63 protein-coding genes and 1 tRNA gene (2 of these 64 running past the window's edge) are annotated in these 53,289 nt (G+C 68.8%); 23 read left to right on the top strand and 41 right to left on the bottom strand.

What is annotated here, in order from left to right:
- The 3 genes from ACIBO2_RS09140 to ACIBO2_RS09150 form a co-directional block, all read left to right on the top strand.
- Positions 1–2,233, top strand: the 3' portion of a protein-coding gene (locus tag ACIBO2_RS09140; protein WP_397296133.1) for an HAD-IC family P-type ATPase. 2,198 nt of this gene lie to the left of the window's left edge; the window shows 2,233 of its 4,431 coding nt (coding positions 2,199–4,431); its start codon lies off the left edge, out of view; the stop codon is at positions 2,231–2,233.
- Between the two features lie 144 nt (positions 2,234–2,377).
- On the top strand, positions 2,378–2,503 hold the full coding sequence (locus tag ACIBO2_RS09145; protein WP_358551018.1) for a hypothetical protein: 126 nt from the start codon (positions 2,378–2,380) through the stop codon (positions 2,501–2,503).
- A gap of 313 nt (positions 2,504–2,816) precedes the next feature.
- The gene (locus tag ACIBO2_RS09150; RefSeq protein WP_358551016.1) at positions 2,817–3,728 is read left to right on the top strand and encodes a TIGR03621 family F420-dependent LLM class oxidoreductase; all 912 of its coding nucleotides are present in this window, start codon (positions 2,817–2,819) and stop codon (positions 3,726–3,728) included.
- Here the strand turns inward: ACIBO2_RS09150 and ACIBO2_RS09155 are convergent.
- Positions 3,718–4,731 carry a zinc-binding dehydrogenase gene (locus ACIBO2_RS09155; protein WP_358551014.1) on the bottom strand — a complete coding sequence of 338 codons (1,014 nt, stop codon included), beginning with the start codon at positions 4,729–4,731 and terminating at the stop codon, positions 3,718–3,720. The genes ACIBO2_RS09150 and ACIBO2_RS09155 overlap by 11 nt on opposite strands.
- A gap of 59 nt (positions 4,732–4,790) precedes the next feature.
- Here ACIBO2_RS09155 and ACIBO2_RS09160 point away from each other — a divergent pair, with 59 nt between their 5' ends.
- Positions 4,791–5,375, top strand: coding sequence for a histidine phosphatase family protein (locus tag ACIBO2_RS09160; protein ID WP_358551012.1), 585 nt, complete (start codon positions 4,791–4,793; stop codon positions 5,373–5,375).
- A gap of 16 nt (positions 5,376–5,391) precedes the next feature.
- Here the strand turns inward: ACIBO2_RS09160 and ACIBO2_RS09165 are convergent, their stop codons facing one another.
- The 6 genes from ACIBO2_RS09165 to ACIBO2_RS09190 all read right to left on the bottom strand — a co-directional run bounded on the left by ACIBO2_RS09165 (position 5,392) and on the right by ACIBO2_RS09190 (position 8,764).
- Complete coding sequence (locus ACIBO2_RS09165) at positions 5,392–5,658, bottom strand: sigma factor (RefSeq protein ID WP_358551010.1); 267 nt, start codon at positions 5,656–5,658, stop codon at positions 5,392–5,394.
- Complete coding sequence (locus tag ACIBO2_RS09170; RefSeq protein ID WP_397296136.1) at positions 5,658–6,539, bottom strand: hypothetical protein; 882 nt, start codon at positions 6,537–6,539, stop codon at positions 5,658–5,660. Before ACIBO2_RS09170 ends, ACIBO2_RS09165 begins: the two co-directional genes overlap by 1 nt.
- Positions 6,540–6,560: 21 nt before the next feature.
- Positions 6,561–7,319, bottom strand: coding sequence for a hypothetical protein (locus tag ACIBO2_RS09175; protein ID WP_358448247.1), 759 nt, complete (start codon positions 7,317–7,319; stop codon positions 6,561–6,563).
- A gap of 47 nt (positions 7,320–7,366) precedes the next feature.
- Entirely contained in the window at positions 7,367–7,618 is a 252-nt protein-coding gene (locus ACIBO2_RS09180; protein ID WP_358551006.1) for a hypothetical protein, read from the bottom strand.
- A gap of 87 nt (positions 7,619–7,705) precedes the next feature.
- Positions 7,706–7,942, bottom strand: coding sequence for a DUF397 domain-containing protein (locus tag ACIBO2_RS09185; RefSeq protein WP_225299640.1), 237 nt, complete (start codon positions 7,940–7,942; stop codon positions 7,706–7,708).
- Entirely contained in the window at positions 7,943–8,764 is an 822-nt protein-coding gene (locus tag ACIBO2_RS09190; protein ID WP_225299863.1) for a helix-turn-helix transcriptional regulator, read from the bottom strand.
- A 221-nt stretch (positions 8,765–8,985) separates the two neighbouring features.
- On the opposite strand from ACIBO2_RS09190, the gene ACIBO2_RS09195 reads away from it, so the two are divergent.
- Both ACIBO2_RS09195 and ACIBO2_RS09200 read left to right on the top strand, forming a co-directional pair.
- Complete coding sequence (locus tag ACIBO2_RS09195; RefSeq protein WP_357960052.1) at positions 8,986–9,492, top strand: ATP-binding protein; 507 nt, start codon at positions 8,986–8,988, stop codon at positions 9,490–9,492.
- A gap of 79 nt (positions 9,493–9,571) precedes the next feature.
- Entirely contained in the window at positions 9,572–11,992 is a 2,421-nt protein-coding gene (locus ACIBO2_RS09200; RefSeq protein ID WP_358551004.1) for a helicase-associated domain-containing protein, read from the top strand.
- On the opposite strand, the gene ACIBO2_RS09205 is transcribed toward ACIBO2_RS09200, so the two are convergent.
- Positions 11,976–13,010, bottom strand: coding sequence for an ABC transporter substrate-binding protein (locus ACIBO2_RS09205; protein ID WP_397296140.1), 1,035 nt, complete (start codon positions 13,008–13,010; stop codon positions 11,976–11,978). The two genes, ACIBO2_RS09200 and ACIBO2_RS09205, sit on opposite strands and share 17 nt — an antisense overlap.
- A gap of 95 nt (positions 13,011–13,105) precedes the next feature.
- Between ACIBO2_RS09205 and ACIBO2_RS09210 the strand changes: the two genes are divergently transcribed.
- From ACIBO2_RS09210 to ACIBO2_RS09220, 3 genes are read left to right on the top strand one after another with little or no spacing between them, the layout of a single operon-like run.
- The gene (locus ACIBO2_RS09210) at positions 13,106–14,146 is read left to right on the top strand and encodes an iron chelate uptake ABC transporter family permease subunit (RefSeq protein WP_358551222.1); all 1,041 of its coding nucleotides are present in this window, start codon (positions 13,106–13,108) and stop codon (positions 14,144–14,146) included.
- A complete protein-coding gene (locus tag ACIBO2_RS09215) occupies positions 14,143–15,150 on the top strand; it encodes an iron chelate uptake ABC transporter family permease subunit (RefSeq protein ID WP_358551000.1) in 1,008 nt (335 codons plus the stop codon). The genes ACIBO2_RS09210 and ACIBO2_RS09215 overlap by 4 nt, the downstream gene beginning before the upstream one ends.
- Before the next feature lie 52 nt (positions 15,151–15,202).
- Positions 15,203–16,021, top strand: coding sequence for an ABC transporter ATP-binding protein (locus ACIBO2_RS09220; protein ID WP_358550998.1), 819 nt, complete (start codon positions 15,203–15,205; stop codon positions 16,019–16,021).
- A gap of 29 nt (positions 16,022–16,050) precedes the next feature.
- Here the strand turns inward: ACIBO2_RS09220 and ACIBO2_RS09225 are convergent, their stop codons facing one another.
- The gene (locus ACIBO2_RS09225; protein ID WP_397296143.1) at positions 16,051–16,515 is read right to left on the bottom strand and encodes a TetR/AcrR family transcriptional regulator; all 465 of its coding nucleotides are present in this window, start codon (positions 16,513–16,515) and stop codon (positions 16,051–16,053) included.
- 204 nt (positions 16,516–16,719) lie between these two features.
- Between ACIBO2_RS09225 and ACIBO2_RS09230 the strand changes: the two genes are divergently transcribed.
- Positions 16,720–17,034 (top strand): rhodanese-like domain-containing protein, encoded by a 315-nt coding sequence (locus ACIBO2_RS09230; protein ID WP_397296145.1) that lies wholly within the window; start codon positions 16,720–16,722, stop codon positions 17,032–17,034.
- Between the two features lie 178 nt (positions 17,035–17,212).
- Here the strand turns inward: ACIBO2_RS09230 and ACIBO2_RS09235 are convergent, their stop codons facing one another.
- A complete protein-coding gene (locus ACIBO2_RS09235; RefSeq protein WP_397296147.1) occupies positions 17,213–18,466 on the bottom strand; it encodes an ArgE/DapE family deacylase in 1,254 nt (417 codons plus the stop codon).
- 66 nt (positions 18,467–18,532) lie between these two features.
- Between ACIBO2_RS09235 and ACIBO2_RS09240 the strand changes: the two genes are divergently transcribed.
- Entirely contained in the window at positions 18,533–19,468 is a 936-nt protein-coding gene (locus ACIBO2_RS09240; RefSeq protein ID WP_397296149.1) for an endonuclease/exonuclease/phosphatase family protein, read from the top strand.
- Positions 19,469–19,545: 77 nt separating this feature from the next.
- Positions 19,546–19,839 carry a co-chaperone GroES gene (locus ACIBO2_RS09245; protein ID WP_246652531.1) on the top strand — a complete coding sequence of 98 codons (294 nt, stop codon included), beginning with the start codon at positions 19,546–19,548 and terminating at the stop codon, positions 19,837–19,839.
- Here the strand turns inward: ACIBO2_RS09245 and ACIBO2_RS09250 are convergent.
- Positions 19,836–20,810, bottom strand: coding sequence for a hypothetical protein (locus ACIBO2_RS09250; protein ID WP_397296151.1), 975 nt, complete (start codon positions 20,808–20,810; stop codon positions 19,836–19,838). The two genes, ACIBO2_RS09245 and ACIBO2_RS09250, sit on opposite strands and share 4 nt — an antisense overlap.
- Positions 20,811–20,865: 55 nt before the next feature.
- A complete protein-coding gene (locus ACIBO2_RS09255; RefSeq protein WP_357960017.1) occupies positions 20,866–21,321 on the bottom strand; it encodes a TIGR02611 family protein in 456 nt (151 codons plus the stop codon).
- Between the two features lie 175 nt (positions 21,322–21,496).
- Between ACIBO2_RS09255 and ACIBO2_RS09260 the strand changes: the two genes are divergently transcribed.
- The 3 genes from ACIBO2_RS09260 (at position 21,497) to ACIBO2_RS09270 (ending at position 24,540) form a co-directional block, all read left to right on the top strand.
- Complete coding sequence (locus ACIBO2_RS09260) at positions 21,497–22,393, top strand: aryldialkylphosphatase (RefSeq protein WP_358550986.1); 897 nt, start codon at positions 21,497–21,499, stop codon at positions 22,391–22,393.
- Positions 22,394–22,552: 159 nt separating this feature from the next.
- Positions 22,553–23,836: a sensor histidine kinase gene (locus ACIBO2_RS09265; RefSeq protein ID WP_397296153.1), complete on the top strand. Its 1,284-nt coding sequence runs from the start codon at positions 22,553–22,555 to the stop codon at positions 23,834–23,836.
- Positions 23,837–23,889: 53 nt separating this feature from the next.
- On the top strand, positions 23,890–24,540 hold the full coding sequence (locus ACIBO2_RS09270; protein ID WP_397296624.1) for a response regulator: 651 nt from the start codon (positions 23,890–23,892) through the stop codon (positions 24,538–24,540).
- A gap of 48 nt (positions 24,541–24,588) precedes the next feature.
- Here ACIBO2_RS09270 and secY read toward each other — a convergent pair whose 3' ends face one another.
- A complete protein-coding gene (gene secY, locus ACIBO2_RS09275) occupies positions 24,589–25,881 on the bottom strand; it encodes a preprotein translocase subunit SecY (RefSeq protein ID WP_397296155.1) in 1,293 nt (430 codons plus the stop codon).
- A gap of 88 nt (positions 25,882–25,969) precedes the next feature.
- On the opposite strand from secY, the gene ACIBO2_RS09280 reads away from it, so the two are divergent.
- Positions 25,970–26,551, top strand: coding sequence for an AAA family ATPase (locus ACIBO2_RS09280; RefSeq protein WP_397296157.1), 582 nt, complete (start codon positions 25,970–25,972; stop codon positions 26,549–26,551).
- Here the strand turns inward: ACIBO2_RS09280 and ACIBO2_RS09285 are convergent.
- Complete coding sequence (locus ACIBO2_RS09285) at positions 26,548–27,327, bottom strand: putative hydro-lyase (protein ID WP_397296159.1); 780 nt, start codon at positions 27,325–27,327, stop codon at positions 26,548–26,550. The two genes, ACIBO2_RS09280 and ACIBO2_RS09285, sit on opposite strands and share 4 nt — an antisense overlap.
- Before the next feature lie 75 nt (positions 27,328–27,402).
- Between ACIBO2_RS09285 and ACIBO2_RS09290 the strand changes: the two genes are divergently transcribed.
- Together ACIBO2_RS09290 and ACIBO2_RS09295 are read left to right on the top strand one after the other, a co-directional pair.
- Positions 27,403–29,034 carry a sodium:solute symporter family protein gene (locus ACIBO2_RS09290; protein WP_397296161.1) on the top strand — a complete coding sequence of 544 codons (1,632 nt, stop codon included), beginning with the start codon at positions 27,403–27,405 and terminating at the stop codon, positions 29,032–29,034.
- Positions 29,031–29,192 (top strand): hypothetical protein, encoded by a 162-nt coding sequence (locus ACIBO2_RS09295; RefSeq protein ID WP_357959995.1) that lies wholly within the window; start codon positions 29,031–29,033, stop codon positions 29,190–29,192. Before ACIBO2_RS09290 ends, ACIBO2_RS09295 begins: the two co-directional genes overlap by 4 nt.
- A gap of 75 nt (positions 29,193–29,267) precedes the next feature.
- Here ACIBO2_RS09295 and ACIBO2_RS09300 read toward each other — a convergent pair whose 3' ends face one another.
- The gene (locus ACIBO2_RS09300) at positions 29,268–29,504 is read right to left on the bottom strand and encodes a hypothetical protein (protein ID WP_358189549.1); all 237 of its coding nucleotides are present in this window, start codon (positions 29,502–29,504) and stop codon (positions 29,268–29,270) included.
- The gene (locus tag ACIBO2_RS09305; protein WP_357959988.1) at positions 29,504–29,728 is read right to left on the bottom strand and encodes a DUF6158 family protein; all 225 of its coding nucleotides are present in this window, start codon (positions 29,726–29,728) and stop codon (positions 29,504–29,506) included. Before ACIBO2_RS09305 ends, ACIBO2_RS09300 begins: the two co-directional genes overlap by 1 nt.
- A gap of 97 nt (positions 29,729–29,825) precedes the next feature.
- On the opposite strand from ACIBO2_RS09305, the gene ACIBO2_RS09310 reads away from it, so the two are divergent.
- The gene (locus tag ACIBO2_RS09310) at positions 29,826–30,758 is read left to right on the top strand and encodes a LysR family transcriptional regulator (RefSeq protein ID WP_358550972.1); all 933 of its coding nucleotides are present in this window, start codon (positions 29,826–29,828) and stop codon (positions 30,756–30,758) included.
- Positions 30,759–30,877: 119 nt separating this feature from the next.
- On the opposite strand, the gene ACIBO2_RS09315 is transcribed toward ACIBO2_RS09310, so the two are convergent.
- Positions 30,878–31,405 carry a histidine phosphatase family protein gene (locus ACIBO2_RS09315; RefSeq protein WP_358550970.1) on the bottom strand — a complete coding sequence of 176 codons (528 nt, stop codon included), beginning with the start codon at positions 31,403–31,405 and terminating at the stop codon, positions 30,878–30,880.
- A 106-nt stretch (positions 31,406–31,511) separates the two neighbouring features.
- Between ACIBO2_RS09315 and ACIBO2_RS09320 the strand changes: the two genes are divergently transcribed.
- Positions 31,512–31,588 (top strand) — tRNA-Ile (locus ACIBO2_RS09320).
- Positions 31,589–31,949: 361 nt separating this feature from the next.
- Here ACIBO2_RS09320 and ACIBO2_RS09325 read toward each other — a convergent pair.
- The 21 genes from ACIBO2_RS09325 to ACIBO2_RS09425 form a co-directional block, all read right to left on the bottom strand.
- Positions 31,950–32,756, bottom strand: a complete 807-nt coding sequence (locus ACIBO2_RS09325; RefSeq protein ID WP_397296165.1) for a DUF6551 family protein — start codon at positions 32,754–32,756, stop codon at positions 31,950–31,952.
- Positions 32,757–32,968: 212 nt separating this feature from the next.
- Positions 32,969–33,151, bottom strand: a complete 183-nt coding sequence (locus tag ACIBO2_RS09330) for a hypothetical protein (protein ID WP_397296167.1) — start codon at positions 33,149–33,151, stop codon at positions 32,969–32,971.
- Between the two features lie 133 nt (positions 33,152–33,284).
- Entirely contained in the window at positions 33,285–34,709 is a 1,425-nt protein-coding gene (locus ACIBO2_RS09335; RefSeq protein WP_397296169.1) for a tyrosine-type recombinase/integrase, read from the bottom strand.
- The gene (locus ACIBO2_RS09340) at positions 34,709–34,909 is read right to left on the bottom strand and encodes a helix-turn-helix transcriptional regulator (protein ID WP_397296171.1); all 201 of its coding nucleotides are present in this window, start codon (positions 34,907–34,909) and stop codon (positions 34,709–34,711) included. The genes ACIBO2_RS09335 and ACIBO2_RS09340 overlap by 1 nt, the downstream gene beginning before the upstream one ends.
- A 181-nt stretch (positions 34,910–35,090) precedes the next feature.
- Positions 35,091–36,299 (bottom strand): DUF3631 domain-containing protein, encoded by a 1,209-nt coding sequence (locus ACIBO2_RS09345; RefSeq protein ID WP_397296173.1) that lies wholly within the window; start codon positions 36,297–36,299, stop codon positions 35,091–35,093.
- Complete coding sequence (locus tag ACIBO2_RS09350) at positions 36,296–37,210, bottom strand: bifunctional DNA primase/polymerase (protein WP_397296175.1); 915 nt, start codon at positions 37,208–37,210, stop codon at positions 36,296–36,298. The genes ACIBO2_RS09345 and ACIBO2_RS09350 overlap by 4 nt, the downstream gene beginning before the upstream one ends.
- A 118-nt stretch (positions 37,211–37,328) precedes the next feature.
- Entirely contained in the window at positions 37,329–39,215 is a 1,887-nt protein-coding gene (locus ACIBO2_RS09355) for a DNA polymerase (protein ID WP_397296177.1), read from the bottom strand.
- Entirely contained in the window at positions 39,212–39,502 is a 291-nt protein-coding gene (locus tag ACIBO2_RS09360; protein WP_397296179.1) for a hypothetical protein, read from the bottom strand. Before ACIBO2_RS09360 ends, ACIBO2_RS09355 begins: the two co-directional genes overlap by 4 nt.
- A 91-nt stretch (positions 39,503–39,593) precedes the next feature.
- Entirely contained in the window at positions 39,594–40,106 is a 513-nt protein-coding gene (locus tag ACIBO2_RS09365) for a single-stranded DNA-binding protein (RefSeq protein WP_397296181.1), read from the bottom strand.
- A 20-nt stretch (positions 40,107–40,126) separates the two neighbouring features.
- Positions 40,127–40,438, bottom strand: a complete 312-nt coding sequence (locus ACIBO2_RS09370; RefSeq protein WP_397296183.1) for a hypothetical protein — start codon at positions 40,436–40,438, stop codon at positions 40,127–40,129.
- Positions 40,439–40,461: 23 nt separating this feature from the next.
- Positions 40,462–40,680 carry a hypothetical protein gene (locus ACIBO2_RS09375; protein WP_397296185.1) on the bottom strand — a complete coding sequence of 73 codons (219 nt, stop codon included), beginning with the start codon at positions 40,678–40,680 and terminating at the stop codon, positions 40,462–40,464.
- A 139-nt stretch (positions 40,681–40,819) separates the two neighbouring features.
- The gene (locus ACIBO2_RS09380; RefSeq protein WP_397296187.1) at positions 40,820–43,099 is read right to left on the bottom strand and encodes a cell division protein FtsK; all 2,280 of its coding nucleotides are present in this window, start codon (positions 43,097–43,099) and stop codon (positions 40,820–40,822) included.
- Positions 43,096–43,344 (bottom strand): hypothetical protein, encoded by a 249-nt coding sequence (locus ACIBO2_RS09385; RefSeq protein ID WP_397296189.1) that lies wholly within the window; start codon positions 43,342–43,344, stop codon positions 43,096–43,098. Before ACIBO2_RS09385 ends, ACIBO2_RS09380 begins: the two co-directional genes overlap by 4 nt.
- On the bottom strand, positions 43,344–44,306 hold the full coding sequence (locus tag ACIBO2_RS09390; RefSeq protein WP_397296191.1) for a hypothetical protein: 963 nt from the start codon (positions 44,304–44,306) through the stop codon (positions 43,344–43,346). Before ACIBO2_RS09390 ends, ACIBO2_RS09385 begins: the two co-directional genes overlap by 1 nt.
- Positions 44,303–44,848, bottom strand: a complete 546-nt coding sequence (locus ACIBO2_RS09395; protein ID WP_397296193.1) for a hypothetical protein — start codon at positions 44,846–44,848, stop codon at positions 44,303–44,305. The genes ACIBO2_RS09390 and ACIBO2_RS09395 overlap by 4 nt, the downstream gene beginning before the upstream one ends.
- Positions 44,845–44,994, bottom strand: coding sequence for a hypothetical protein (locus ACIBO2_RS09400; RefSeq protein WP_397296195.1), 150 nt, complete (start codon positions 44,992–44,994; stop codon positions 44,845–44,847). Before ACIBO2_RS09400 ends, ACIBO2_RS09395 begins: the two co-directional genes overlap by 4 nt.
- Positions 44,991–45,371 carry an RRQRL motif-containing zinc-binding protein gene (locus tag ACIBO2_RS09405; protein WP_397296197.1) on the bottom strand — a complete coding sequence of 127 codons (381 nt, stop codon included), beginning with the start codon at positions 45,369–45,371 and terminating at the stop codon, positions 44,991–44,993. Before ACIBO2_RS09405 ends, ACIBO2_RS09400 begins: the two co-directional genes overlap by 4 nt.
- Positions 45,372–45,471: 100 nt before the next feature.
- Positions 45,472–46,383 carry a DUF4097 family beta strand repeat-containing protein gene (locus ACIBO2_RS09410; protein ID WP_397296199.1) on the bottom strand — a complete coding sequence of 304 codons (912 nt, stop codon included), beginning with the start codon at positions 46,381–46,383 and terminating at the stop codon, positions 45,472–45,474.
- Positions 46,383–46,715, bottom strand: a complete 333-nt coding sequence (locus tag ACIBO2_RS09415) for a WhiB family transcriptional regulator (RefSeq protein WP_397296201.1) — start codon at positions 46,713–46,715, stop codon at positions 46,383–46,385. The genes ACIBO2_RS09410 and ACIBO2_RS09415 overlap by 1 nt, the downstream gene beginning before the upstream one ends.
- A gap of 82 nt (positions 46,716–46,797) precedes the next feature.
- Positions 46,798–46,971: a hypothetical protein gene (locus ACIBO2_RS09420; protein WP_225299549.1), complete on the bottom strand. Its 174-nt coding sequence runs from the start codon at positions 46,969–46,971 to the stop codon at positions 46,798–46,800.
- A gap of 103 nt (positions 46,972–47,074) precedes the next feature.
- The gene (locus tag ACIBO2_RS09425; protein WP_397296203.1) at positions 47,075–47,734 is read right to left on the bottom strand and encodes an NUDIX domain-containing protein; all 660 of its coding nucleotides are present in this window, start codon (positions 47,732–47,734) and stop codon (positions 47,075–47,077) included.
- Between the two features lie 245 nt (positions 47,735–47,979).
- Between ACIBO2_RS09425 and ACIBO2_RS09430 the strand changes: the two genes are divergently transcribed.
- The 3 genes from ACIBO2_RS09430 to ACIBO2_RS09440 are packed head-to-tail and all read left to right on the top strand — an operon-like array spanning position 47,980 to position 49,804.
- Complete coding sequence (locus ACIBO2_RS09430) at positions 47,980–48,744, top strand: GntR family transcriptional regulator (RefSeq protein WP_397296205.1); 765 nt, start codon at positions 47,980–47,982, stop codon at positions 48,742–48,744.
- Complete coding sequence (locus ACIBO2_RS09435; protein ID WP_397296207.1) at positions 48,744–49,574, top strand: phosphoribosylaminoimidazolesuccinocarboxamide synthase; 831 nt, start codon at positions 48,744–48,746, stop codon at positions 49,572–49,574. Before ACIBO2_RS09430 ends, ACIBO2_RS09435 begins: the two co-directional genes overlap by 1 nt.
- Before the next feature lie 11 nt (positions 49,575–49,585).
- Complete coding sequence (locus tag ACIBO2_RS09440; RefSeq protein WP_397296209.1) at positions 49,586–49,804, top strand: hypothetical protein; 219 nt, start codon at positions 49,586–49,588, stop codon at positions 49,802–49,804.
- A gap of 182 nt (positions 49,805–49,986) precedes the next feature.
- On the opposite strand, the gene ACIBO2_RS09445 is transcribed toward ACIBO2_RS09440, so the two are convergent.
- The 3 genes from ACIBO2_RS09445 to ACIBO2_RS09455 form a co-directional block, all read right to left on the bottom strand.
- Positions 49,987–51,771: an ATP-dependent nuclease gene (locus ACIBO2_RS09445; protein WP_397296211.1), complete on the bottom strand. Its 1,785-nt coding sequence runs from the start codon at positions 51,769–51,771 to the stop codon at positions 49,987–49,989.
- Complete coding sequence (locus ACIBO2_RS09450; protein WP_397296213.1) at positions 51,761–52,726, bottom strand: hypothetical protein; 966 nt, start codon at positions 52,724–52,726, stop codon at positions 51,761–51,763. The genes ACIBO2_RS09445 and ACIBO2_RS09450 overlap by 11 nt, the downstream gene beginning before the upstream one ends.
- A 422-nt stretch (positions 52,727–53,148) precedes the next feature.
- Positions 53,149–53,289: the 3' end of a transposase gene (locus ACIBO2_RS09455; protein WP_397296215.1), read on the bottom strand. Its footprint extends 273 nt past the window's final position; 141 of the gene's 414 nt are visible here — the last part of the coding sequence; its start codon lies beyond the right edge, outside the window — the gene reads right to left on this strand; its stop codon occupies positions 53,149–53,151.

Below are 53,289 nucleotides of genomic sequence, written 5' to 3' on the forward strand. Positions count from 1 at the left end.
CACCGCCGTCCGGGTCCGGCTGCGCAGGCCCGGCGGCGGTGTCTCCGGCGTCGCCGACGACCTGGTGAAGGGGGACGTGATCGAGCTGCGCGCCGGTGACGCCGTACCGGCCGACGGCAGGCTGATCCAGGCGGTCGGCCTGGAGATCGACGAGTCCACGCTGACCGGCGAGTCGCAGCTCGTGTCCAAGACCGCGGCGCCCACCGTGGCCGCCGCCGTCGCGGATCGCCGATCCATGGTGTACGAGGGCACTACGGTGGCGGCCGGACACGGACTGGCCGTGGTCGTGGCGACCGGGGAGGAGACCGAGGCGGGCCGGACCGCCGGGCTGGCTGCCGAGGGGCCGCCGGTGAGCGGTGTGGAGCTGCGGCTGCGCAGGCTGAGCCGCCGCATCCTGCCCGCCGCGATCGGGTCGGGCCTGGTCCTGATGGTGACCAACCTGCTGCGCGGCTCGCCCCTGTCCGCGGCCCTCGCCCCCGCGGTGAGCCTGGCCGTCGCCGCGGTCCCCGAAGGGCTGCCCTTCATCGCCACCGTGGCCGAGCTCGCCTCCAGCAAACGGCTCTCCCAGCGCAACACGCTGGTCCGCAACCCGTCGACGATCGAGGCCCTGGGGCGGGTCGACGTGCTCTGCTTCGACAAGACCGGGACGCTGACCGAAGGCCACATCAGCCTGCGCCAGGTCTCGGACGGAAGCCACGCCCGGCCGGTCGAGACGTTGACGCCGGAGCTGAAGGTGATCGTCGGCGCGGCGCTCCGGGCGGGCCCCCGCTTCGAGGGCGGGCGGGCCATCCCCCATCCGACGGACCGCGCCGTCGTGGACGGCGCCGCCAAGCTCCACGTAGCGCCCAAGGACGGCCTTCGGGAGTGGCACCGGGTCGACGAGCTGCCGTTCGAGCCCGCGCGCGGTTACCACGCGGTGCTCGGCCTGTCCGAGTCGGGTCACCTGCTGAGCGTCAAGGGAGCACCCGAGGTCGTCCTGGACCGCTGCACCCACCTGATCCGCGGTGGCGAGCGGGTGCCCATGGGCCCGAGGACCAGGCGTGAGCTGGAGAAGGAGGTGGAAAGGCAGGCGTTGCAGGGCTTCCGCGTGCTCGCCGTCGCCGAACGCGAGGCGTCCAGCCGCGCCGATCTCGACGAGGCCCGCATCCAGCGCCTGTGCTTCCTGGGCTTCCTCTGCCTGGCCGATCCCGTACGGCCCACGGCGAAGCGGAGCGTCGAGGGGCTGATGCGCGCCGGCGTGCGGGTCATCATGATCACTGGTGACCATCCGAGCACGGCCGAGGCCATCGCCGCCGAGATCCACGTTCTGAACGGCCAGCGGGTGATGACCGGACCCGAACTCGAAGGGCTGGACGACGACGCCCTGACCAAGGTGCTGCCCGAGGTGGCGGTGTTCGCGCGCACCACGCCCGAGCACAAGGCCCGCATCGTCTCCTGCCTGCGGCGGGCCGGCAAGGTGGTGGCCGTGACCGGTGACGGCGCCAATGACGTCCCCGCGATCCGGCTCGCCGACATCGGCATCGCCCTCGGACCGCGTGCCGTCCCGGCCGCCAGGGCCGCCGCCGACATCGTGGTGATCGACGACCGCATTGAGACGATCATCGACGCGATCTCCGAGGGCCGGGCGATGTGGGGCTCCGTCCGCGACTCGCTCGGCATCCTGCTCGGCGGGAACGTCGGAGAGATCGCCTTCACGGTCGGATCTAGCCTGCTGTCCAGGCGCAGCGCGCTGAACGCCCGCCAACTGCTCCTGGTCAACCTGCTCACCGACATGCTGCCCGCCATGGCCGTGGCCGTTCGCCCGCCGAACGCCGAGACCCCGGAGAAGCTGCTCGCCGAGGGGCCGGAGGTCTCGCTCGGCACCGCCCTGACCCGGGACATCTACGTACGCGCGGTCACCACCGCCGCGGCGGCGACCGCGGCGTGGCTGCTCGGCCGGATGACGGGCACGCCGGGCCGCGCGTCCACCGTGGGGCTCATCGGCCTGGTGGGAGCGCAGCTGCTGCAGACGCTGTCGGTGGGGGACGGGGATCGGCTGGTGTTCCTCGCGTCGGTGTCGTCGCTGGCGGCCCTCATGGTGATCATCTCCGTCCCGGGGCTCAGCCAGGTCTTCGGCTGCCGTCCGGTCGGCCCGTTCGGCTGGGCCATCGGGCTGGGCTGCGCCGGGGCGGCGGCGCTGGTGGCGGGGCTGATGGAGCGGGGCGGCGGGCCGTTGGAGCGGGCGGCGGGCTGATGGAGCGGGCGGCGGACTGTTGGAGCGGGCGAGCGCGGGGTAGTCATCAGCGGTTCACCATATAGACACCTGATTTGTTGCCTTATCGCAACTTTTGTGGCTGATTATCCTCATAACGGTAGGTTTACTGATGTGAGGTACTCAGTGTCTGAATTTCTGGCCTCTGTGCTCGCGAAGGCGGGCATGATGCTCCTGGAAATGCTGATCGCGCGGATCATCCAGGCGCTGATCACGTCCCTCCCCGCCCGCACCGGCCTCCGCATGGCCTGAGCGCCGACGCGACACCTCCGCGGCTGTGCTCACCGCGCGCGCCTTCCGGTCAGGGCCGCTGTTTCCTTTACGGCACAGCCGCTCCACCCGCCACCCGCCGCACATGGCTGGGGACCTCCAGGAAAACGGCCGCTGAACCCGCACATGGCCGGGCGCCGTTACGTGCGCGAAGTTGACCATCTCCGTGGTTTTCGTCGGGCTTAGGCCAGTCGGAAGCGCGCTGGCACGGGCGCGGTGGGTGCCATGGCGGCGCGATCGCCTCTAAGCTGGCAAGCGCATGTACACAAGCGCTTGTTCAAGCGAGGAGAGGCACGTGCGGCGGTTCAGGTTCGGGGCGGTGGTGCGGCAGGCGGAGTCGGGCAAGGCCTGGGCGGACAAGGCCAGGCGGCTGGAGAGTGCCGGGTTCGACGTGCTGCTCGTGCCCGACCACCTGGTCGGCCCGCGATTCGCTCCCGTGGCGGCGCTGGCCGCCGCCGCGAGCGTGACGACGCGGCTTCGGGTGGGGACTCTCGTGTTCGCCAACGACTTCCGGCATCCGGCCGTGCTGGCCAAGGAGACGGCGACCCTCGACGTGCTGTCCGACGGGCGGCTCGACGTGGGGCTCGGGACCGGCTGGATGGCCGAGGACTACCAGCGGGCCGGCCTGCCGTTCGAGCCGCCCGGTGTGCGGGTGGACCGGCTGGCCGAGGCCGTGGCCGTGCTCAAGGGGCTGTGGGGCGACGGGCCGTACACCTTCGACGGGACGCACTACCAGATCCGGGCGCTCGATCAGCAGCCCAAGCCCGTGCGGCGGCCGCACCCGCGGCTGCTCCTGGGCGGCGGCGGGCCGCGGATGCTGCGGCTGGCCGCCCGGGAGGCCGACGTGGTGAACCTGGGGATGCGGGTACGCGCCGACGGCACCGGGCCCGACGGGAACGACGGCGGGCGGCAGGCGTTCATGGACAAGCTGCGGACGGTACGCGCGGCCGCCGGCGACCGCTACGACCGGCTGGAGCTGGGCACGAGCGTGGTGCAGGTGGGCGTGCGCAAGCCGGAGGAGACCTGGAGCGCCGCCGACACCTCACAACTGGACGAGACGCCACAGGTACTCCTCGGCACCCACCACGACATAGTCGACAAGCTCCGCTACTGGCGGGATGAGCACGATATTTCGTATTTCGTGGTGCACCACGAGCGCGACCTCGACGCCTTCACCCCGATCGTCGAGGAACTCGCTACGGAATGAGGATCACCTTGCCCATGGTGTTCCTGCTCTCCAGCGCCGCATGGGCGGCCGCGGCCCGCTCCAGCGGGAAGGACTGGACGGCGGGCGTGAGCTCGCCGCTCGCCGCCGCCTCCAGCGCCCGGTCCCGCAGGTCGTCCATGCCGCCCTGGCGGCCGAGCAGGTAGGCGATGCCGTCGTACGAGGTCACGCCACGGGCCTTCAACTCGGCCTCCTCGGGATGGAACCACTCCCCCGACGCCTGCCCGAACACCACCTGCCGCCCACCTTCGACGCCCGGCCCGAAACCGCCCTCGCCGCGCCCCGCGACGTCCCCACCGAGGAGTTCGAAGGCGGCTCTGCCGAGTTCGCCGCCGACCCCGTCGAAGACGATCGTGACGTCGCCGACCGACTTCCGCACGACGTCCGTCCAGCCGGGCGTGCTGTAGTCGACCGCCAGGTCGGCGCCCAGCGAGCGGACCCGGGCCGCCTTCGCGGGGCCGCCCGCCGCTCCGACGACCGTCGCGCCCACCCGGTGGGCGTGCTGGACGAGCAGCGTGCCGATCCCTCCGGCGGCGGCCATGACCAGCACCACGTCCGAGGCCGTCACGGGTGCGACCTCCAGCACTCCCAGCGTGGTGGCGCCGGTCGAGAGCATGGCGACCGCAGCGCCGTACTCCAGCCCGTCGGGAAGCACCGTCAGACCGGCGGCGGGCGCGACGGCGAGCGAGGCGTAGCCGCCCGACGTCACCTCGCCGGTCACCACGCGGCTGCCCAGCAGGTCGGAGCCGACGCCCTCACCGACCGACTCCACCACCCCCGCCACCTCATGGCCGAACGTCGTGGGCAGGTCGGGGGCGGGGTGCGGGCCGATGGGGATGCCCCGCCTGAACAGGGTCTCGATGAAGTGCACACCGGCGGCGTGTACGGCGATGCGGACCTCGCCGGGGCCCGGCAGGGGATCGGGGACGGACTCATAGCGGAGGTTCTCGGCAGGACCGTAGGAATAGAGCTTTATCGCGTGCATGTCGCCCAGCCTGCTACCTGAACCACGGTTGAGGTCAACCGTGCCGGATGATGGAAGTCATGGACGAGATGGTGTTGCTCAGGCACGGCGCGACAGAGTGGAGCACGGCGGGCAAGCACACGGGCCGCACCGATGTGCCGTTGCTGCCGGCGGGCGAGGAGCAGGCGCGGGCGCTGGCGCCGCTGGTCAAGGAGATGACGTTCGACCTGGTGCTGGTGTCCCCCGCCCAGCGGGCCCGCCGGACGGCGGAGTTGGCCGGGCTGGAGGCGTACGTGGTGGACGCGGATCTGTGGGAGTGGGACTACGGCGGTTACGAGGGGATCACCACGCCCGAGATCCGGGAGACCCGGCCGGGCTGGTACCTGTGGCGTGACGGCGTGACCCCCGGCGACGCCGAGCATCCCGGGGAGAGCGCGACCGACGTGGGCGCGCGCGCCGACCGGGTGATCGCCAGGGCCAAGGCGGCCGAGGGGCGGGTGGCGCTGGTGGCGCACGGACACTTCCTGCGCGTGCTGACGGCCCGCTGGCTGGGCCTGCCGCCCACCGACGGCCGCCTGTTCAAGCTCGACACCGGCACGTACTCACGACTGGGCTACGAACACGCCGAGCCCGTGGTGACGGCCTGGAACGCACCGGTCACCTGACCCCGACGCGCGCGGGTCAGCCGACCTCAGCCCGTACCGCCGAGGCGTGCAGCGCCTTGCTCACCAGCCAGCCGCGCAGTGAGCCGCTTCTGGGCTCGTACGACAGCGGCCGTTCCCACAGCCCGACGAACACGTCCTGGGTGATCTCCTCGGCGGACACCCGGTTCCCCGTGATCTTGATCGCCACCCCGTACACGAAGGGACTGTGCTCGTCATAGGCGGCGGCCAGCGCGTCGAGGTCGCCCGCGACCAACCGGGCGTGCAGGTCCGCGTCGGGGCCCATCAGTCACATCCCAGTGTGGAGGCGGCCCGTATCAGCTCGCGGGCGAGCGCGGGATCGCCCTCGGCCGCGTACGGGAAGGAGCCGGGCGGCCACCGGCCGGCCAGCAGCTTGCAGAAGTGGACGGCGTCCGCCGACACCAGCACGGCGACACGGTCGGGCGTCGGCGAGAGCGGCACCGTCCAGGTGCCGCCGCCGGGCCCGGTCAGCACGACGGTGGCGGCCACGTCGCGGCGCGGTCCCTTGACGGCCCGGGGCAGCATGGCCAGCCCGAATTCGGCGATCATCCGCACGTGCTCGTCGGCCGGCGGTGCCGTGGATCTGGCGGTGGCGGTCCTGATGTCGTCGGCGTGCGTCCAGGTCTCGAACGTCCGCTGGACCATCGCGTGCCGCAGCGGCCCGCGCGCCGGGCTGGTCCCGGCCAGCTCCACTTCGACGCCGAGCAGCACCCCGGTGCTGCCGGAGACGCGTTCGAGCAGGGATCCGGCCTGCTCGCGCCAGCGCCGGTGAACCGGCAGGCCGGCGGTCGCCGGTACGCCCATGAAGCCCGCGACCCTGGCGTCGTTGGCGGCCAGGTGCTCGACCATGCCGCGCACGGTGCCGTGCTTGGCCAGGGGCGCCTCCCATTGCGCCACGCTGAGCTCGCCCAGCAGTTCGTCCATGAGCGCGACCTGCTGGGCATAGGGAACGGCCACGGCCGCGACCGCCGTCTCGGCGGGGCTGCGCCGCAGCCGCGCCCTGGCCAGCATCTCCTCCCGCAGCCCGGGCGGCGGAGAGACAGCCTCCCCTGGGGCGTCCAGGAGTGCGATGGCCGCGCTGCAGTCCGGGCACGAGGCGACGTGGTCCTGGGAGCCCTGCCCGTTATAGAGGTACGAGTCCGTCATGGCTACCTCCGCAGCCCGACGCTAACCCGATGTGCCTCCGGGCGCCAGACGGCTGCCGGGGAAGGGCGACAGGAGGGTCTCGCGCCAGGGCCCGTCGAGGAAGTCGCGGGCCCGCTTGGCCCAGTCGAGCAGGCGCGGGTCCGGCGGCACCTCGTCGTCCAGCCCGAGGGCGGCGTCGCGGGCCCGCTGCGTGCGCAGGTGGTCGTCGAGCGACACGCCCCATACCGTGACGGCCTCGGTGTCGCAGAACAGCACCTCGTACAGGCCGACCAGGTGATGCCCGTGCTCGGCCAGCAGCGGGGCGCGTTCGGTGCGGACCGCCTCCAGGTAGTCGAGGGCGGCGCCGGGTCGTACGCGGGCGCTCTCGAACACGTAGAACTCGGCGGTGGCCACCTCGCTCAGGTCCGGACAGCCCGGCACGGCGCCGAGCGGGCGGGAGAAGGCGGAGAAGCGCAGGTCGTCGATGTCGGACAGGAACAGACGGTCGTCCACCCCTCGGTAGATCTCCATCATCTGGCGCCAGCCGCCGTCCCAGCCGCCGTGGCAGTCCCACAGCGTGACCGCCTTGAACTGCGGGTGCCCGGTGATGCCCACGGCGTAGAAGGCGCCGGCCAGGTCGATCTCGCGGGACCTGATGGACATGCCGGAGGTCAGCGTGGGCGCCTGGCGGGCCTCGTCCTCGCGCTTGTAGCGGGTCAGCCAGGTGAGGTACTCCATCGGGCGCCGGGAGTTCATCGGCCGGAAGTCGACCTCTTCGAGAAGGTAGATCCCACGCCGCATCCCGGGCTCCTTTGACCAAGCGATTGCTCGGCCTCAACCTTAGCTGATCAAGCGCCCGCTTGGGTAGGCTGCGGCCCTCTCCCCGTCAGCCACTCCAGCACCCTGCGGTGCCCGGAGGTGGCGTCCTCGAAGTGTCCCCAGTGCCAGTAGCGCGGCTGGTCACGGAGACCCGTGACCCACGTGCGATAGGAGACGGCAGCGCCGGAGGGCGCGACGCCGTAGGTGCGGATCACGACCTTGCCGCCGGGTGCGAAGAGCACGTCGTCGGCGATCGGATAAAGGGTCATCTGGTCGAGCATGTGCTGATCATGAGGTCTGCCGGAGGCGGGGCGGTTACACCTCCGGCGCGCCCCCGTTAAGGGGGCCCGCCGGAGGTTAACAGCCTGTTACACCAGGAGACCGTCGAACTCCCCATCCTTCACTCCGAGCACGAGGGCTCGGATCTCGTCGCGGGTGTAGATCAGGGCCGGGCCATCGGGGAAGCGCGAGTTGCGCACCGCCACCCCGCCGTCGGGGAGCTTCGCGAGTTCGACGCAGTTCCCCTGTGAGTTGCTGTAGTGGCTCTTGCGCCAGGCGACCTGCTGCAGGTCGGTCGCGGGCATGCCGTTGTAGGTCTGCTTCATCTACATCTTTCTGAGAAGACCGCCGATGAGCTCGACGGTGCCCCCTGGCGTGGTGCTCTCCACGCATAACTGCTCCATAGCCGTGAGATATGGATCGATGTCCTCACGCTTGTCCAGGTACAGGGCACCCCAGAGCTGCTCGACATAGACAACGTCCGACAAGTCGGACTCGGGAAATCGCAAGATGCTGAACGCGCCACCTTCAGCGGCGTGCATGCCATATCTGAAGGGCATCACCTGAATGGTGATATTGGGAAGGGCAGCGACTTCCAGCAAGTGCTGAAGCTGCTCGGACATGACCTCCCGCCCGCCGATGGTCCTCTTGAGGGTCGCTTCGTCGATGACCGCCCACAGTCGCGGGCCGTCCTTCTGCGTGAAGCGCTCTTGTCGCTGCATGCGCAGATGCACGCGGCGCTCGATCTGCCCAGGGGTCTCATCGGGGTTGCCGAGTTGGTATACCGCGCGTGCGTATGCGGCCGTCTGCAACAGACCGGGCACGAACTGCACCTCATAGGTACGGATCACGCTGGCTGCTTCCTCTAGCCCCACGTACGTGGTGAACCACGCGGGCAGAACGGCTGAATACTTGTGCCACCACCCGGGGGTGTTGGCTTCGCGGACCATCTCCAGCAGGGCACGGCGCTCGGCGTCGTCGACGACGCCGTACAGGGTGAGCAGGTCCTCCACATCGCGTGTCTTGAATCCGACGCGACCGAGTTCCATACGGCTGATCTTCGACTCGGACGCCCGGATGTGGAATCCGGCCTGGTCGCGGGTGAGCTCGCTGGCTTCACGCAGCCGCCGCAAACTGGCGCCAAGCATGATGCGCCGAACGGTCGAACCTGAACCGGGCGGATCGAGGGACACGTGCTGCTCCTTGGTCGTTTCCTTAGCACACAGTCTGTCACTCCACGGCCGAAAGATCATATGCCGTGGACAAGATCCCCTTTCCCACTGATTGACCTTTTGGGGCAACGGTAGCGCTTGCACACGGTGTCTGCACGTGCATTCGCTCTTGCACCTGCACGAGAGTTTGCTCCAGAATGATCAACGTGCAATCCACCACGGCGACGCAGGGCTCGTGGACCACGTTCGACTGGTGGCCCCCGGTCGGGTGGTGGCCGGAGGCCGCGCGTGACCTGCTGGTCCCAGGCCCGGCCTCGAGCGCCACGTTCGTCCTCCCGCCCACGGCGTCCTCGATCCACTCCGTCCGCAGCTTCACCAACGGCACCCTGACGGGATGGGGCCTCGGCGAGCTGATCGAGAACATGGAGCTGGTGGTCTCCGAACTGGCCACCAACGCCCTGCGACACGGATTACGCCTGGCCGAGCCGCATTGCCACCGCCCGGTCCACATGTCCTTGGTACGCCGCGGCGCGCTGGTTACCAGCGCCTTCACCGATCCAGGCTCATCGGTGCCCGTGCTGAGATACCCTGGCCCTCTCGACACCGGCGGCCTCGGACTCCACATCGTCGAATCGCTCAGCCACCGATGGGGCTGGTCCGCACTCGCGCCCCACGGGAAGATCGTCTGGGCAGTCCTCTCCTGACCGGGGGTGATCTGCATTACCGTGGATGCTCATGGCTCACGGTGAGTCCCTGCGTGCGACCCCATGAGAGTGCTGACAGATGGATGATCACCTGCTCGGCTGGCTACGAACACTTGACGAAGACAGGCTGGGCCGCATCCTGGCGACCCGGCCCGACGCCATCGCGGCCCCCTGGCCGCGGCGGCTCGACACCCTTGCCCAACGGCTCGGCAACGGATTCGCCGTGATGGAGGCCCTGCGCGGCCTGCCTCTTCCCTGCCTTGAGCTGGCTCAGGCGTGCCTGGTCGTGCGGCACGCCACTCCCGAGCGGCTGGCGGCCTTCCTCGGCGTGCCGGCCGAGGAGCTGACCCCCTGGCTCGACCTCCTGCATGACCACGCGCTGGCCTGGCCCGACGGCGAGGGCGTCATCCGCCTGGCCGAGCCCGTGTCGCGGTGGTGGACCGCGCCCCTCGGCCTGGGCGAGCCGCTCGACCACTACCTCAACTCCTGGACGATCAGCAACGACACGCTGCGCTCGCTCGCCAGAAACCTGGGGCTCCCGCCCGACGGCAACAAGCGCCGCACGGTCAGCCGGGCCAGCGAGGTGCTCGGCGACCGGACGCGGCTCGACGCGCTGCTGCGCACCGCCCCCGAGGGCACGGTCCGGCTGCTGGACAGCTTCGCCTGGGAGGGTCCCGTACGCGATGTCGACGGCGGCCGGTTCGTCATGCCCGGCACGCCGGAGAAGTGGTCCGCCGACCACGGGCTCCTCTACCGGCCGAGCTGGCACGTGGCCGAGATGCCGCGCGAGGTGGCGCTCGGCCTGCGCGGCGGCGACTACCACCCGCCCTTCACCCCCGAACCACCCGAGGTGGCCACCATCCCGATCGACCCGGAAGAGGTCGACCACCTGATGACGCTGGCCGCTCCACATGTGGTGGAACGGTGCGCGGCGCTGCTCGACAACGCCTCCAAGACGCCGCTGCCGCTGCTCAAGACCGGTGGCGTGGGCGTACGCGAGGTACGCAGGATGGCCAAGGAGACCGGCTGCGACGAGGACGAGACCCGGCTGCTGCTGGAGATCTGCACCGTGGCCAGGCTGCTGGCCTGGGACGAGCCGTCCGGCGGCATGATCCCCACCGAGCGGTTCGACCGCTGGCGGCTCGACGAGGGCTCGGCCAGGCTGCGGGTGCTGCTGTCGGCCTGGTGGCGCATGGAGCGCTCGTCACTGCGCAAGATCGACGGCAAGTACGGCACCGTGCTGGGCGACGACCAGTCGGGCGCCGCCGTGGCCCGCGTGCGCCGGGCGGTGCTGTCGGTCCTGTCCCACCTGCCGGCCGGCACCGCCTTCGCCGATCGCGCCGGCCTGGTCCGCAACGTCCACTGGCACTCCCCGATGCTCGACCAGGACCTGCTGGCCGAGTGTGCGTCCGCGGTGCTCGTCGAGGCGCGGCTGCTCGGCCTACTGGCCAACGACTCGCTGACCGACCTGGGCAGGGCGCTGGCCGGGCTGGCCGCCAAGGCGGGCGAGGAGAGCGACGACGCGGTGCCACTGGTCGAGCACGACCCGATACTCGCGGAGGCGGCGACCAGGGCGCTGGCCAGCGTACGCAGGAGCGCGCTGTTCGGCCCCGACCTGACCGCGGTGGTGACGGGACCGCCGTCCGCCGAGCTGGCCGCGCTGCTCGACCGGGTGGCCGAGCGGGAGTCGCGGGGCGCGGCCTCGGTGTGGCGGTTCACCACCGAGAGCGTGCGCCGCGCGCTGGACCACGGCTACGAGGCCGACGAGCTGCTGGAGGAGCTGTCCGGCGTCGGCACCATCCCGCAGCCGCTCGAATACCTCGTACGCGACGTGGCCCGCAGGCACGGCGAGGTGACGGTGACCACGGTGGGCTGCGTGGTGCAGGCCTCCGACCCGACCCTGCTCGCCGAGATCGCCGCTCACCGCCGGCTGAGCCGGCTCGGCCTGCGGCTGCTCGCGCCCACCGTACTGGTGAGCTCGGCGGGCGCCGAGCGGACACTGGCCGCGCTGCGCGAGCACGGCTACTCGCCCGTCCCGGTCACCGACGGCGGTGAGATCACGATCCGCCGCACCCGCGTCGAGGAACCCCACAACGGCAAGCTCATCCTGCTGCCCGGCGGTCAGGTGGCCGAGCTGTCGGAGCTGGCGGCGATCGGCGGTGCCGAGGCGATCCCGCACATCATCGCCGAGCCGATCCCCGACCCGCACGAGCACGCCGCCCGCCTGATCACCGCCAGCCGGGCGGCCAACGACCGCGCCGGGCGCACCTGGGCCGTCATCGGCCGGATGGCGACCAGGCTGCCCACGGCGCAGCAGTCACTGCTGGGCTTCGTCGTGGACCGGGGTGTGCGGGCCGGCATCACGCTGACCGACGGCCTGACCGCGACGATCAGCCACGGCGAGCTCAAGGGCGGCGCCCTCGACGCCTGGTGCGAGGAGGCCGGCGACTACCTGGAGTTCCCGCTGGCCGAGATCGTCGAGGTCACGGGAGCTTACTAGCCTTCTTCAGGTTGGCCACGAGGCCCTCCACGAAGTCGGCGTAGCCCTGGTAGCTGTAGGGGGCCTCGGCACTCCACGGGTAGAGCTGCCCGGCCTTGACGGCGGGCAGCTTGGCGAAGGTGGGCTTCTTCATCATCTCGGCGGGCTTGAGCGACTGGGTGCGCGTGTCGTAGAGGATGACGTCGGCGTCGTAGGTGTCGGCGTTCTCCCAGCTCAGCGTCTGGAAGAAGCCGCCCTCGTCGATCTTGGCGGGCGTGACGACGGTCAGGCCGTTCTGGGTGAGGTGCACGATGTCCGGATACTCCGGCGGGTTCACCACCCACATCGCGTCGGGGCCCGCCGAGACCATGAGGATCTTGAGGTCCTTGAACGCCGCCAGCTCCTTACTGGCCGCCGCCAGCCGGGCCTTGGCCTCCGGCACCCCTTGTAGGTCCGCGCCCAGCGACGTGGCCAGCTCCTCGTACTTGCCGATCACCTCCATGGCGCTGCGCCCGGTGAGCATGATGCCGGCCGTCGGGGCGACCTGCTCGATCGTGGCCTTCGACTTCTCCGGTACGTACCAGAGCGTGCCCTTGATGTACATGCTGCTGACCAGCAGGTCGGGCTGGAGCGCGATGTACTGCTCCACGTTGAACTCGTCCCAGACGTTGCCCAGCCCCGTGACCTTGGCGATGTCGACGTTGCCCACCTGGGGGTCCCTGGCGCCGTCCTTGAGCTTGTGCGGGCCGAAGACGCCGACCGGGCGCACGCCGAAGTCCCACAGTGCCGCCGCGGCGCCGACCTGGGCGACCACCCGGGTGGGGCGCTTGGGCAGGCTCAGCTTCTTGTCCCGGTCATCGGTGAACGTCCACCCGCCCGCCGCGCCGGTCGCCGCCCCGGTCGGGGGCGCCTGGGTGGCGGCGCCCTCGCCGCCTGCGGTTGGGGCGCCCTCGCCGCCGCAGGCCGCCAGCGTCAGGGCCGCCGCGACGCCCGCCGTGGCCGCGAAAAAGCCCCTGCGAGGCAGTACCGGTCCCGACATGTCCATCTCCTAAGGTTAGGCTTGCCTTGGTTGTGGGGCTTTACCTTAGCCTCGCCTCAATGTGACCGTGACGAAAGGGGTGCGGGTTGCCCGCGGTGAAAGAGCGCCCGGCCGAGGTCGAGCCCGTGGCGTCCCGGGGACGTCCGGCGGCGCTGGCCGGTGGGCTGGTGGTCGTGTTCGGCGTGCTGGTGCTGGTGGCGATGGCCAGCGTGGCGCTGGGCGCGCGGTCGGTGCCGCTGTCCACGGTGCTGGACGCGCTGACCGCCCCCAACGGGTCCGGCGACCACACGGTCATCCGCGAATTACGCGTCCCACGGACCCTCCTGGGCATCGGCGTGGGGGCCGCGCTCGGACTGGCGGGGGCGCTGATGCAGAGCCTGACCCGTAACCCGCTGGCCGACCCGGGCCTGCTCGGCATCAACGAGGGCGCCGCGCTCGGCGTCACCCTCGCGCTCGGGCTGTTCGGGCTCACGAACCCGGCCGTCTACGTGTGGTTCGCCTTCGGCGGCGCCGCCGTGGCCTCCGTCGTCGTCTACGCGCTGGGCTCGGCCGGCCGCTCGGGCGCCGGTCCGGTACGCCTGGCGCTGGCCGGCATCGCCGTCGGCATGGTGTTCACCGCGGTGGCCTCGGCCATCCTGCGCATGGACCCGCAGACGTTCGACCGGATGCGGTTCTGGCTCACCGGCTCACTGGCCGGGCAGACCTCCGACGTGCTGCTGCGGATCGCGCCCTTCATGGCCGTCGGCCTGGTGGTGGGGCTGCTGCTGGCAAGGCCGCTGAACATGCTGGCGCTGGGCGACGACGCCGGCAAGGCCCTGGGCGTGGCCGTCACCCGTACCCGGGTCCTCACGGCCGTGTCGGTCACACTGCTCTGCGGCTCCGCCACGGCCGCGGCCGGGCCGCTGTGGTTCGTCGGGCTGGCCGTCCCGCACGCGGTAAGAGCCGTGGTGGGTCAGGACCAGCGGTGGGTGCTGCCGTACACGGTGCTGGCCGCGCCGGCGCTGCTGCTGGCGGCGGACGTGGCCGGGCGGCTCATCGCCCGGCCCGGCGAGGTGCAGGTGGGCATCATGTGCGCGGTGGTCGGCGCGCCGATCTTCATCCTGATGGCCAGGCGCAGGAGGCTGGCCGCGCTATGAGCATCCGTCTCGGTCCCTGGTCCGTACGGCTGGCGCCGCGGGCCCTCGTCGTCGCCCTGGTCCTCCTCCTCGTCGCGTTCGCCGTGACCGTGGCGGCGATCTCGACCGGCGAGTTGACCGTGTCCGTACCCGACGTGCTGACCGCGCTGTTCGGCCAGGGCACGCCCGTCGCCGAGCTGATCGTGAGCAAGCTGCGCGCGCCCCGGGTGGTCACCGGGCTGCTGGTGGGCGCGGCGTTCGGCCTGAGCGGCGCGATCTTCCAGAGCCTGACCAGGAACCCGCTCGGCAGCCCCGACTTCATCGGTTTCACCGCCGGCGCCTCCACGGGCGGCATCCTCGGCGTGATCGCGGGCGGCACGGCGCTGCAGATCGCGGGCGGCGCGCTGGCGGGCTGCGTCGGGACCGCCGTGCTGGTGTACGCGCTGGCCCATCGCGGGGGCGTGCAGGGCTACCGGCTGGTCCTCGTCGGGATCGGCGCGAACGCGCTGCTCCTGTCCGCCAACTCCTACCTGCTGACCAGGGCCAACATCAACGACGCCGCGACCGCGGGGGCGTGGCTCACGGGCAGCCTCAGCGGGCGCGGCTGGGACCACGCGATCCCGGTGGCGGTGGCGCTCGCGGCGCTGCTCCCGGTCTGCGCCGCCGTGTCACGGCCGATGCGGATGCTGGAGATGGGCGACGACTCGGCGCGGGCCATGGGCATCAGGGTCGAGGCCGTACGGGCTACGGCCATCACCGTGGGCGTGCTGCTGTGCGCGGTGGCCACGGCCGCCGCCGGGCCGGTCATCTTCGTCGCCCTGGCGGCTCCGCAGCTGGCCAGGCGGCTGACCCGGTCGCCCGGCGTGACGATGGGCGCCTCGGCGCTCATGGGCGCCGTCCTGCTGACCGGCGCCGATCTGGCCGCCCAGCGCGTACTCGCCCCCACACAGCTGCCCGTCGGCGTGCTCACGGCCGCGATCGGCGGCGCCTACCTCGCCCTGCTCCTCCGAAGGGACCGCCACTGATGGCTCCTCCGAAAAGCCCGCCACTGATGCTCGCGCGAAAGGACCGCCGCTGATGGCACTCCCCCAGTCCGAGACCGCCCGGCTGTCGGGCAGCGACCTCACCCTCGCCTACGACCAGCGCGTCGTGGCGGCCGAGCTGGACGTGACGATCCCCGACGAGTCGTTCACCGTGATCATCGGCCCGAACGCCTGCGGCAAGTCCACCCTCCTGCGCGCCCTGGCCAGAATGCTCAAGCCCAGGAAGGGCGCGGTCCACCTCGACGGCAGCGTGATCACCTCGCTGCCGTCGAAGGAGGTGGCCAGGCGCCTCGGGCTACTGCCACAGAGCTCGATCGTGCCCGACGGCATCACCGTGACGGACCTGGTGGCCCGCGGCCGCTACCCGCACCAGAAGCTGATGCGGCAGTGGTCACGCGCGGACGAGGCCGCGGTGACCGAGGCGATGCGCGCCACCGACGTGTCCGAACTGGCCGACCGGATCGTGGACGAGCTGTCCGGCGGCCAGCGGCAGCGCGTGTGGCTGGCCATGGCACTGGCCCAGGAGACGCCGATCCTGCTGCTCGACGAGCCGACGACCTTCCTCGACATCTCCCACCAGATCGAGGTACTGGACCTCTGCGCCGACCTGCACGAGGCCGGCCGCACGATGGTGGCGGTCCTGCACGACCTCAACCAGGCGTGCCGCTACGCCACCCACCTCATCGTCATGCGCGACGGCGCCATCGTGGCCGAGGGCGACCCGGCCGGGATCGTCACGCCCAACCTGGTCGCCGAGGTGTTCGACCTGCGCTGCGAGATCATCGAGGATCCCCAGTCGGGCACCCCGCTCATCATCCCCGAGGCGCGCCGCCAGGTGAGAACGACGGCCTGATCCACCGGCTCCCCCCTCTCATCCCGCTCTCAGCCCACCAGGGCCCCGACCAGGGCGGTGATCGCGTCGCGGGCGCGGGCCTCGCCGTACTCCTCCCTGAGCACGCCCGCCACCTCCGCGGCGGTGGCCGCCAGCAGCGCGTGGGACAGGACGTCCGCGTCGGACCCCGGGCGCGAGGCCGCCAGCAGGATGGCCGCGTGGCGGTGCCAGAAGCGATAGGCGCCGATCCGGTAGCGGGCGCCCGGACTGGCCGTCTCGGACATGCGTACCAGGTCGAGGTGGGCGAACAGGTAGTCCAGATAGGCGTCGACGAAGGCGGTGAGCCGGTCGCGCGCGGGCGCGCCGGGGCCCAGCGGCGGCGGACCGGACAGGATGCGTTCCTGCAGCAACCGCTCGCGCTCGTCGAGCAGCGCCACCGCCAGCCCCGATTTATCCCCGAATCTGCGGAACAACGTGCCCTTCCCCACCCCGGCCTCCGCCGCTATCGCATCCATGGAGACCGCTTCGACACCCTTCTCAGCGAACAGCCTGGCCGCGGCGGCAAGGACCTTCTCCCTGTTGCGCGCCGCGTCCGCACGTTCGTTGACCGGGCCCCCGCGAAGCAGTTCCAGCCTCTGTCTTGACGAACCGGACCGCGGTCCGTTAGCTTTCGAGCCATCCACAAAGCGGACTGTAGTCCATTTGGACCGGAGGCCACAATGACCATCACCCGCGACGAGCTCCGAGCAACGCTCGACACTGTCACCGTACTCGACACGCTCGGCGGTGCTTACTTTGCCCAGCAGCACCTGCCGGGTGCCATCGCGCTGGTCGAGAGCGAGGTCGCCGAGCGGGCGCCCGCGCTGCTGCCCGACAAGGACGCGCCGATCGTCACCTACTGCACGAACCCGGCCTGCAACAACAGCAAGGCCGTCGCCCGCCGCCTGACCTCCCTCGGCTACACGAACGTGCGCAGGTACGTCGAGGGGATCGAGGACTGGGTGGCGGCGGGCCTGCCGGTGGAGTCCTCGTAGAACGTGATTCTTGGAGCGTGCCAAAGGACGTGGAAGCGGACGGCGGGCGCGGGTGACCCTCTGGAAGCCACAACTTCCTCAGGGGGGAACCATCATGGATCACACCATCGTGATCGGCGCGAGCATGGCGGGCCTGTTGTCCGCCGCCGCTCGTCGCTGATGAGCCCGGGGACGCTGCTCAAAGTGTTCCGCAACGGCGCACCACGAGCGTTGCCAGCGCTCGTGTGACCTCGCGCAGCTCCCGCAGCTCGACCTGCTCCCTGGGGGCGTGCGCGTACCGTACGTCGCCGGGGCCGTAGTGCAGCGCCGGGATCCCGCCGGCCGCGTAGAGCCGCAGGTCGCTCCCGTACGGCGCGGCCTTCTCCATCGGCCGCGCGCCCGTCGTGTCGGCGATCGCCCCGGTCACCTCCGCCAGCAGCGGGTGCGCCTCGGGCAGCCGCCCGCTGGCGAACTGGCCGCCCGGCCAGGTGATCGCCGGCGGGTGGTCGCGCAGCCACGGGTGCGCGACCGTCAGCACCGCCTCCTCGAACGCGGCCCGCGCCGCCGCCGGGTCCTCGTCGAGCCGGACGCCCATCCGGCCCTCCGCGACGAGCAGGTCGGGCACGCTGCTGGCCCAGTCGCCCGCCCGCACGGTGCCAACCTCGATCGGGTACGGCATCGCGTTCCCGGCGAAGATGGCGGGCACGTCACGGTTGCGCTCGGCCTCCAGCCGCCGGATCGCCTCGAACACCGGCCAGAACACCTCGACCGCGTTGACCCCCTCATAGCGGGTGGCCCCGTGCGCGGCCCGGCCCACCACCTCCAGCCGGAACGTCAGCGCCCCCGCGTTGGCCGTGATGACGGCGCCACTGGTCGGCTCGGTGATGACCGCCGCCTCCGCCGTGTGGCCCCTGGCCAGCGTGGCGAACGCGCCGAGTCCGCCATCCTCCTCGCTGACCACGCAGTGCACGGCGAGCGGCCGGGCCAGCCGTACCCCGGCCTTCTTGAGCGCGCGGACGACGGCGAGGTTGGCCACCAGCCCGGCCTTCATGTCGCAGGCGCCGCGGCCGTGCAGGGTGTCGCCGGTGATCCTGGCGGCGAACGGGTCGTTCCCCGCCCACTGGGCCGGGTCGCCGATGGGCACGACGTCGACATGGCCCTGCAGGGCCAGTGCCGGTGTGCCTTCGCCGCCGGTCACGGCCACCACGCCATAGCCCTCGGCCCTCGGCGCCTCGGTGCCGGGGAAGCCCGCGCGGCGGCCGAGGTCGTCGAGGTCCAGCTTCCAGACGTCCACGTCCAGATCGGCCTCGGTGAGCACGCGGGCGACGCGGTGCTGCAACTCGGACTCCGCGTCGGTGCCCGTCACGCTGGGCACTCTGACGGTCTCGGCCAGCAGGTTCACGGTGTCGGTGTCGTCGATGGCCTGGAGGACCCTGGCTTCCGCGTCGCGCATGGAGCCCACCATCTCATGGCGTGAACCTCTGTGATGATTCGTGGCAATACATGGGAGGAGGGGCGAGTGCGAACTTTGGTGAGCGTTCTGGTGTGGTCGGTGGTGGCTCCGCTCGCGGTGTGGGCGGCGCTGCGGGTGAGTCCGTACGACGGGTTGTGGCCGTGGGTGCCGATCGTGGCGTTCACACCGTACGCGGCGGCGGCCTCCGTGCTCGCCCTCGCCCTGGCCGGGGCACTGCGGCGGTGGGTCGCCGGGGCGGTCGCGCTCGTCACCGTGGCGGCCCTGGCGCTGGCAGTACTGCCTCGCTGGTTCGCCGACGGCGAGCCGGTGACGAGCGGCAGGACGCTGCGGGTGCTGGCGGCCAACCTGATGGTGGGCTCGGCCGACACGGCGGGGCTGATGGATCTGGTCGCCAGGCTCCGGCCGGACGTCCTGACGCTGCAGGAGCTCACCCCCAAGGCCGCGGCGGCCCTGGACCGGGCGGGTCTGCGCAAGGCGTTGCCGCAGGCCGTGGTCCGGGCGCTGCCCGGCGTGGGCGGCTCCGGCGTCTACTCGCGTTATCCGCTCACGGCGGGGCCGGCCATCCAGTTCGGGGCGTTCGGGCAGGCCAGGGCGGTGCTCGCGGAGCCGGGCGGGACGAAGATCGAGGTGGTGTCGGTGCATCCGTGCGCGCCCAAGTACGAGGGACGTACGCCCTGCTGGCAGCAGGGGCTGGTCGCGCTGCCTCGCGGCGGTGAGGCCGCGCGGGTGCTCGCCGGCGACTTCAACGCCACGCTCGACCACGTACCGATGCGCGACCTGCTGGCCGCCGGCTACCGCGACGCGGCGGACGTCACCGGACGGGGGTTCACCGCGACGTACTGGCCCAGCGGCGGGCGGGCTCCCGGCGTGGTGATCGACCATGTGCTGGCCTCCGCCGGATTGGGGGTACGCGCGTTCTCGGTCGAGTCGCTGGCGAAGACCGACCATCGGCCCGTCTTCGCCGAGCTCACACTGCCCTGACGTCAGCCATTGCCGGTTCGCGGGAGTCCGGATGACCGTAAACTGAGCGCGTGGTAGCACCCAAGTTCGAGATCCAGATGCTCAACGACCGGGTGATGATCCGGCTTGAGCAAGAGACCGAGGAGCGGCGCAGCGGCTCCGGGATCGTCATCCCCGCGACGGTCAAGATGGCCAACCGGCTGGCCTGGGGCGAGGTCTGCGGGGTCGGCTCGAACGTGCGCGCGGTCAAGGTGGGCGACAAGGTGCTGCTCAACCCGGAGGACCAGTTCGAGGTGGAGCTGCACGCGCAGGTCTACCTCGTCATGCGCGAGCGCGACCTGCACGCCGTCGCCACGCAGGAGACCGACCACGGCACCGGCCTCTACCTCTAGCCCCGGTGGAAGGTCAGCCAGAGGTTCGCCTTCCACGTCTGGGACGGGATGTCGGCCAGCACCCGTGTCACCTTGCTCGTCAGGTCGACCACCGCCAGGCGGTAGGCGCTCTGGTGGGGCATGACCGCGATGACATGGCTCTCGTCCCACCAGCCGAACAGCATCTGCGGGCTGACGGCCACCCGGCTCGCGATCTTGCCGGTCGCCGGGTTCACCACGCAGAGCTGCTGCGTGAAGCGTGCCGGGCACCACGTGGTCAGGCGGCTGCCTGACGGCGAGTAGGCGTCCTCCGGGCCGGTCGGCGGTCCGACGCCCGCGAACGTGCGCAGAGTCGCGCCGTCACTGGCCCGGTAGGTCCGCAGGCCGTCGCCGAACCTGGCGACAAGATCGCCGCCGGGGCTCCACCCGAAGTCCGCGCTCCCGTCGAGCCCGGCCGGGCGGACCGTGCGGGCGGTGCCCGCCACCACGTCGACGACGGTGAAGCCGACGGTCCGCCACTGCCCGGCGGACTTCTGCTCAACGGTGAGCGCCACGCGCTTGCTGTCGCGCGACCATGAGATGTACGAGGCGGCCAGGGGCTTCTTGACCGTACGCACTCGCCTGATCTGGCCGCTGGCGCGGTCGGTGAGCAGGAGGGAGTCGTAGCCCGCCCGGTAGGACTTCGGGACGCCGGCCACCGTGGCGGCGTCGGGTGAGACCGCCGCTTCCGACAGGGCCGGCTGCCTGGCGAACGTGTTGCCGGTCTTGGCCCTGAGGTAGGTGCTCTTGGTACCCAGGCCGTAGCTGCTGAGCCGTACGGGATCACCCGCTTTTTCCTGATATTTCACACTGATGCCGGGAAGGGGCAGTGTGTCCGCCTGGGCGGTCAGGAGCTCGGCTGTACCCGCTGCGTCGGTGGTACCGGCAGTGTCGGCAGGCCAGGCCGGAGCGAGCAGGGCGAGCGACAGGGCGGCGGCGATGTGGGCGATCACGCCCCGCAGAATAGGCACCGGATGGCCGGATTTCCGGCAGCGATAACGACCCGGTCTAGATAACGCGCTGGGCCAGCGCGATCAGATCGATGCCGAGCGTTCTGAGCCCGATGTAGACGATCACGGCCGCGACGGCCACGGTCACGATGAGCACGATGACGCGGACCGTCCAGCCTTGCCGTTTATACCATTCGGTCCAGTCGTGCAGCACCCGCTTGCCGAACTCCAGCGCCCGGCGCGCCCAGTGGAACTCGGTGGCCAGCACGGCCAGCCCCGCGAACACGACCAGCCAGCCCGGCCCTGGGAACGGCACCATGATCAGGCCGCCGACCACCATGATCGCGCCGATGGCGCCGATGACGATCTTCAGCGTGAGCGCGCCCGCGCGGGTGGACCGGATGCCGTCCAGCCAGCCGTGAATGCCCGACCGGCGCTCGGGCATGCTGGAACGGTCCGCTGACTCATCCTTGATCGCGTCGGCGTCTCCGGTCTCGGAGTCCTGGATCGGCAACGTACTCCCCCGCACGGTCGATGTGCCCCCCAGGATACGGCCCAGCGGCCCTGAAATAGGCTGCCTTACCAACCCGACAACCCGCCAAATCGACAAACCGCTCAAAACGTAAAATTTCATGCTTTTATAGGCGACTTCGGGCAAAAATCGGTTACCGTCTCCTATGCCCGAGGCCATGCTTCGTACCGTCACCGGTCCCGTACCCGCGACCGCCATCGACGGCGCCGTCCTTCCCCGCGAGCACCTGCGCACCGACATGCGCTGGGCGACCGGCATCGACTCCGACCCCTATCGGTGGCTTGACGAGGACCAGACCGTCACCACCGAACTCCGCGAGGTGCGCCAGTCCGACCGCCTCGGCTTGATCATCGATCTTACCTGCCTGGGCATGGGCCGCGACGCCGCCGCCCTGGCCCGGATCGCGATGGGCAGCCGGGTTCCGGTGATCGCCTCGACCGGCCTGTTCGCCGGACCGTTCAGCGGTCCCCGCGACGCGGACGTCGAGACGCTCACGAGCCGGCTGATGAGCGAGATCTCCGACGGCCTCGACGACATCGGCGTGTTCCCCGGCGTGATCGGCCAGGCCGGCTGCTGCGGCACCGAGCCCACCCCGGCCGAAGAGCGCGGCCTCATCGCCGCCGCCCGCGCCGCGCTGGCCTCCCGCCTGCCTGTGGCCACGTACGGGCACAACGGGCTGGCCATGCTGGAGATCCTCCTCGCCGAGGGCCTGTCCGGCGACCGGGTGAGCGTGGGCTACGCGGGCAGCGACCCGGCCGTCGCCCGCAAGATCGCCGAGGCCGGCGCGTACGTCAGCCTGGGCTCACTCAGCCTCGGCACGGACCAGTCGGCCAGGATCGCACTCGCCCTCATCGAGGACGGCCACGCCGACCGCCTCCTGCTCAGCACCGGCGTGAGCCGGATCGCCCAGGTCAACCGGTACGGCGGGCCCGGCTACGCGCACCTCTTCCACACGCTGCTGCCGCGCCTGCGCGAGTCCGGGGTGACCGAGGACACGATCCGCCTCGTCACCCGGGACAACCCGCTGCGCTGGCTCACCAGCGGAGCCGCCTGACCTGGACGGCGCCGCAGGTGACCGGCCGCGCTCCAGGTTGGCGGCTGAGCGCCCACCACAAGATCGTCTCGTGGGGGTCCGGGCGGTCCGGTCGCCAACCGGAGGGCCGGAAACTGGCTAGGATTATGGGCTGAGCGAGCCTGGCCAGGTGGGGGGACGGTGACCGAGCACACGCACAGCGGTGACGGCCCGCGCGGGCCGTTCAAGGCGCTGTCCCGCATGGCCCGGCTGGGTGACGTCCCGGTCGTGATCATGCTGGCCTGGGCCGGCTGGCTGGCCGTCCCGTGGTCCTTCAGCGGCCTGGCCCAGGCACGCGCCGCCGCTGCTGCGGCCGCCGCGGAGGCCGAGCCACCACCGGTCATCTCCGCGGGCACGGCAGGAGCCGGCACTTCCATCGATGCCGTACGGGTCGGCACCACCGCCGATGCCGCACGTACCGGCTCGCTGGCGACCGCGACGCCCGCCAGGGCTTGGGGCATCCCGGCGGCCCACAGCCTCGCCCCGGCACACCGCACGGTCCGCGCCCTCCGTGACGACGTCCCTTGTGACGGCGCAGTGGGTGACGCCGCATCGGGTGGTGGCCCCCGGGAGAACGTGCTGGCCACCGAGCGGGCGCGGATCGCCGGGGAGGTGCACGACGCCGCCGGGCACGGGCTGGCGGCCATCGCCCTGCAGGCCGGGCTCGCGCTCGTCACGCTCGACGACGACCCCGAGCAGACGCGCGCCTCGCTGCTGGCGATCAGGGAGACCAGCACGACGGCGCTCACCCAACTACGCGCCGCACTCGACCGGCTCGACCCGCGCGACAGCACCCATGACCCACACGCCGGCGCCAATGACGCGCGGGACGGCGCCCACGACCTGCCGAGCCTCATCGACGGGGTCCGGGCCGCGGGGCTCGCGGTGGACGTGGAGCCCGCCGACCCCGTCGTGCCCGCCCACCTCAGCGCGACCGTCTACGGGGTGGTACGCGAGTCGCTCACCAACGTCCTGCGCCACGCCGGCCCCACGCAGGCGCTCGTCCGGCTGTCCGGCGACCCGGCCGGGCCGCTCGTCCTGGAGATCGCCGACCGAGGCGCCCTCCGAAGCACTGGTCAAGGCGCCGACCGGCTAGGAGCGGCCGAGGAGCGGAGCCGAGATGCCGCCCAGCTGGAAGCGGCCGAGGAGCGCGGCCGGGCAGGCATGACCGAGGGCCGAGGGCTGGCCGGGATGCGGGCCAGGGTGCTCGCCGCAGGCGGACACTTCACGGCGGGCCCGCGGGACGGCGGCGGCTTCCAGGTCCTCGCCACATTCCCGCAGCGACCCGCACTCCAGACCGGCCCGGCCCAGCACAACCAGCAACCCGCATCCCAGAACGACTCAGCTCACCACATCTGGCAGCCCGCACTCCAGAACAGCTCAGCTCGCCACAACACCGCCGACTCCCCAGCAGACCTCACGTGACCCCCGTCTCAGCCGAGGGACCCGAGGACGCCAAGGAAGCCGAGCAGGGGCCGGTGATCCGGGTGGCCGTCGCCGACGATCAGGCCGTCGTACGGATGGGGCTCAGGGCGTTGCTGGATCGGGAGCCGGGCCTGGAGTGCGTGGGCGAGGCGGCCGACGGCGCGGCGGCGCTCCAGCTCCTCCGCCGCACCCGTCCCGATGTACTCCTGCTCGACATCCGCATGCCCGGCATGGACGGCCTGGCGACCTTGCGGGCCATCGCCGGTGACCGCGAGCTGAGTGGCACCAGGATCGTGGTGGTGACCACGTTCGCCGTGGACGAGTACATCTTCGCCGCGCTCCAGGCCGGAGCCAGCGGGTTCCTGCTCAAGGACAGCGCCCCCGACGAGCTGGTCGGCGCGGTCCGGGTGGTGGCCGCGGGCGAGGCGCTGCTGTCGCCCGCGATCACCAGGAAGGTCATCGGCCTGTTCGGCCGCCACGGCACCGAGCCGGTCGAGGGCCTCGACACCCTCACGCCGCGCGAACGCGAACTGGTCGCCTGGGTGGCCACCGGCCGGTCCAACGAGGAGATCGCCAAGGAACTGGTGATCAGCCCCGACACCGTCCGCACGCACGTCAGCCGGGCCATGGTCAAGCTGCGCGCCCGCGACCGCGCCCAACTGGTCGTGTTCGCCATGCGCGCAGGCCTGGCCGTGCCAACATGACCAGCCGACCCGGCCAACGTAGGTCGACCTGGTCGTACACGAACGTAGCTATTTCCTGAGGAAGCCCTCGTAGTTGCGCTGCTGAAGCTGTGCCTCGATCTGTTTCACCGTGTCGAGTCCCACCCCCACCATGATCAGAATGCTGGTCCCCCCGAACGGGAAGTTCTGCTGGGTGCTCGGATCCCGCAGGATCGCGAACGCGAGCAGCGGCAGCAGCGCCAGCACCCCCAGGTAGACGGCCCCGGGCGCGGTCAGCCGCGACAGCACGTACGCCAGATACCGCGCGGTCGGCGCCCCAGGGCGGATGCCCGGCACGAAGCCGCTGTACCGCCGCATGTTGTCGGCCACCTCGACGGGATTGAAGGTGATCGACACGTAGAAGTACGCGAATCCCACGATCAGCAGGAAGAATCCGATCATGTAGAGCGGGTGCGTGCCGGCGGTGATGTTCCGCGACACCCAGCCGCCCACCTCATCACCGAGCAATGGAGCGGCGAGCGTCGGCAGGTACAACAGCGACGTGGCGAAGATGACCGGCACGATCCCCGCCTGATTGACCTTCAGGGGGATGTAGGTGCTGCTCCCGCCGTACATCCGCCGCCCCACCGCCCGCTTGGCGTACTGCACGGGGATGCGCCGCTGCGCCTGCTCGATGAACACCACGGCCGCCACCAGGAACACCCCGGTCACCAGCAGCATGCCGAAGGCGAACGGGCTGAGCACGAAGATGGTCGACATGTACGACGGAAAGAAGGCCACGACCTGGGTGAACATCAGGATCGACATCCCGTTCCCGATCCCCCGGTCGGTCACCAGCTCCCCCAGCCACATCACCATGCTGGTCCCCGCCACCAGGGTGACCACCACCACCGCGACGCCCAGCAGGCTCTCGTCGCGCAGCAGCGGCTTGGCGCACCCGGGCAGCAGCTGCCCGCCGCGCGCCAGCGCGACCACCGTGGTGGCGTTGAGCACGGCCAGCCCGATGGTCAGGTAACGCGTGTACTGGGTGATCTTCGTCTGCCCCGACTGCCCTTCCTTCCTGAGCGTCTCAAGTCGCGGCACGACGACGGTCAGCAGCTGCATCACGATGCTCGCGGTGATGTACGGCATGACGCCCAGCGCGAAGACCGACAGCTTCAGCATCGCGCCCCCGCTGAGCATCTGCACCATGTCGAACAACCCGCCGCGCGCCGTACCCAGGCACTGCTGGACCGCCACGACGTCCACCCCCGGCGCCGGCAGGATCTGCCCCAGCCGGAACAGCCCGATGACGGCCAGCGTGAACAGTAACTTCTTGCGGAGATCCGGCACCCGGAACGCCCTGAACAGCACGGTCAGCATGAGCCGAGTCTGTCGGCGCGCCCGCCGCGGGTCGTCCGCCGAGCCGCGTCACCCGCGTACGCAGATCCGCGTACGCGACACTGACCACATGAGTACGCTTTGGGTGATCAGCGGCCCGCCGGGCGCGGGCAAGTCCACCGTCGCGGCGGCGCTGCTCGCCCGCCTCGACCCGCCGGCCGCCCTGCTCGACAAAGACACCCTGTACGGCGACATCGCCGCCGAGATCCTCCGGGGGTACGGCAGGCACCACGGCGAACGCGAGGGCCCGTGGTACGACGAGCACATCAAGGCGCACGAGTACGCGGGCATGACCAGGACGGCCAGGCAGATCCGCGAGCACGGCTGCCCGGTGCTGCTCGACGGCCCGTTCACCGCCCAGGTGCACTCGGCGCGGCTGTGGGAGCGCTGGGTCGGCGAGCTGGGCGGGGACCCGGTCAGGCTCATCTGGGTCCGCTCGGACGGGCCGACCCTGCGCGAGCGCCTGGTGGCCAGGGGGTTGGAGAAGGACGCGGGCAAGCTGGCGGCGTTCGAGGCGTACCTGGCGGCGATCCGGGTGTCCGAGCCGCCGGCCGTACCGCATCTGGAGATCGACAACCGCCCTGGCGCGCCGTCGGTCGGCGAGCAGCTGACGAGAGCGGGCATCCCACCGCGCCCGGACAAATCAGGTTAAGGAACCCGATACTCGTCGTCGCGCGCGTCGATGATCGCCATGTGGCCGGGCAGGTGGCCGATCGCGAAGTCCACGCCACTGGCCATGATCACCGCCTGCGGCGTCACGCCGCAGGCCCAGAACAGCGGCACCTCGCCGGGCCGCACCTCCACCGGATCGCCGAAGTCGGGCCGTCCGAGGTCGGCGATCCCGATCGCGGCCGGGTCGCCCACGTGCACGGGTGCCCCGTGCACCTGCGGGTAGTGGCCGCTGACCTCGATCGCGACGTCCACGAGCGCCGCCGGGACCGGCCGCATCGACACCACGAGCGGGCCCGACAGCGGGCCGGACGGGCGGCAGGGCACGCTCGTCCGGTACATCGGCACGTTCGTCCCCAGCTCCAGATGCCTGATCGGCACCCCGGCCCGCAGCAGCGCCTGCTCGAAGGTGAAGCTGCAGCCGATGAGGAAGGCCACGAGGTCGTCACGCCACTCGGCGACCACGTCGTCGAGGTCGGCGACCGGCCGCCCGTCACGATAGACGCGATATCCCGGCAGATCGGTACGCAGGTCACCAGGGAACAGGGCGGTGGACCACGCCCCCGGCTCCCCCACGTCCAGCACCGGGCACGCCTGTGCGTTGAGTTGCGCGAACAGCAGCAGTTCGTAGCCCAGTTCCTTGGGCACGGCGATCAGATTGGCCTGCGTCCAGCCGGAGCACCAGCCCGCGGTCGGCACCCGCTCGCCCGCGCGGAAGCGCTCGCGCCCCTGCGCCGGGGTCAGGTCTGCGACATCCACACCTCGAGATTACGCCCGGTAACTGGGCCCGCAATCGCCGACATACTCTGACTTTTCGGGGTAGTAGGGAACGCCGTGCGCCTTGATGTGAACCTCCTCGACTACGCGCTCATCGCGATCTACTTCGCGACCGTGCTCGGCATCGGCTTCGCCGCCAAGCGGCGGATCAGCTCGAGCCTCGACTTCTTCCTAGCCGGCCGTGGATTACCCCCGTGGATCACCGGGCTGGCCTTCGTCTCGGCCAACCTCGGCGCGATCGAGATCCTCGGGATGGCGGCCAACGGCGCCCAGTACGGCGCCATGACCGTGCACTATTACTGGATCGGCGCGGTGCCCGCGATGGTGTTCCTCGGCATCGTGATGATGCCGTTCTACTACCGCTCGAAGGTACGCAGTGTCCCGGAGTTCCTGGGCCGCCGCTTCAACGGCGCCACCCAGCTGCTGAACGCGCTCTCCTTCGCCGTGGCCCAGATCCTCATCGCCGGGGTCAACCTCTACGCGCTCGCGCTGGTCATGGAGGCCCTGCTGGGCTGGCCCCTGCCGGTGTCGGTGGTGGTGGCGGCGGTGATCGTGCTGTCGTACATCACGCTCGGCGGGCTGTCGTCGGCGATCTACAACGAGGTCCTGCAGTTCTTCGTGATCCTGGCCGGGCTGATCCCGCTGACCATCCTCGGGCTGGCCAAGGTGGGCGGCGTCTCCGGGCTGTTCGACAAGGTACGGCAGAGCGCGCTCGGCGAGGCCGGCCTGCACACGTGGGCCGACAGCGCGGGCAAGAACCCGATGGAGGCCCACTGGCTCGGCATCGTGTTCGGCCTGGGCTTCGTGCTGTCCTTCGGCTACTGGACCACGAACTTCGCCGAGGTGCAGCGGGCATTATCCGCCCGCAACACCAACGCCGCCCGGCTCACTCCGATCATCGCGGCCTACCCGAAGCTGTTCATCCCGCTGGTGACCGTACTGCCGGGGTTGATCGCCCTCGTCCTGTTCAAGGACCTGGGCAAGGGCCAGGCCTACAACAACGCGATCCCGCTGCTCATGCAGGACCTGCTGCCCAACGGTGTGCTCGGCGTGGCGGTGACGGGGCTGCTGGCCTCGTTCATGGCCGGGATGGCGGCCAACATCAGCGGGTTCAACACCGTGTTCACCAACGACATCTGGCAGGCGCACCTGGCCAAGGACCGTGACGACGGCTACTACCTGCGGGTCGGCAGGATCGCCACCGTCGCGGGCGTCGCGCTGGGTGTCGGGACGGCGTTCATCGCGGCCGGCTACTCCAACATCATGAACTACCTGCAGGCGCTGTTCTCGTTCTTCAACGCGCCGCTGTTCGCGACCTTCATCCTCGGGCTGTTCTGGAAGCGGATGACGCCGTGGGCCGGCTTCTGGGGCCTGCTGGCCGGGACCGCGTCCGCGTTCGCCTCGTACATCGCGTACAAGGCCGGAATGCTGGACTTCGGCACCGAGCTGAACGCCAGCTTCTGGGGCGCGGGCGTGGCCTTCGTCGTCGACCTGCTCGTCTCGGTGGTGGTCACGCTGGTGACCACGCCCAAACCCGTGGAGGAGCTGCGCGGGCTGGTGTACGGGCTCAGCGCCGTCGACCTGGCGGACGACGCGCTGGCCGGTGACAAGAAGTGGTACCGCTCGCCCGTGATCCTCGGGACGGGCGCGATCGTCCTGGCCGCCGCGATGTACGGGGTGATCCTGTGAGCGACATCAGAATGGTGATCGGCGGACTGTTCCTGATCTACGGGGTGATCCTGATCATCGCCGGGGTGGTGGGGGCGGCGGTCAACCTGTGGACCGGGCTGGTCATGGCGGTCTTCGGCGGCGCCTTCGTGATCTGGGCCCGCGTCAAGCGCATCTGACGCCGGGGGCGGCCGGCCCGCATCCAACGCCGGGGGGCGGCCGGCCCATCGGCCCGCCGCCCCCTGTCGAGGTTGTCAGTAGTCGAGCCCGAACGTGTGAGCGCCCAGGCCGAACCCGTTCCCCCGCGGCACCACGTACCCCTGCTCGATCAGCGTGGCCACGCTCCGCCGTACCTCTTCCTCCTCCAGCCCGGTCGCGCGGATCAGCGCGCCGAGCTCCGCGCCGCCGGACTCGACCGCCTGCGAGGCGACCGCCTCGTACACGTGGATGTCGACGTCGGACAGTGCCTGCACATCGTGATCTCGGGCCATCAGCGTCGCCTCGCTCCCTCTCTGAGCCGCCCGGGGTCGATGTCGCGCTCCGGGTAGCGGCGCAGGTATTCGCTCTCCAGTTGGTTGGTCCTCGTGGTGTGGCGCGCGAGCGCGTCGTCCGAGCCGTGCAGGAAGGTGTCGGTCCGCGTGGTGTGCAGTTGCCGCAGCTCACGCAGCAGGTCGTCGTCCTGGAGTTGCGCTGGATCGATTCCCATCATCGTCATGAAGTAGCCCCTACCCCAGAAGGCGCCCGACAATATGTGTCATATTTCCTGACATAAGGGCATTGTCGGGAGGAGATCACCGCTTTACCTTCCCGTTATGGACCTCGAGCTCAGGCACCTCAGGATCGTTCGCGCGGTCGCGGACGCGGGAAGTGTGAGCAAGGCCGCGTCCCTGCTCGGGCTGGCGCAACCGGCCCTCACCGCACAGCTCAAACGTATCGAGCGGGTACTCGGCGGCGCCCTGTTCGAGCGCGACAGGCACGGCGCCCGGCCCACCCGGCTGGGCGAGCTGGTGCTCGCCCGCGCCCGCGTGCTCCTCCCGGCGGCCAAGGAACTGCAGGACGAGGCCGTACGGTTCGCCCAGGCCCCCTCCCCCGGCTTCCGCATCGGCGCCACGAACGGGCCGATACTCGGCGGCCTCGTCGACCGGCTCGCCGCGGAACGGACGGTGAGCACGTACACCTCATGGTCGGCCGACGAGCTCACCGCCATGACCGAGCTCGGCCGGCTCGACTACGCGCTGACCGGCGCCTGCGGCGACGGCGGCACCCCCACGGGCTCGCTGCGATGGGAGACGATCAGCTATGACCCGGTCTTCACACTGCTCGCCGAGACCCACCCGCTGACCGGCGAGAAGGAGCTGGACCTGTCCGAACTCGCCCTCGAAAGCTGGGCCGTCACGCCCGGCGACGGCTGCTTCGCCGACTGCTTCGCCACCGCCTGCGCCCGCGCCGGCTTCACCCCGGGAACGATCTATGAGACCGACGTGGCCACCTGCACCCACCTCGCCCGGGTCGGCCGGGCCGTGGCACTCTGCCAGGCCACCCACCAGCCCGCCCCCGGCCTGGCCGTGGTCCCGCTCGCCGGCGCGCCATTGCGCTGGCGGCAACTCCTCGGCCACCACCCCGCCGCCCCCGACGCCGCCTGGGTCGCGGAACAGGCCAAACAGACCCACGCGGAGGTGGTACGGCGAAGCACGGTCTACCAGGACTGGCTGGTACGGAACACCGGCTTCGGCACCGCTCCCTGACCTGCCCTGATGTCCGACCTCCGCGCTGGGCCGGTGACTCGGGCCGCGATCTCGTAAGTGAGGGCCGGGGAGCCACGCCTCCCCGAGCCCGCCAGGGAGCTCTCGGGGTCTCTAGGCGCTTAGGCCAGGGTGTACTCCCACCCCGGCTTCCAATCGAACGGAGCATCCACGAGCTCCTCCAACGCCACGCCCTCAAGCAGATTCTGCAGCGCCCACCGATTGGCCGAGTGCGAGATGACCAGCACCGTACGCCTCTGCCACTTGTCCATCACCTCTTCAAGAAACGCCGCGGTCTCCGCGACCACCTGCCGATAGCTCTGCCCCCCGGGCCACGGCATCTCGATGAACCGCCGCCGCAACCTCGCCACCTCACTGACGGGCCGCCCGTTGTAGATCCCGTAGTCGCACTCCCGCAACCGGGAGTCGAGCCGAATCTCCCGCCCATCCCCGAACGCGACCTCCGCCGTCTGCACCGCCCGCCGCAGATCAGAGGCGTAGACCACATCCACGTCCCGCCGCCGCACCCCCAACTCCACGGCCAACTCCCGCCCAGCCTGGGACAACTCCCCCGGCAACCAGCCGGTGGCGATCCCCTTCTCGTTGTCCACCGTGAGGGAATGCGTCTCGTAGATCAGCTTGACCGCCATGGCCCGACGCTACCCATGGATCCCGGTGTCTGGCGTACGCGCTGAGTGAACGAGGACGATCTATGCTGGCATGAGGGCTCAGGTGTGGAAGACTGCATGTTTGCAAGGGGCGGTAGCTCAGCCGGTCAGAGCATCGGACTCATAATCCGTGGGTCGTGGGTTCAAGTCCCACCCGCCCTACCACTCTAGAACAGCCAAAACCCCCGTCTGACCTGCACTTGCGCGGCGAGACGGGGGTTTCGTGTGTCCGGCTGTCTACGGCCGATATCGATCGTTTACGGGTGGCTCTACCCAATGCTTACCCACAGCCTCACCGGGCGGGTGTGCTACAGCTCGTAGCCCGGTCGGCTAGCGCCGTAGCCCTGACCAGCGTCGCCACGGCACGGATCCCATAGCGGTATCACCCAGGCTCGAGGCAAGTCCTCGAACCCGTCGCTCGACTGACACAGCGGGGGTCGGGCGGACTCCGTGATACTCACGAAGTTCGCCCGACCCCCGCTGGCGATATGGGTACGAAACGGCCGCTTCTGGGCCGCTCCGACCCCTAGTACTCGATCCGCTTCCGCCTGTTCTTGTTCCACGCATCGACGACCAGTCGATACGCCGTGCTGAGACGAGAACCGGTGCCGCTGTTCTTGAAGCCCCCCCTGGAGGTCTTCGAGAGGATCTCCGCCCGCCACGCCTGCGCCGTCCCGAAGTCCAGGAGCTTCGGCGCGAGCTGAGCATCGACGATGATGTCGCCCCACTTGCCGAGAGCCGTGCCGATGCCTCCGATCAACATCCCGTCCCATGTTTCAGGGGAACGGCCCCATGCCGCCTCAGCGACCGAGAGAGTGCGATCGAGAATCTCGGCACCGTAGTAATCGGTGATCCTGAGAACGCCCTGGATAGCACCGACGGCGTTGGTTGAACTCGATCCGATACTGAGATCATGCTTCTTGAGAACCTTGTCCGTGTCGACGAACAGCGGAACGTTGCCCGTAAGCCCGACCCTGTATTCGTCGAGCGGCCTCGGTTTGTGCGACTCGCGATTCTTGATCAGGAAGAGCACGGCTTCCTGCGCCTGAGTGAGGTCGTCATGAATCTCAGCCCTGATAGTCGGAATCGAGAGGAGCCTGCAGACCCGAACTCGATGCTGACCATCGACGATGTACAGATCTCCATTGGGGCGGCGGGAGACGACGATCGACCCCATCGCCTCACGCACGAGCTGGTTGGCGATGCTCTGGGCACGCCCCTCGTTGAGGGTCCTCTGAGCTTCCGGATCGATCCTGAGGTCGTCTACCTTGACCTCGACCCCGTAGTCAACCTTGTGAACGGGGAGATCGTAGGCGTATCGGGTTTTGGGCATGATTCGCCCTTTCCGCGTCGCACTTGGGGGAGTATGCGGCACAAGGCCAGGATTTTGGGATAGCGACGCAGGGAACATAAAAACATACTGAGGGTCACTTTCGCAACTTCTCTCGAATCGAGAGAAGAAGCATTATCGGTCACCTTTTAATGGATATTTTAGGGCGCTCGCTAACGGCAGCAGATCCACTCTTTCGCGAGCCTTTACATCACCTAAAGCTTGAAGCCCGGCCGGCTGGCGCCGTACCCCTGCTTGGCCGGCCACAGGACGACGATGTCCTGGCGGTGAGCCAGTTCGATCAGGTCCTGGCGCGGCTCGCTGGGCAGCAGAATCGCCCTCGTAGCGTCCGGCAGGAAGCGGCCGTAGTCGGCGAGCTGGCCGATGGCCATACGCACGTTCTCTCGGGTGACGCTGCCCTTGGCCTCGACCAGCAGCTTCGCGTCGTGGTCATACAGGTCAGGCTGTGGATATGCAACTCCAATGCGGAAATTGGATGCCGATTTTCGGGGTCCGATTCTGGTACAAAACTCAGGCGAGAGGGTCGAGATCCTTCAACGCGTCGGCGATGCGCCGTTTGGCGACCTCATCTTGGCCAACGATGCATTTCGCGTAGACCCTGAGCAGGACATCCACGCTGTGACCTGCCCATTCGGCGACTTGCGTGGCCGGTACGCCGGCGTTGAGCCAGGTCGAGACGCAGGCATGGCGCAGGTCGTAGATGCGCTTGGCCAGCGGTGACTGAGTCTCCTTTTCGGTCAGGGCCTGCTCTCTGGCCTTGGCCCATACGCGCCGGCATGTGATGCCGGCCAGCTCGCCACCGCGCACCCCGGTGAGCAGTCGCCCTCCGGGGCCGGTGCCGAACTCCGCGAGGTGCGCGCGGAGAATCCGGGTAAGCGCGGGCGGACAGGGCACGACGCGGGTCTCCCCCTCGGCTCGCTGCTTGAGGGCACGCTCTTCCCGCAGGCTGCCGTCGTCCGTCCATTCACGGCCGGCGAATGGCGCGGCGCCAGCAAAGCGAAGCTCGCCCCAATCGTCGGCAGACGCCTCCAGTTCTCCCGTTCCAGGGTTCCTCGCCAACTCGGGAAGGATGATGTTGTCCTCGCCGAGCCTCACTACTTCCTCGGGACGTAGACCTGCGTAGTAGATGACGGCGAAGAACGCGACCAGCCGCTTTCCGCTGGGCTTTTGCGCTCCCACCGCGGCAAGAAGGCAGCGCGCCTGCGCGTGGTTGACGACGCTACGTCTGTCCACTTCGTAGGTGACCCGCGGTGGCTTCCATTTCAGAGCCTTGATCGGGTTGGTATCCAAGAGCTTCAGCTCAACGGCGTAGTCCATGGCGTTCTGCAGGATGGTCTTGTGCCGGCGAATCGTGCTTGTGGCGGCGGTTTTCCCGTTCAGGCGCGAGGTGGCGGCGTCGAGCAGCGCACGGACGGTGGCCACCTCGGTAAGTGCGGAAACGGGACGGGTGTTCTTGGCCAGCCACGCCAACGCCTCGGCCGTTTCCTCGGACGCTTCGGCGCGCTGTTTCGTGTTGAATCCCCATCGGCGCATGGCTGTTCGGAGATCGAGGTCAGACGGCTTGCCCTTGCCGTTCGTGAGCATGGCCGGCGTGGCTGCGGTGAGGGCGCGGGCGATGTCTTGGCGATACTTGGCCGAGGCAGCTTTCCACTTGAAGTCGGCGAACTTGCAGGCGAAGTCGCACCAGGTCATCTCTGGCCGCTCAACGCGGCTCCACTTCACCGGCTCTCCGGTGACTAGGCTGAACGGCTCACCCTCCCGAGCAGCGGTGAGCAGCTTGCTTCGGTACGCGTCTGCCTGCGCGCTCTTCTGGAAGGTCCGCTTCCATGGTTTGCCATCCGCGGACCACTGGACGCGGTAGGAGGTGATCTTGCCCGCGGCGTTCTTGCGGACCTCGGTCTTGTGAACGCGAACGCGGTAGGTGGTGTTCTCCATCAGGCCGCGTCCTCTCGGGCGTTGAGCCAGCTTTCAAGGTCGGTACGGCGGACACGAAGGGAACTGTTGGGCAGGGTGATGCAGCGTGGGGCCCGGCCTTTCTGGCGCCAGTCGTAGAAGGTGGATCGCGAGATCTGGAGTTCGGTGCAGACCTCGGCGACGGTGAGCATCGCGTGCAAGCGGGTGACGGTAGCGGCCATCTGGCGCGCTCCTTCCGGGCGTGTGGACCGGTGCGTGGGGGCGAGCTCGGCGGTGTGCTCGGCACTGTCGCCGAGGCCCATGGCAGGGCGGTGAAGGCGGGTTTGGAGGGGTACCCGTCCCATCCGTCCCAAGCTCATTTCCGCAGGTCAAGCCTGGGACGGGTAGAAGGGGTGGGACGGGTCAACCCGTCCCAGGCATGCTTTCCGTCCCGCGCTGACCTGCACTGACGAGGTTGGGACGGTTGGGACGGATACCCCTGCCGAAGGGCACGACATCGCCCTCGGGAAGCGGGTCGAGGGCAGGGCAGTAGCGCGCCCACGCATCGGCGAAATCGGCGCGCTGGTAGCCCTTGGCCTGCCCAGTGGGGAAGCGGATGTTGGCTGAGCGGATGTCGTACTCGCTCAGCATGACGCCGAGCTTGCGCGGGCTGAGCCCGGCCGGCCCGTGCTCGTTCCACTCTCCTTCCGGGTTGGCCTTGAGTCGTTCCAGCAGGACGGCGGTGGGCAGGGCGGTGTCGTCGCCGAACGCGGTGCGGCAGTCGGTGAGCAGGCGTAGCCCTGCGGATGGTCGGCCGTTGTCATCGGCCTCGGCGGTCAGCGCGATGGCGGCGGCACGAGCGCGATCGGGCCAGGTGCCGCCGGCGTGGTCGGCGATGACGATGAGGGGTTCCCAGGTGTCGGCGGCTCGGTCTTCAACGGGCATGGCGGGTTCGGCTTCCTCCAATGCGGTCAGGTTGGCGCGCAGCCATTGGTTGAGCGCGCCGGCCAGGTGCTCGCGGAGCGGGGTGCGGTCGCGGCGGTGGCGGTAGGGGGCGGCCTTCTCGCCGGGGCCGCGGCGCCGCATCCGGACGATGATGGCGCGGTCTTCAATGGTGTCGGGCATGGCGCCGATGCCAGCGAGTGCGGCCATGGCGAAGGTCGGAATGCTTTCGACCTGGTTGCGGGCGGCGTCGTAGCGTTTGGCTGGTCGGTTGCGCTGGTGGCCTGCGTTAAGCAGGCCGCGCAGGTCCTCATTGCCGTCGGCCTTGGGGCCGAAGATGGTGTCGGCCTCATCGACCAAGATGGTGGGCGGGTCAGCAGTGATGGAGCGGTAGATGGCCGGCGATGAGGAATTGACGGTAATGAACGGGTCGTGGCAGGTGGCCTCCACGATGTCGAGGAGTCGGGACTTGCCGCAGCGCTTTTCGGGACCGCGGATGACCAGGCGCGGGGCGTGGGCCATCGCAGGTTGGGCGTGGGTGGCGGCGATCCACAGGGTGACGGCGTCGGCGGTTTCGGTGCTAGGCAGGATGACGTAGCGGGTCAGGGCGGCGCGGAGCTGGTCGAGCAGGGCGGCGCCGTTGGGCGGGTGCCGTTGGGTCATGGTGTCTCCTCGGTGGGTCGGGTTCATGCGGCGCGGATCCCGGCGTCGATGCCATAGCCGATGACGGCGGCCAGGGCGTGCGGTGGGCGCGGGTCATGGCTGCGGGTGTTGGCGGTTTCAGCGGCGGTTTGCAGGGCGTGTTCGACCAGGTCGCGAGGTAGCGCGCCGCGGGCGATGAGCTTGCCGAGTTTCCAGGCGGCCAGGTTCAGGGCGCGGTTACGGCCTCCATCCGGGGCGGTGGCCACACGCTCTATCTCGCCGGTCAGGGCGGTCTGGCCGTAGGCGGACAGCCGGCGGGCGGGCAGGTCGGCCAGCAATTCGGCGATCGAGGTTGCCGAGGCGGGTTGCGGCGGGGCCGGGGTGAGCGTGGCGGCCAGCCAGTCGGGTAGCGGGGCGGGTGGCTGGTCGCGGGCGATGGTGTAGGCGCCGGTGCCGTCGCGGGCGGCGACGTGGCTGCCGGGGGCGACGACGTAGCCGCCGCGGGCGCGGGTGTCGATGAGCCAGCCCAGACCCTTGCCGCGCGCCCCGGAGGTGTTGCCCAGGTCCAGGCCGGGAGGGGCGGTGAAGTACAGGTGGGTACCGCCGCGGCGGGTGGTCACGGTGAAGGTGTCGTCAGGGTAGGGCTGGCCGTGTTCGGTGCACAGATGGCGGAAGACCTGCTCACCGGATGCGAGGCCACGTCCGGCACAGGCGGCGGGCGCCTGCTCGCCGGGTTTGGGCAGGTCCAGGTCGATGATGACCAGGTTCGAGGGGCCGCACGCGATGCCGACGTTGTAGGGGGCGCGGCGCCACCATGCGGCCAGCCGGTCGGGGTCGGCGGTGGCGTTGTGCTCCCAGTCGGTGAAGCCGCGGGCGGGGTACTTGCCGCGTGGGGTGAGTGGGAAGACGTGCCACCCTCGCTGAACGGCGTAGGTGGCGGCGGCCAGGAAGTCTGTCATGGTGGCACCTTTCGGGTTCGCGTTGCTGAGGAGACGGCGTCCTTGATCAGCGGGGGTGCAATCCCCCAACTGGTGGCCTTGTCGGATGGCCGGTAGGCCACCAGTTGGGGGCGGCGAGTCATGCGGCCTTTTGGCGGGTCTCGGCGGCGTCCTGGTCGGGCAGGTGGCCCCAGTGGGTGCCGAGGATGTCGGCCTCGGCCAGGATGGGCACGCCGCGGAAGGTGGTCGTCATGGCCTGGTGCAGGGCGGCGCGTAGGCGTTCGGCGTCGCGGGCGGTGGCTTGGATGATGAGTTCGTCATGGACGAACAGCCACAGCTTGGCGTCGGGGTGGGCGGTGGCGAAGGTGTAGACGGCGGCCAGCAGCAGGTCACGGGCGGTGGATTGGACCATGTAATTGCCGTTGGCGTAGCCGCGGGCCGGGTCGGCGGGGATGCGCCGGCCGCTGGGCGTGGTGACTGTCTTTTGGTCGGCCAGGCGTTTGGTGTAGGCGATCACGCGCGGGTAGGTGGACTGCCACCGGTCGATGACCTGCCGGGCCACCTCCGGTGTGACGCCGGTCTGGTCGGCCAGCGCGTTGGCGCCGCCGCCGTACAGGGTGCCGAAGGTACACCGTTTGGAGATGGTGCGCTGTTCGGAGGTGTAGCCGTCGCCGTACATCAGGGCGGCGGTGGCGTCGTGGATGTCGATGCCCGAGGCGATGACCCGTTTCAGGGTCGGGTCATCGGACAGGGCGGCGGCCACCCGGACCTCTACTTGGGAGAAGTCGCAGGAGATGAGCACGTGGCCGGGGTCGGCGCGAAAGCAGCGACGTAGCCGCGGGTCGTGTTTCTTGAGCGTTTGCAACGCGGGTCCGGTGATGGACATGCGGGCGGTCTTGGCTCGCAGGGTGTTGATCTGCGGGTGCACGCGGCCGGCGTGGTCGGCGGCGCGCAGGAACGCGGTCAGGTTGCTGATCAGGTTCGAGGTGCGAGCCATGGCCTGGCGGGCGGCCAGCAGGTCGCGCACCTGCTCGGGGATCGCGCCGGCATGGCGGCCGGTCAGGGCGGTGAGGGTGTCGGTGGTGACCTTCAGTCGGCCGGTCGGGGTGCGCGGCAGGTCGGTGGCGTTGACGCCGGCCTCGGTGAGGTGGGTGTCCAGCCAGGCGGCGAAGCGGGGTGAGCCGCCGGGGAAGCCGAGGGCTTGCCGGATGCGGGTCTCGGCGGCGCGGTGTTCGCCTTGAAGCCCCTCCAGGAGGGCGGTGGTGTAGGGGCGATCGAGCAGCAGGCCGCGGATGGTGATGCCGGTCGCGTGGGCGGCCAGCCATTGTTCCATCCGTACCAGGTGGGTGAAGTCGAGGCAGTGCCGCAGCAGGGCCGGCAGCAGGCGCCGCACGTAGATGGCATCCAGGCCGGCGTAGACCACATATGTCTCTTCGGAGGTGGGCAGGTGGTTCCAGCCCCAGGTGAGCCAGGTGTTGCCCGCGCGGTGCCCGATCGGGGCCAGGGCGCGCATCCGCGCGTGCAACGCGGCCTCGGCCTGCTTCAGACCGTCGTCCAGGTGGCGGCCGGTCAGCTCTTTGAGCCCGTGGCCGGCGCGTTCGTCCGGGTCGATCAGCTTGGAGATCAGATGCGTGTCGATGACGCGCTGTCCGAGCGCCACGCCGAAGCTCGCCCAGACCGCGAGCGGGTCGTAGGTGGTGTGGGTGACGAACCGGCGCGCAGGGTCGGCCAACGTCGCCCGAATCGCGACATGCTGGCCGGGGTCGGCAGGATCGAGGACCCACGCCTCGGTGGGTGAGCCGAACTGAACCAGCCGCACGGTGAAGCCGGGGTCGAACTGGCGGGGGCCTTTGTCGTCGATGGCGCTGGTCTCCACATCCAGCCCGAGCATCGCTTCACCGCCGACAAAGCGGGTGAATGCGGCCGGGTCGAACCCTGCGGGCGCGTGGATGGTCATGGTGTGCCCGTCGTGCTCGCGCACGTAGCAGCCGGCGGCCGGGCCGGCGACGGTAGGTGTGGCGGTCATCGGGTCTCCGCGGGGTGGCAGTGAGGGCAGGTCCACAGCACCGGTGCCGAGGCGGGCAGTACGGTCGGGCGGTGGCAGACCGGGCAGGCGGGCGGCCTCGGCGCGGGCAGCGCGGCGGCCAGCCAGCCGTAGCCGTCACCCGCAAGCGCGGCATCGCTGCCGGCCGGGTCGGCGGCCAGGTAGGGCAAGCCCGACACCGCGGCGGCGACGTCGGTCGAGGCGGTGGTGACGGTGAACAGCGACGCTTGGTCGTCACTGGGCAGGGCGACCGTGGCGAGTGATGGCATGGAACGCGACTCCTTCCGGATGGGGCGCTCCGGGGCGGCGGTTGGCCATTGAGCCGGGCCGCGCCGCCCCGAAGCGGCAGGAACGAGAGGGTCAGAACGGCGGCGCGTCGCCGCCGCCGTTCCACCCGTTGCCGCGTGCTCCGACCGCGGCCGGGGCGGCGCCGGCCCACGGGTCGTCGAAGTCGCCGGACGACGGCGCCGCAGCCCCGTTGCCGTTGCGCTGGCCGTTGCCGTTGCTGCGAGCGGCCTTGACCGGCTTGGCGGTGACGAAGCGCAGGGACGGGCCGATCTCGTCTACGGTCATCTCCATGACGGTGCGCTTGTCGCCGTCGCTGGTCTCGAACGTGCGCTGCCGTAGTCGGCCGGTGGCGATGACGCGTGTGCCGCGGGGGAGTGATTCGGCGACGTGCTCGCCGAGGTCGCGCCACGCCGAGCAGCGCATGAACAGCACCTCGCCGTCCTGCCACTGCTCGACCTGCTTGTTGTAGGTGCGGGTACTGGAGGCGATGGTGAAGCTCGTCACCGACAGGCCGCTTTGCGTGACGTGCGGTTCGGGGTCGGCGGTCAGGTTGCCGATGATGGTGATCGTGGTCTCGCCGGACATGGCGGGTCTTCCTTTCGGTGTCAGCGGGTGGTGCGGTGGGCGGACAGGTGGGCGGCGGTCGCGGTGACGAACGTGAAGCCGTTGGCGATGGGGCGGAAGCGGTCCAGGCGGATGCGGGAGGTGGTGCCGCGCATGTCGCGCGGGTTCCCGCGGAAGTAGTCGTTGACCGGGAGGTCGAGGGCGCGCTGTACGTCGCGGGAGTTGGTGAGGGTCGTGCAGATGACGTGCTCGCCGTCGATCGCTTCGACCAGGAGGGTGCGATCTAATGCGCGCTGGTCGGCCCACAGGCTTCCGGGGGTGACGACGTAAATGCTGTTGATTTTCTTGGGCATGACGGGGTGGTCCTTTCAGACCGTTAGCGGGTGCCGTCGTGGTGGAGGCGGCGGAGGTAGACGTAGAGCTGCCAGCCGAGGCGGGGCCGCATGCCGGTCCCCTCACAGACGCGGCAGGTGTGGTTCTTGCCACCGGGGGCGCAGCGCCGGCAGACGCCCCAAGGTGAGACGTAACACCAGCCGACGTAACCGAGCGTGACGGGCGGCAGGCAGGCGACTAGAAGGGTGATGAGGGTGGCCATCAGGGCTCCAGACGGGGTTTCCGGGGTTTGCGCAGGTCAGCATCTAGACGCTAGATGCCTGGCAGATCGCGGTTTCGGGGTCTAGGGGAACCTCTAGACCTAGAGGGGGTGGCCTCTAGATCTAGAGGCGATCGGGCGGTTAGGAAGCCGCCTCGGAACCCCGCCGCTTGTCACTCTCAGTGACGGCGGTGAGGATGTCGTCGCGGGCGATGCCGATGCGGTTGGCGCCCTTGCTGCCGCTCTCGGGGGTGCCCCAGACCTGCATGGTGCGGATGCCGTACGGCTTGAGTGCGGTGGTGAGCTGGGCGGTCTTGGCGCCGCCCTCCAGGGCATCCCAGGCGCCGTAGACCTCGGGCCGCAGGTCGGCCAGGCGGGCGATGACGACCTCGTTCCACACCTTGGCCTCGGCGGCGCCGACCACGGCCAGGATGTCGGCCAGCAGGTCGTAGGCCGGCGCGGTCTGTTCGGGGGTCTCGCCGAGGGCGTGACCGGACAGGGTGCCGGCGGCCTTGCGCAGCGCGTAGGCGCGATCGGCGATGAGCTGGGTTTCCGGGGTGTCGAGGTAGGCCGACTTGACCACCTTGGGCATCGGGGTGGCGCCGACCAGGTAGCCGGTGCCGGCGTCCTTCTCCGGGATGAACACCGTGGCGCGGATACCGTTCTTGTAGGCCGACGTGCCGAGGATCATGTCGTTCTCGATCTGGCCAGCCACCCGCAGGCAGTACCGGATTGACACGTTCGCCGAGATGCCGGTGGGCAGGCTGTCCTTGTCCGGACGCTGGGTGGCCAGGATCAGCACCACGCCGAGGGCGCGCCCCAGCTTGATGATGAACTCGGCATCCTCCCCCGCCTTTGCCCCGTACGTAGGGTGGGCGAACAGGTTCTGGCACTCGTCGAAGATGGCCGCCAGCGGGTGCAACCCGAGAGAGCGCTTGTCGGCGATCTGCCGGGTGACGCGCTTGTCCGGGCACAGGTCCGGCGGCAGCGACTTCAGCGCCGCCGAGCGGCGCATGACCTCTTTGCGCAGCAGGGCCAGGGAGTCGGCAGCGTAGGCGATGGCCTCATCTTGGATGCCGGAGACGTAGCGGTGGCAGACCTTCTCGTACGGGTCGAGGTCGCCGGTGCCCTTCAGCTCGTGGAACCAGCCCTCGGTGCTCGGGTCGAGCACGACGCCGGCGGCCAGCTCGCGCACCGTGGCGGTCTTGCCCTGGCCGGGCAGTGAGCCGATCAGCACGTTGTGCTGGATGAGCGGCACCGTGACGGCGCGGCCTCGGGGGTCGTTGCCGAGCGGGATGCCCTTGAACACGTCGTGGCCGGTGGCCTTGAGCAGGGGCGACTTGACGATGGTCTTGGAGAGGTCCTTGTCGCCCACCCACAGGATCAGCCGGCCCTCGTGGATGGATGAGTCGCCCTCGGGCCAGATCGCCCCGAGCGGGCGGCGTAGCGCGCCGGACAGGCGTTCCCGCTTGTCGAGCACGTCGCCCACGGTCACGCCGTAGGGCAGGTCGAGGTCAGCCCGCCAGCCGGGGCCATCGCGGGTGATCGGGGCGACGAACCGGATGGCGTCCTTGGGGTTCTTGGACATGGCCTGCGTGATGCCGGGAATGCTCAGCGCGGTCAGCGCACGGATGACGATGTCGCTGGTCAGCTTCTCCACGGTGGAGGCCAGCACGGCGCGTTCGATCAGCGGCCGGTCGGCCGGCTTGCCGAGGATGCCGAGGGCGGCCAGCGCCACGGCCAGCGCACCCAGTTGGGCGGCGGTCGGCGCGCCGGCCACCATCAGGGCCGCGATCAGCAGCGTGACCAGCACCACCAGCGTGGTCGGAACCCGTAGCCGGACGCGGGAGTCACGCTGCCGGGACAGTTTCAGGTACGCCTCGGGGTCGGCCTTTTGGACTGCGGCCAGCCGTACCGGCTCGCCTTCCAGGTCGAACGTCCAGCGCAGCATGCCGCCGACCAGCCGGGCCAGGCCGCGCGGGGAGCGGAAGGCCAGCCGGCCGACATACATCGGGGTGCGGGCGGCCTGGTAGCCGGCCACGTGGGCGTAGTGGTTGCCGAGCCAGCCGAGGGTTTGCAGCGCCTCGGCGCGTGAGCGCAGCCACAGCGGCACCACCGGGCGGCGGGTGCGTAGCTTGGCTTCCAGCTCGGCGCGCCAGTCGCGTTCCTCCTTACCGCCCTGGTCAACCCGCACGGTCTGGCCGTCCAGGGTCGGGCGGTCGGCGGCCGGGGCCGGGCTGGTCGGCTCGGGGTCGTCGTCGGGCCGGTGGACCGGCGTGTACGGGTGGCGGCCGGCGCGGGCGTCGTCCAGGTGAACGATGTCCGCACCTTTGTCGTCGCCGGCCTGGTCGGGGTTCTCGGCGATGTCGGCCGCCGGCGGCGGGCCGGGCTGGTCGGCGGCGCCGAACGGGTCATGCGTCATGATGGAGTCACCTCGTGGTCGTTGCAGGTTGCGGGGTGCAGGGCGCGGCCTCGGTTCTTGGCGGAGTCGGAAGCCGCGCCCTGGTCGTTGGCGGTGGTGTGGGTGAGCTGCATGCGCGCCGCCATTGCGCGGTAGGCGGCCTGCATCTCGGCGAGCAGCGTGTGCGAGGTGGTGTCGGCCAGGATCGCCTGACACTCATCCACGACGAAGATGATGGGCACGTCGGGCGGATTGCGCGGGGCCATCACGCGGCCTCTTGAGCGAGGGCGTCACGGACGGCGCGGGCGTCGTCCATGCCGCAGTGCAGTGCGCGTTGGATCTTGGAGGCGCTTGGGTGGTCGGGCAGGTTGCCGGTCGCGATGAGGACCTGTGCGCGTTCGATCAGCGGGGCCACCTCGGCGGCGGTGCGCCTGACGCGATCACCGGTGTTCGCGCTGTACGTAAGGCCGGTAAGCCCAGCGTCCGGGTTGTAGTTCAGCCGGGAGAACGCGGCCAGGATGATCGGCAGGGCGGTGACGATGGCCACGGCCACGATGGGCCCCAGCACGTGGAGCACCAGCCGCGAGAGGGTGAAGTCGTCGTCGGTCCAGGGCAGGTACGGCCAGGCGTTCATGCCGAGCGTCAAGCCGAGGAACAGGTACTCGGTCCGGATCAGCTTGGGGTCGTTGAGCGGCTGTCCTTGGGTGCCGAGGTAGGCGCGGGCGCCGACGACGACCAGCAGGGCGATGGACATGAACGGCTCGACCAGCCATGCGAATATCCAGGCCGGTGACCACGACTCGGCGCCGTCGGCGGCGAAGTGTTGCACGCCGGCGGTGGACCAGGCCAGCGCCAACGTCAGCGCCACCATCGCGCCGGTGACCAGCAGGCGCCGCATCCGCGCGGCCTGCCATGCCCGCATCGCCGGATCCTGCCCGAGCAGGTGCAGGCGGGCTGCCTCGTGGGCCTTCTTGCGCCGCTCGCGCACCTTGGCCGTGTCCAGCAGGAGCGGCGTGTCGTCGGTCTGGAGGGCGGCCAGGTGGCGGGCCTCGGCGACCTCGGCGCGCAACTGCCGCACGCGCTTGGTTTCGCCCAACGCTTCCGCTTCCTCCAGGTCGGCGGGCGGCGGGTCGGTCGGCGGCGTGGGTTCGATCAGGTGGCGTTCGATCTCGGCCAGGGTGCGGGAGATGTCGTCCGGGTCAGGGGTCGGATTAGCGATGCTGCTCATGCGGCTTTCCTCCAATCGGTCTTGTTCGCGCGGGTGGGGATGGGGTCGCCGTTCCACTGGCGGCGTAGCCGATGCACGGCGGCGATGTCGGGCAGGTCTTTCGGTCGGCGGGCGCGCTGCTTCCAGGCCAGAACGTCGCCCAGACGCATGAACGGGATGCCGTCGATCAGGTCAGCCGAGGCGATCAGGTACTCGGTTGGCCAACCGGGCGTCCACCGGTCCACGAATTCGATGGCGGCGCGCGGATGGTTGACGACCAGGCCGTGACCGGACAGCGCCACGGTCGGCGGCACGCCGAGGGTCAGCACCTTGGCCCATGCCGGGCCGCGCGCCAGGATGTCGAGGTCTCCCATCCGGGCGCGCAGGCCACGCACGTACAGGGCGGCACTGCCGCACACCACGTACTCGCCGAGCGGCAGGTCAAGCCTGGCCAGCTCGGCGAACAGGCCGGCCGGGTCACTCACCAGAACAGGCGGGTCAGGCACCACCGACAGCCGAGGCACGACGGCCTCGGCGGGCCGGCGGATCGTGAGGCCGTTCACGACGACTCCAGGCGGGTAATGAGGTCGTCCAGGTCGGTGGCGACCGTTTCGAGAATGTCCTGACGGTTGCGGTGTTCGTTGTTCAGCTCGGTCTCGATGCGGTCGGACAGGGCGCACAGCTCGGCGCGGATCTCGGCGGTGTTCATGCGGCGACCTCCTCGGCGCAGTCCAGGCAGGTCCCGAGGTGGCGCGGCAGCACATAGCCGACGTCACGCAGGCACTCCGGGCAGGTGCGGCGGGCGGCGTTGGCCTTGCCGAGGGCGGCGCGCTGCCGCTCCGTGGCGGTGCGCTTCGGGAGAGCGAACCGCACGTCATACAGGTAGGCGGCACGCACACCGGGCGCACCGTGCCGACGCGAGCGCCACAACACCTGTGCCTGCACGCCCTGCCCGCCGGGCCGCAGACCCTCGGCGGTGAGCTGCCGCAGCGTGAGCAGGTGCGGCGGGGCCATCCGCCACGGGTAGGTGGGGATGCCATACCGGCTACCGGTCGGGTCCCAGAAGGCGGCGCGGATGCGAGACATCAGCGCCTCCACAACAGTGAGCCGAGGGCGATGGCGGCCAGGAACGTCAGGAACGGCCACAGCAGGAGAAATGCGATGTTCATGGTGAAGGCTCCTGTTCCTATCGGCGCCGGGGGCGGCGCGGGTGGGCAGGACTGGTGAGGGGGCGTGGGGTGCGCACGTCGCCGGAGCGGGAGTGGGCATCTACGATCAGGCCGTTCTCGCCGGTGGCGGCGGCCAGGTCGGCGGGCGCGCTGATGTGGATGTCGCCGGAGGATGCGCGGGCGGTGATCTGGCCGGGTTCGGTGGCGTGCACGGTGATGTCACCCGAGACCGTGGTCAGCCGGGCGTTACCGCCGAAGTCGCCGATTCTGATGTCACCCGAGGTGGAGGCGGCGGTGGCGGTCTCGGTTCTGCCGAGGGCGATGTCACCGGAGACGGTGCGCACCTCGGCGTGATCGGCGATGTCGGCGCGAATGTCGCCGGAGGTCGAGGAGACGGCCAGCTTGCGGCATGCCTCCAGCAGCAGGTCACCAGAGGTGGAGGCGAAGTCCATCCACTCAAGGTCTCCGGTGGTCAGAACCTCGGCGGTCTTGGTTCTCACCCGCAGGGCCGACCCGTTCGGCAGCCACACCGTGGCGCGGACGCCGGGATTGACGGTCGCTCCCGAGATGATCTGTCCGCCGCGGATGCTGCCACCGGTGATGGTGATGTTGCCGCCGGAGACGATGATCCCGGAGTTGACGTTTCCGGAGACAACGACTCTGCCGCCGCGGGTATGGCTGATGATGGTCGCGCCGCCGTCCAGGGTGGGCACGCGTACCGTCAGCGCTCGCATCTCGGCGGCCAGCGTTGCGTCGGCGATGGCCTGGCCGGCGGGGCTGTCGGCCGGGGCCGGCGTGGTCAGGTCGATCTCGGCGCGGTCGGTGTCGCAGACGCGCACCTCGATCTGTCCATGCGGCATGTCCAGGTCAAGGACGACGGGGCCGGCGATCGGGGCGGCCAGAGTTCGCTGGGTGGCCGGGGCGGTCATCACGCCACCTCCGACAAGCCAGGCGTGAGCATGGCGTCCAACAGCGCAAGCTCGCGCGCCGTACGGCCGGCCCAGACGCCGTAGGTCGGGCGGACCTGCATGCTGTAGGTCTCGCACAAGGCGCGCACGGGGCAGGCGGCGCACACCTCGCGCGCCACGTCCTCACGGGCGGCGCGCTGCTCGGCCGGCTCGATCTCGTCAGCCGGGCCGGTGTGCAGGTCCGGGTCATAGACGCACTCCGCCGGGGGCGGCTCGTGGTCGATGCGCCAGGCCGCCGGCCACTGCTCAGGCAGCATGCGCGACGGGTGGATAGGGCGTTCGCGGTGAACCATGATGGTGCTACTCCTTTAGGAGTCGAGAAAGGGGGCGGCTCAGGCTTGGCGGATGAGGGCCGCCCCCAGCGGGATGCGGAGGTCACTGCCTGATGGCCTTGACGAACTCGGCGAACTGCTGGGCACCGGTCACGATCGCCTCGAAAGCCCACTTGAACGCCACGGCGGCGCCCTGCGGGTCGGTGAAGAGATAGATGACCATGCCGATTACGACCAGCGTGGGCAGGAACCGAGTCAGACTCTTGGCGGGCTGCATGAGGGAAACTCCCTTGGCTTGGTGAACCCGGCAGAGCAGCCGGAGCGCCCCAGCAGGGAGTCGAACCCTGCCTGCGACCATCGGGGCTGTGGAGTAGAGGAGGTCAGCCGAGCAGGTCGCGCAGCATGGCCTGATGGGCGCGGAACACGCGGCCGGCATCGAACCCGCTGAGGTAGGCGTCCAGGTGGGCGTAGCTGTTCGCCCACACCCACGCGGCGCGCTTGGCGTCGTCGGCCCCGACCACGGCAGGAAGGTCGCTGTAGCGCACCGCGCCGAGGTCGAACCGAACGGGCAGGGTGACCATCCATGCCTCATCGCTGGCGCGCGGGTCCGGCACGTACCGCGCTGGAAGCACCTGACGAGACATGCTCGACAGGTTCAGGCAGGTCTCCTCCGCCAGCTCGCGAACCGCCGCCGCCTCGGGATCCTCTCCAGGTTCCACGTAGCCGCCGGGGATAGCCCAGCCGTGCCCGTCTGAGCGTTCGACCATGACGAGCCAGCGGCCGGCCTCGGTGTGGGCGGTGACGATGGCGTCGGCCGCCATCTGTTCGCCCCAGTGGCCCAGCTCGTTACGGCCGTAGCGGATACCGGTCGTCTCGCACGGGTTGACCGGGCGACCGTCGATCACCTGGAACGGGATCGCGGCGGCGGCCAAGCGGGAGGCCCAATCGATCTGTGCAGGGTCGGTGCGCGGGTCGGCCCAACCTTCCTCAACACCTTTGCCGAACACGTCGGGGTGCGTGAACGTCACGAGCATGGTCATGGTGGGTTCCTTTGGTGGGGTTGTGGTGAACTCGGCACGCGCGGCTCAAGCCGCCTTCCTAGGAGTCTTTTGGAGCTGTGCGGTGTCCTATGACACGTACGCTAGACGGTGTACTAAGACACCGTCAATCCCTGCAGCGCAAGATTCTTAGACCCCGATTTCATGCACAGCGAAACGGTGAGCTACCCTGATGGTGGCCGGTGTACTAGAACGCACCATTTGGCCCGATTTGGAGAGTGAGGCCGATGTCCCCGAGCATCCAACGTCCAGAACCGCCGTACGTGCAGGTCGTCAACCACATCCGTGGCCAGATTCAGTCAGGCGAGCTGAAGGATGGCGACACCATCCCGTCCGCACGTCAGATCGTCCGTGACTGGGAAATCTCGCTGGCCACGGCTACCAAGGTTCTGGCCTCGCTGCGCTCTGAAGGGCTCGTCAGGGCGGTTCCCGGCATCGGGACCGTCGTGACGGTGCTCAAGGAGCAGTACACCTCGCCCCGCGATCGCTTCCAGGCGATCCGCCGTACTGGGCGGATCTACCCGCCTAATGAGGCTGCCCAGATCAAGGTATGCGAGCTGGTCAGCGCGCCTGATCAGGTGGCGGATGCACTCGGCTTGGAGTCGGGGGCGAACGCGATCCGGCGTCATCGCGTCACCATGAACACGGAGACCAACACGCCGGTATCCGCCTCTACGTCGTGGTTCGACGGGGCGTTGGCCGAGGGTGCGCCGAAGCTGCTTGCGGCTGAACGCCTCGTTCAGGGCACGCCCGCGTACATCGAAGAGCAGACGGGGCGAATCCTCACGTCCGGTCGAGACCAGCAGCGCGCCGATGTGGCGACCGAACAGCAAGCGGAGGATCTAGGCGTTCCGGTAGGAGCGCCAGTCCTACGGGGCCGTAACTGGTTGTATGACCAGGAGGGCGGCGTTATCGAGTACGGAGAGTACGTCACCGTCGCGGGACGCTGGTCTACGTACGACTACAGGCTTACGGAAGAGCAGGGAGCGTAGTGAAGCTCATCCACTCCGGGAAGGTCCGGGACGTCTATGAAGATCGGGGAGACATCATCCTCGTGGCCTCGGATCGCGTGTCCGTCTACGACGTGATCCTGCCGACTCCCATTCCCGATAAGGGCAAGGTCCTTACTCAGCTCTCGCTCTGGTGGTTCGAACAGCTCGCGGATATCGTTCCGAACCACGTACTTTCCGCTACGGACGTGCCGTCGGAATTCGAGGGCCGCGCCGTTCGGTGCCGTAAGCTCGACATGGTCCAGGTCGAATGTATCGCCCGAGGCTATCTCGCTGGCCTCGGGCTGAAGGAATATGAGCGCGACGGCGCCGTGTCTGGCGTGTCGCTACCTACGGGCCTGGTCGAGGGATCCCAACTTCCAGAACCCATCTTCACGCCTACGACTAAGGCGCAGATCGGGGCCCATGACGAATTCATTACCCTTGATGATGTCGTGAGCCAGGAAGGTGCGAAGGTTGCCGACGAACTTCGTCAGATCACCCTCGACGTCTACAAGCGCGGCGCTGAGATTGCTCGTGAGCGCGGCATCATCATCGCGGACACCAAGCTTGAGTTTGGTTGGGACGCGAACGGCAAACTCACGCTGGGGGATGAAGTCCTAACATCGGACTCATCTCGCTTCTGGCCACTGGAAGCCTGGGAACCGGGACGGCCTCAGTTCGCTTTCGACAAGCAGTTCGTTCGCGATTGGGCCGCCGGCACCGGATGGGATAAAAAGGCTCCGGCACCGGAAGTGCCCGAAAATATTGTCGAGGCGACGCGAGCGCGCTATATCGAGGCGTACGTACGCATTACTGGGAAAGCGTGGTAAGGGGGATCTCAATGAGCGACAAACCGCAGCAGTATTACGACCCATACCAGCTCATTCGTGAAGTCGGATTCCTGCTCAGTCAGAACGGACTGGACGTGAAGGACTTCCCGGAGGAGGGCAAGGTCGCGGACGCGCTGAGCGGAGCGTGCAGGTTGCTCCAGGCGTACGGCGTCACGCCTGGAATGGATATCCGGGACACCTTTGATCGTCGGCTTCCGCCACACTGGTGACGGGCTCCCAGTTGGGGCGGGGATGGAACTCTAGTGGTGACCGAGAGCACCCACGTAGGGCCACTGCAGATGGAATAAAAACTTCGCTATCCATGCCTTAGCTGTTCGAGTAAGGAGTGCCTTGAACAGCTAAGACCGGGCGGTCATACGACAGTATGAGGCACAGAAGCGCGTCAGCTCAACTATGCAAGCATCCGTTCAATCGAACGTATCAATCGCTTGATATGATCTTGAGCTGGCTCCTGCTCGTGTGCGCCCTCCCGTATAGCAGCATCCAGCCATCCGGCGCCTTTTTGTGCGGCAACCAGGGGCGCAAGCCGTTCAAGCTCGCCGGCACGAACTAGAACGATGCCGATGCCATCAAGCCAATCCAAGAGAGAATTCGCGGCCACGGCAGCCTCGCCCTTGAAAGCACGGTCACCATAATCCTTAAGTTGCCGCCAAGGGCTTGGCTCGGCTCGCATTGCGCTCTTTACTAGTTCGGATATTGCGCGATCATATACCTTATCTGGGTCCCTCTGAAGAACTAGTTGAATTTGGGCAAGTATCTGTCCGCATGAGACGGTAGCTCGCGGTTGCCGGAAAGCATTGGTGGCAACTCGATACTCTGCAGAGTGGGGTTGCCACTCTGCATCGAATGAACTAACGAGCTTCCTCACCTTTGATTCATCGTCAAGCAGATCCAAATCGGGGATGGCGACCAGAGGTACCGAAACTCCTTGCAATACGCTCGCGAGTCGCACGAAACCGTCTTTACCGCCTGCGGGAACGAAGAGAACATCACCCGAATTGAACGAAAGTCGTTGGAGTGATTCCGCCGCATCCAGCGAAGCCTTGTAGAATCGACAGTCCCTGTCTGCTTCCGCAAGAACTACAACTCTGTGGAACAATCCATCCAGCACGTTCGTATACCGAAGAACGGGATCACTCCACAGACCTTGGACTCGGCTTGGATCCAATTGATGCGCACGCACGGTATCAGCTTTTCTGTCAAGTCGCACAACCGAAACTGGCGCTTGAGATTCCAGTAGCCCTATCAGCAGGTTCCTGTCGTGGGTTGCGACGATAATTTGAATGCCTCGATCTCGGGCCAGTTGCCCCAGAACTTTCCCCAACACATTCGCCTGAGGTGGGTGCAGGAATGCCTCAGGTTCGTCAACGATGACGATCGGATAGCGGCTTGTTATTATTGGCAATAGAAGTCCCATGAGACTCTTCATGCCATCGCCCTGCGCGTGTAGGGGCGGGAGTGCGATCAGCGCATTCCTGTATTCTGCGGTAATAGCATTAGCTGGTGGCACGTCTACGGTCAGATCTCCGACGCGGAGGCGAACCTCCCCACTCAACCAATCGAGGATGAGCTTTTCACGAAATATCATTTCCGAAAGGTCGCAGACTGCCTTCAAAAGATTTTCGTCATCCTGCAGCCTATGGAGTGGATGTGTGGCGGCGGCACTATAGTCGCTTCTCGCGGGCTGCGGTTGTACCCACTGAAACCGTGCGTGTGCGTCGCCTGAATGAACAAGAAGTCCCGCAAGTCCATGCAGGCTCCCACTAAAGTGCTCGGTTTGCCATGCATTTATGATGCCCCGCATAGAGGTGAGGGTCTGATTTTGATCCAAAAAACCCTCATGATTGTTCTCTACGGTTCGAGCGTGATGAGAGTCCAGCCATGCAATTAAGTCCTTCGCGCTACCCGTTTTTTGCAGACCCATACGGTCAACGATTTTATCGAGCCGCTTTGCTCCCCCTTGCCATTCTAGATGCACTTTTATTTCCTGCAAGAAAGTACTTTTTCCTACATTGTTGCCCCCGACTATAACCGTGATTCCATTTGGGGGCAGCGAGATACTATCCCCCGCAACCGTGACGATTTTATCAATATAGAGCGAGAATTGACTAGCGTCGCCATCTATGAGCTTGTCTAGATTCAGAGGTGCGTCGGCCACTTCCGCCTCAATCTTCATTTGATATAGGAACAAGCTCTGGGCGGGATATCGCAGCGATGCGAACAAACCCTGAGCTGGGGGCCTCATATACGCACGAAACTTCTACAGCATGCAGATATTCGATGAGGTCAGCACTTGGACGATGCGGCAATAGTAGAGCCATCCGCGGCGTAGGTTCAATGTGGCGTCGATAGTCAAGAAGTTGCCCTACGGCCTGTCGAACTGCATCTCGGGTTGTGACCCCCTTAGCTTCGTAGAGCTCGTTAGCTTCTTCGTCGTACAGGTCAGTGAAGAGTGGACGACTCTCGCCGACTGGCACAATACGCCATCGCTGAAATGGGCGCCCCACGCTAGCTACATATCGAGCGCACAAATCGCTTTCACGGCGCGAGGCGACACGAGGGGCAGCGCCTGGATTTCGGAAGGTTGGGGTGCTATTCACTTCCAGTGGAACTAGCGCTGCCTGCGTTGCAGTGGCTACATCTCCATATTCGCTTTTATCGAGATCGCGATAGAGGCTTTCCCCGATTGGAATAAGGCGAAAGACATACACCAGACGCATTTCGCCATCTTTGTCGGGTGCTTCCTCCGTAAAGTGCGGACATTCTTGATCTAGCTCGAACGGCCCTATATAGCGATGGGTCTTGGTACCTGTTCCTGAGACCACCCCGTCGGCTATAAAGAGACGGACGACCCGACCCTCAGCGCGATGTTCGGCAAGCGAACGGTTGCCACCTCGCATCTGTTGATCGCCCACGCGGCCGTCACCCGTGTACAAGAAGACAGTGCGATCGTCGTTCCAACCGTCGAAGTTATAGCCGAAAGCTTCACCGCGGCTGGGATCTGAATAGACGAAGACGTTTTGTGTCGTACTGGACGGCTCGATCCCGCCGTACTTGGCGCCGCCGTAGAGCGCCATCCGCTCGTCGCGGGTAAGCAAGTCGCCGAGGGAGGTGTGCCAGCCATCGCTCATGCTGGCCAAGATAGAGGACCGGACCGACAAATGTAGCCTGCTGTACGACACTCTGACGGCCGTTCTGCAGGAGTTCCAACCGCTACCCCTCGGAGGCTAGGGGCAGGTGACACAGAGCCCCTCAGCCCTGATCATTACCCAATGCTCACCCGATGAGGCCAACACGGCGGCGTGCGAACTATGTTGTCGCTGGTCAAAGGTATGACCCAACTCTAACGACGGTCGGACTCATAATCCGTGGGTCGTGGGTTCAAGTCCCACCCGCCCTACCACTCATGGCCAGTCGAAACCCCCCGCTTGGCCTGCGCTTCCGCGCGGCGACGGGGGTTTCGCGTGTCCGGCTGACAACGGGAGTCTCATCCGTGCACACTCGTTCCTGGCGAGATCGTCTCGCTGGTCACTCGCGCCGTCCCGGGCACGACCTATGCAGAGTGTGACAGGTCGGTGTCGTAGACCTGGCGCAGGTGGTGCCGGATGTCGCGCACGCTCATGCCGTGCGCGTACAGGCTGATGATCATGTCGTCCAGGCCGCCGGAGATTCGGACGGCCCGTGTGGGCACCAG

It is taken from the genome of Nonomuraea sp. NPDC050022 (assembly GCF_044460705.1).
In the GTDB taxonomy this organism is placed as follows: Bacteria; Actinomycetota; Actinomycetes; order Streptosporangiales; family Streptosporangiaceae; genus Nonomuraea.

Bases quoted from the DNA above. Each gene is read 5' to 3' on its own strand.
- ACIBO2_RS09350 (WP_397296175.1), bottom strand. From the start codon at position 37,210: ATGACAGACTTCCTGGCCGCCGCCACCTACGCCGTTCAGCGAGGGTGG.
- ACIBO2_RS09315 (WP_358550970.1), bottom strand. From the start codon at position 31,405: ATGGCGGTCAAGCTGATCTACGAGACGCATTCCCTCACGGTGGACAAC.
- ACIBO2_RS09345 (WP_397296173.1), bottom strand. From the start codon at position 36,299: ATGAACCCGACCCACCGAGGAGACACCATGACCCAACGGCACCCGCCC.
- ACIBO2_RS09310 (WP_358550972.1), top strand. From the start codon at position 29,826: ATGGACCTCGAGCTCAGGCACCTCAGGATCGTTCGCGCGGTCGCGGAC.
- ACIBO2_RS09305 (WP_357959988.1), bottom strand. From the start codon at position 29,728: ATGACGATGATGGGAATCGATCCAGCGCAACTCCAGGACGACGACCTG.
- ACIBO2_RS09180 (WP_358551006.1), bottom strand. From the start codon at position 7,618: ATGCTCGACCAGATGACCCTTTATCCGATCGCCGACGACGTGCTCTTC.
- ACIBO2_RS09405 (WP_397296197.1), bottom strand. From the start codon at position 45,371: ATGTCTCGCATCCGCGCCGCCTTCTGGGACCCGACCGGTAGCCGGTAT.
- ACIBO2_RS09175 (WP_358448247.1), bottom strand. From the start codon at position 7,319: ATGCGGCGTGGGATCTACCTTCTCGAAGAGGTCGACTTCCGGCCGATG.
- ACIBO2_RS09450 (WP_397296213.1), bottom strand. From the start codon at position 52,726: ATGAGCGATGGCTGGCACACCTCCCTCGGCGACTTGCTTACCCGCGAC.
- ACIBO2_RS09400 (WP_397296195.1), bottom strand. From the start codon at position 44,994: ATGAACACCGCCGAGATCCGCGCCGAGCTGTGCGCCCTGTCCGACCGC.
- ACIBO2_RS09375 (WP_397296185.1), bottom strand. From the start codon at position 40,680: ATGGCCACCCTCATCACCCTTCTAGTCGCCTGCCTGCCGCCCGTCACG.
- ACIBO2_RS09235 (WP_397296147.1), bottom strand. From the start codon at position 18,466: ATGCGCGACGCGGAAGCCAGGGTCCTCCAGGCCATCGACGACACCGAC.
- ACIBO2_RS09220 (WP_358550998.1), top strand. From the start codon at position 15,203: ATGGCACTCCCCCAGTCCGAGACCGCCCGGCTGTCGGGCAGCGACCTC.
- ACIBO2_RS09325 (WP_397296165.1), bottom strand. From the start codon at position 32,756: ATGCCCAAAACCCGATACGCCTACGATCTCCCCGTTCACAAGGTTGAC.
- ACIBO2_RS09360 (WP_397296179.1), bottom strand. From the start codon at position 39,502: ATGCCATCACTCGCCACGGTCGCCCTGCCCAGTGACGACCAAGCGTCG.
- ACIBO2_RS09225 (WP_397296143.1), bottom strand. From the start codon at position 16,515: ATGGATGCGATAGCGGCGGAGGCCGGGGTGGGGAAGGGCACGTTGTTC.
- ACIBO2_RS09165 (WP_358551010.1), bottom strand. From the start codon at position 5,658: ATGGGCCCCGACGCGGACCTGCACGCCCGGTTGGTCGCGGGCGACCTC.
- ACIBO2_RS09410 (WP_397296199.1), bottom strand. From the start codon at position 46,383: ATGACCGCCCCGGCCACCCAGCGAACTCTGGCCGCCCCGATCGCCGGC.
- ACIBO2_RS09280 (WP_397296157.1), top strand. From the start codon at position 25,970: ATGAGTACGCTTTGGGTGATCAGCGGCCCGCCGGGCGCGGGCAAGTCC.
- ACIBO2_RS09425 (WP_397296203.1), bottom strand. From the start codon at position 47,734: ATGACCATGCTCGTGACGTTCACGCACCCCGACGTGTTCGGCAAAGGT.
- ACIBO2_RS09440 (WP_397296209.1), top strand. From the start codon at position 49,586: ATGAGCGACAAACCGCAGCAGTATTACGACCCATACCAGCTCATTCGT.
- ACIBO2_RS09160 (WP_358551012.1), top strand. From the start codon at position 4,791: ATGGACGAGATGGTGTTGCTCAGGCACGGCGCGACAGAGTGGAGCACG.
- ACIBO2_RS09185 (WP_225299640.1), bottom strand. From the start codon at position 7,942: ATGAAGCAGACCTACAACGGCATGCCCGCGACCGACCTGCAGCAGGTC.
- ACIBO2_RS09385 (WP_397296189.1), bottom strand. From the start codon at position 43,344: ATGGCCCCGCGCAATCCGCCCGACGTGCCCATCATCTTCGTCGTGGAT.
- ACIBO2_RS09170 (WP_397296136.1), bottom strand. From the start codon at position 6,539: ATGACGGACTCGTACCTCTATAACGGGCAGGGCTCCCAGGACCACGTC.
- ACIBO2_RS09390 (WP_397296191.1), bottom strand. From the start codon at position 44,306: ATGAGCAGCATCGCTAATCCGACCCCTGACCCGGACGACATCTCCCGC.
- ACIBO2_RS09335 (WP_397296169.1), bottom strand. From the start codon at position 34,709: ATGGAGAACACCACCTACCGCGTTCGCGTTCACAAGACCGAGGTCCGC.
- ACIBO2_RS09370 (WP_397296183.1), bottom strand. From the start codon at position 40,438: ATGCCCAAGAAAATCAACAGCATTTACGTCGTCACCCCCGGAAGCCTG.
- ACIBO2_RS09200 (WP_358551004.1), top strand. From the start codon at position 9,572: ATGGATGATCACCTGCTCGGCTGGCTACGAACACTTGACGAAGACAGG.
- ACIBO2_RS09230 (WP_397296145.1), top strand. From the start codon at position 16,720: ATGACCATCACCCGCGACGAGCTCCGAGCAACGCTCGACACTGTCACC.
- ACIBO2_RS09355 (WP_397296177.1), bottom strand. From the start codon at position 39,215: ATGACCGCCACACCTACCGTCGCCGGCCCGGCCGCCGGCTGCTACGTG.
- ACIBO2_RS09340 (WP_397296171.1), bottom strand. From the start codon at position 34,909: ATGGCCGCTACCGTCACCCGCTTGCACGCGATGCTCACCGTCGCCGAG.
- ACIBO2_RS09365 (WP_397296181.1), bottom strand. From the start codon at position 40,106: ATGTCCGGCGAGACCACGATCACCATCATCGGCAACCTGACCGCCGAC.
- ACIBO2_RS09260 (WP_358550986.1), top strand. From the start codon at position 21,497: ATGCTTCGTACCGTCACCGGTCCCGTACCCGCGACCGCCATCGACGGC.
- ACIBO2_RS09415 (WP_397296201.1), bottom strand. From the start codon at position 46,715: ATGGTTCACCGCGAACGCCCTATCCACCCGTCGCGCATGCTGCCTGAG.
- ACIBO2_RS09215 (WP_358551000.1), top strand. From the start codon at position 14,143: ATGAGCATCCGTCTCGGTCCCTGGTCCGTACGGCTGGCGCCGCGGGCC.
- ACIBO2_RS09190 (WP_225299863.1), bottom strand. From the start codon at position 8,764: ATGCTTGGCGCCAGTTTGCGGCGGCTGCGTGAAGCCAGCGAGCTCACC.
- ACIBO2_RS09430 (WP_397296205.1), top strand. From the start codon at position 47,980: ATGTCCCCGAGCATCCAACGTCCAGAACCGCCGTACGTGCAGGTCGTC.
- ACIBO2_RS09205 (WP_397296140.1), bottom strand. From the start codon at position 13,010: ATGTCGGGACCGGTACTGCCTCGCAGGGGCTTTTTCGCGGCCACGGCG.
- ACIBO2_RS09420 (WP_225299549.1), bottom strand. From the start codon at position 46,971: ATGCAGCCCGCCAAGAGTCTGACTCGGTTCCTGCCCACGCTGGTCGTA.
- ACIBO2_RS09380 (WP_397296187.1), bottom strand. From the start codon at position 43,099: ATGACGCATGACCCGTTCGGCGCCGCCGACCAGCCCGGCCCGCCGCCG.
- ACIBO2_RS09155 (WP_358551014.1), bottom strand. From the start codon at position 4,731: ATGCACGCGATAAAGCTCTATTCCTACGGTCCTGCCGAGAACCTCCGC.
- ACIBO2_RS09445 (WP_397296211.1), bottom strand. From the start codon at position 51,771: ATGAAGATTGAGGCGGAAGTGGCCGACGCACCTCTGAATCTAGACAAG.
- ACIBO2_RS09300 (WP_358189549.1), bottom strand. From the start codon at position 29,504: ATGGCCCGAGATCACGATGTGCAGGCACTGTCCGACGTCGACATCCAC.
- secY (WP_397296155.1), bottom strand. From the start codon at position 25,881: ATGCTGACCGTGCTGTTCAGGGCGTTCCGGGTGCCGGATCTCCGCAAG.
- ACIBO2_RS09245 (WP_246652531.1), top strand. From the start codon at position 19,546: ATGCTCAACGACCGGGTGATGATCCGGCTTGAGCAAGAGACCGAGGAG.
- ACIBO2_RS09195 (WP_357960052.1), top strand. From the start codon at position 8,986: ATGATCAACGTGCAATCCACCACGGCGACGCAGGGCTCGTGGACCACG.